Source organism: Enterococcus sp. C63 (assembly GCF_040887215.1).
GTDB classification, from domain to species: domain Bacteria; phylum Bacillota; class Bacilli; order Lactobacillales; family Enterococcaceae; genus Enterococcus_B; species Enterococcus_B hirae.
In genome coordinates, this window is the sequence record NZ_JBFOFI010000001.1 from 173,015 (window position 1) to 230,685 (window position 57,671).

The 57,671-nt window shown below is 35.8% G+C and carries 52 protein-coding genes and 1 pseudogene (1 of these 53 cut by a window edge); 27 read left to right on the forward strand and 26 right to left on the reverse strand.

Annotated features, from left to right (window positions below; translation table 11 throughout):
• The first annotated feature begins 594 nt into the window (after positions 1-594).
• From AB3H90_RS00765 to AB3H90_RS00805, 9 genes and pseudogenes are all read left to right on the forward strand, one after another.
• On the forward strand, positions 595-768 hold the full coding sequence (locus tag AB3H90_RS00765; RefSeq protein ID WP_010719204.1) for a hypothetical protein: 174 nt from the start codon (positions 595-597) through the stop codon (positions 766-768).
• A 243-nt stretch (positions 769-1,011) separates the two neighbouring features.
• Positions 1,012-2,190 carry a hypothetical protein gene (locus tag AB3H90_RS00770; RefSeq protein WP_368015946.1) on the forward strand — a complete coding sequence of 393 codons (1,179 nt, stop codon included), beginning with the start codon at positions 1,012-1,014 and terminating at the stop codon, positions 2,188-2,190.
• 146 nt (positions 2,191-2,336) lie between these two features.
• A pseudogene (locus tag AB3H90_RS00775) lies at positions 2,337-2,896 on the forward strand (transposase); the annotation flags it as partial.
• Positions 2,897-3,301: 405 nt separating this feature from the next.
• Positions 3,302-4,024, forward strand: coding sequence for an ATP-binding cassette domain-containing protein (locus AB3H90_RS00780; protein ID WP_368015948.1), 723 nt, complete (start codon positions 3,302-3,304; stop codon positions 4,022-4,024).
• Positions 4,021-4,692, forward strand: a complete 672-nt coding sequence (locus tag AB3H90_RS00785) for a methionine ABC transporter permease (RefSeq protein WP_010719198.1) — start codon at positions 4,021-4,023, stop codon at positions 4,690-4,692. The genes AB3H90_RS00780 and AB3H90_RS00785 overlap by 4 nt, the downstream gene beginning before the upstream one ends.
• A gap of 11 nt (positions 4,693-4,703) precedes the next feature.
• The gene (locus tag AB3H90_RS00790) at positions 4,704-5,516 is read left to right on the forward strand and encodes a MetQ/NlpA family ABC transporter substrate-binding protein (RefSeq protein WP_368015949.1); all 813 of its coding nucleotides are present in this window, start codon (positions 4,704-4,706) and stop codon (positions 5,514-5,516) included.
• A gap of 263 nt (positions 5,517-5,779) precedes the next feature.
• Positions 5,780-6,586 carry a YusW family protein gene (locus AB3H90_RS00795; RefSeq protein WP_368015950.1) on the forward strand — a complete coding sequence of 269 codons (807 nt, stop codon included), beginning with the start codon at positions 5,780-5,782 and terminating at the stop codon, positions 6,584-6,586.
• A 172-nt stretch (positions 6,587-6,758) separates the two neighbouring features.
• A complete protein-coding gene (locus tag AB3H90_RS00800; protein ID WP_096709139.1) occupies positions 6,759-7,094 on the forward strand; it encodes a PadR family transcriptional regulator in 336 nt (111 codons plus the stop codon).
• On the forward strand, positions 7,075-8,634 hold the full coding sequence (locus AB3H90_RS00805) for a DUF4097 family beta strand repeat-containing protein (RefSeq protein WP_368015952.1): 1,560 nt from the start codon (positions 7,075-7,077) through the stop codon (positions 8,632-8,634). The genes AB3H90_RS00800 and AB3H90_RS00805 overlap by 20 nt, the downstream gene beginning before the upstream one ends.
• A gap of 145 nt (positions 8,635-8,779) precedes the next feature.
• Here the strand turns inward: AB3H90_RS00805 and efbA are convergent, their stop codons facing one another.
• A complete protein-coding gene (gene efbA, locus AB3H90_RS00810) occupies positions 8,780-10,489 on the reverse strand; it encodes a fibronectin-binding protein EfbA (protein WP_034697911.1) in 1,710 nt (569 codons plus the stop codon).
• A 202-nt stretch (positions 10,490-10,691) separates the two neighbouring features.
• On the opposite strand from efbA, the gene AB3H90_RS00815 reads away from it, so the two are divergent.
• The 11 genes from AB3H90_RS00815 (at position 10,692) to AB3H90_RS00865 (ending at position 25,400) form a co-directional block, all read left to right on the forward strand.
• Positions 10,692-11,336: a hypothetical protein gene (locus AB3H90_RS00815; protein ID WP_368015953.1), complete on the forward strand. Its 645-nt coding sequence runs from the start codon at positions 10,692-10,694 to the stop codon at positions 11,334-11,336.
• A gap of 356 nt (positions 11,337-11,692) precedes the next feature.
• Positions 11,693-12,733 carry a tryptophan ABC transporter substrate-binding protein gene (trpX, locus tag AB3H90_RS00820; RefSeq protein WP_095454255.1) on the forward strand — a complete coding sequence of 347 codons (1,041 nt, stop codon included), beginning with the start codon at positions 11,693-11,695 and terminating at the stop codon, positions 12,731-12,733.
• On the forward strand, positions 12,730-13,611 hold the full coding sequence (locus AB3H90_RS00825; protein WP_010737553.1) for an ABC transporter permease: 882 nt from the start codon (positions 12,730-12,732) through the stop codon (positions 13,609-13,611). The genes trpX and AB3H90_RS00825 overlap by 4 nt, the downstream gene beginning before the upstream one ends.
• Positions 13,612-13,613: 2 nt before the next feature.
• Positions 13,614-14,384 (forward strand): ABC transporter ATP-binding protein, encoded by a 771-nt coding sequence (locus AB3H90_RS00830; protein WP_034697918.1) that lies wholly within the window; start codon positions 13,614-13,616, stop codon positions 14,382-14,384.
• 273 nt (positions 14,385-14,657) lie between these two features.
• On the forward strand, positions 14,658-15,521 hold the full coding sequence (locus AB3H90_RS00835; RefSeq protein WP_063627093.1) for a shikimate dehydrogenase: 864 nt from the start codon (positions 14,658-14,660) through the stop codon (positions 15,519-15,521).
• 127 nt (positions 15,522-15,648) lie between these two features.
• Positions 15,649-16,836, forward strand: a complete 1,188-nt coding sequence (locus AB3H90_RS00840; protein ID WP_368015955.1) for an LCP family protein — start codon at positions 15,649-15,651, stop codon at positions 16,834-16,836.
• 264 nt (positions 16,837-17,100) lie between these two features.
• Positions 17,101-19,290, forward strand: coding sequence for a DNA topoisomerase III (gene topB, locus AB3H90_RS00845; RefSeq protein WP_368015956.1), 2,190 nt, complete (start codon positions 17,101-17,103; stop codon positions 19,288-19,290).
• 101 nt (positions 19,291-19,391) lie between these two features.
• Complete coding sequence (locus AB3H90_RS00850; protein WP_174270245.1) at positions 19,392-19,676, forward strand: hypothetical protein; 285 nt, start codon at positions 19,392-19,394, stop codon at positions 19,674-19,676.
• 555 nt (positions 19,677-20,231) lie between these two features.
• Positions 20,232-21,905 (forward strand): hypothetical protein, encoded by a 1,674-nt coding sequence (locus AB3H90_RS00855; RefSeq protein WP_368015957.1) that lies wholly within the window; start codon positions 20,232-20,234, stop codon positions 21,903-21,905.
• Positions 21,906-22,076: 171 nt separating this feature from the next.
• Complete coding sequence (locus AB3H90_RS00860) at positions 22,077-23,987, forward strand: hypothetical protein (RefSeq protein ID WP_051641750.1); 1,911 nt, start codon at positions 22,077-22,079, stop codon at positions 23,985-23,987.
• Between the two features lie 426 nt (positions 23,988-24,413).
• The gene (locus AB3H90_RS00865) at positions 24,414-25,400 is read left to right on the forward strand and encodes a hypothetical protein (RefSeq protein WP_368015958.1); all 987 of its coding nucleotides are present in this window, start codon (positions 24,414-24,416) and stop codon (positions 25,398-25,400) included.
• An 827-nt stretch (positions 25,401-26,227) separates the two neighbouring features.
• Here AB3H90_RS00865 and AB3H90_RS00870 read toward each other — a convergent pair.
• From AB3H90_RS00870 to AB3H90_RS00910, 9 genes are all read right to left on the reverse strand, one after another.
• Positions 26,228-26,425 (reverse strand): hypothetical protein, encoded by a 198-nt coding sequence (locus AB3H90_RS00870; RefSeq protein ID WP_207414056.1) that lies wholly within the window; start codon positions 26,423-26,425, stop codon positions 26,228-26,230.
• Between the two features lie 214 nt (positions 26,426-26,639).
• Entirely contained in the window at positions 26,640-27,347 is a 708-nt protein-coding gene (locus AB3H90_RS00875; RefSeq protein WP_053766035.1) for a hypothetical protein, read from the reverse strand.
• A 304-nt stretch (positions 27,348-27,651) separates the two neighbouring features.
• A complete protein-coding gene (locus AB3H90_RS00880; protein WP_094940280.1) occupies positions 27,652-28,134 on the reverse strand; it encodes a hypothetical protein in 483 nt (160 codons plus the stop codon).
• A gap of 806 nt (positions 28,135-28,940) precedes the next feature.
• Positions 28,941-29,786 carry a hypothetical protein gene (locus tag AB3H90_RS00885; protein ID WP_368015959.1) on the reverse strand — a complete coding sequence of 282 codons (846 nt, stop codon included), beginning with the start codon at positions 29,784-29,786 and terminating at the stop codon, positions 28,941-28,943.
• 581 nt (positions 29,787-30,367) lie between these two features.
• The gene (locus tag AB3H90_RS00890) at positions 30,368-30,556 is read right to left on the reverse strand and encodes a hypothetical protein (RefSeq protein WP_368015960.1); all 189 of its coding nucleotides are present in this window, start codon (positions 30,554-30,556) and stop codon (positions 30,368-30,370) included.
• A gap of 270 nt (positions 30,557-30,826) precedes the next feature.
• Entirely contained in the window at positions 30,827-31,771 is a 945-nt protein-coding gene (locus AB3H90_RS00895) for an L-lactate dehydrogenase (RefSeq protein WP_010719177.1), read from the reverse strand.
• Between the two features lie 170 nt (positions 31,772-31,941).
• A complete protein-coding gene (locus tag AB3H90_RS00900) occupies positions 31,942-32,172 on the reverse strand; it encodes a hypothetical protein (RefSeq protein ID WP_010719176.1) in 231 nt (76 codons plus the stop codon).
• A gap of 172 nt (positions 32,173-32,344) precedes the next feature.
• Positions 32,345-32,638, reverse strand: coding sequence for an rRNA processing protein (locus AB3H90_RS00905; RefSeq protein WP_368015961.1), 294 nt, complete (start codon positions 32,636-32,638; stop codon positions 32,345-32,347).
• Between the two features lie 158 nt (positions 32,639-32,796).
• A complete protein-coding gene (locus AB3H90_RS00910) occupies positions 32,797-33,834 on the reverse strand; it encodes a Gfo/Idh/MocA family oxidoreductase (protein WP_368015962.1) in 1,038 nt (345 codons plus the stop codon).
• Positions 33,835-34,035: 201 nt separating this feature from the next.
• Between AB3H90_RS00910 and AB3H90_RS00915 the strand changes: the two genes are divergently transcribed.
• Positions 34,036-34,908 carry a MurR/RpiR family transcriptional regulator gene (locus tag AB3H90_RS00915; RefSeq protein ID WP_240274011.1) on the forward strand — a complete coding sequence of 291 codons (873 nt, stop codon included), beginning with the start codon at positions 34,036-34,038 and terminating at the stop codon, positions 34,906-34,908.
• Between the two features lie 127 nt (positions 34,909-35,035).
• Here the strand turns inward: AB3H90_RS00915 and AB3H90_RS00920 are convergent, their stop codons facing one another.
• From AB3H90_RS00920 to AB3H90_RS00935, 4 genes are all read right to left on the reverse strand, one after another.
• On the reverse strand, positions 35,036-35,614 hold the full coding sequence (locus tag AB3H90_RS00920; protein ID WP_113820765.1) for an SGNH/GDSL hydrolase family protein: 579 nt from the start codon (positions 35,612-35,614) through the stop codon (positions 35,036-35,038).
• A gap of 208 nt (positions 35,615-35,822) precedes the next feature.
• The gene (locus AB3H90_RS00925; protein WP_240274012.1) at positions 35,823-36,437 is read right to left on the reverse strand and encodes a TetR/AcrR family transcriptional regulator; all 615 of its coding nucleotides are present in this window, start codon (positions 36,435-36,437) and stop codon (positions 35,823-35,825) included.
• The gene (locus AB3H90_RS00930) at positions 36,430-37,119 is read right to left on the reverse strand and encodes an ABC transporter ATP-binding protein (protein ID WP_010737568.1); all 690 of its coding nucleotides are present in this window, start codon (positions 37,117-37,119) and stop codon (positions 36,430-36,432) included. Before AB3H90_RS00930 ends, AB3H90_RS00925 begins: the two co-directional genes overlap by 8 nt.
• Positions 37,120-37,122: 3 nt before the next feature.
• Positions 37,123-38,196 carry an ABC transporter permease gene (locus tag AB3H90_RS00935; RefSeq protein WP_368015963.1) on the reverse strand — a complete coding sequence of 358 codons (1,074 nt, stop codon included), beginning with the start codon at positions 38,194-38,196 and terminating at the stop codon, positions 37,123-37,125.
• A 306-nt stretch (positions 38,197-38,502) separates the two neighbouring features.
• Between AB3H90_RS00935 and AB3H90_RS00940 the strand changes: the two genes are divergently transcribed.
• From AB3H90_RS00940 to AB3H90_RS00960, 5 genes are all read left to right on the forward strand, one after another.
• On the forward strand, positions 38,503-39,522 hold the full coding sequence (locus AB3H90_RS00940; protein WP_207414065.1) for a tyrosine-type recombinase/integrase: 1,020 nt from the start codon (positions 38,503-38,505) through the stop codon (positions 39,520-39,522).
• A 159-nt stretch (positions 39,523-39,681) separates the two neighbouring features.
• The gene (locus tag AB3H90_RS00945) at positions 39,682-41,202 is read left to right on the forward strand and encodes an AMP-binding protein (RefSeq protein WP_368015965.1); all 1,521 of its coding nucleotides are present in this window, start codon (positions 39,682-39,684) and stop codon (positions 41,200-41,202) included.
• 337 nt (positions 41,203-41,539) lie between these two features.
• Positions 41,540-42,340, forward strand: a complete 801-nt coding sequence (locus AB3H90_RS00950; RefSeq protein WP_368015966.1) for a hydroxymethylpyrimidine/phosphomethylpyrimidine kinase — start codon at positions 41,540-41,542, stop codon at positions 42,338-42,340.
• A 3-nt stretch (positions 42,341-42,343) separates the two neighbouring features.
• On the forward strand, positions 42,344-42,832 hold the full coding sequence (locus AB3H90_RS00955) for an ECF transporter S component (RefSeq protein WP_368015967.1): 489 nt from the start codon (positions 42,344-42,346) through the stop codon (positions 42,830-42,832).
• A gap of 16 nt (positions 42,833-42,848) precedes the next feature.
• Complete coding sequence (locus AB3H90_RS00960; RefSeq protein WP_034697955.1) at positions 42,849-43,403, forward strand: TIGR01440 family protein; 555 nt, start codon at positions 42,849-42,851, stop codon at positions 43,401-43,403.
• A gap of 274 nt (positions 43,404-43,677) precedes the next feature.
• On the opposite strand, the gene AB3H90_RS00965 is transcribed toward AB3H90_RS00960, so the two are convergent.
• The 12 genes from AB3H90_RS00965 to AB3H90_RS01020 all read right to left on the reverse strand — a co-directional run bounded on the left by AB3H90_RS00965 (position 43,678) and on the right by AB3H90_RS01020 (position 57,184).
• A complete protein-coding gene (locus AB3H90_RS00965) occupies positions 43,678-44,388 on the reverse strand; it encodes a hypothetical protein (protein ID WP_094940291.1) in 711 nt (236 codons plus the stop codon).
• Between the two features lie 252 nt (positions 44,389-44,640).
• Complete coding sequence (locus AB3H90_RS00970) at positions 44,641-46,290, reverse strand: alpha-glucosidase (RefSeq protein ID WP_368015968.1); 1,650 nt, start codon at positions 46,288-46,290, stop codon at positions 44,641-44,643.
• 381 nt (positions 46,291-46,671) lie between these two features.
• Positions 46,672-48,906: an AAA family ATPase gene (locus tag AB3H90_RS00975; protein ID WP_368015969.1), complete on the reverse strand. Its 2,235-nt coding sequence runs from the start codon at positions 48,904-48,906 to the stop codon at positions 46,672-46,674.
• Between the two features lie 21 nt (positions 48,907-48,927).
• Complete coding sequence (locus tag AB3H90_RS00980) at positions 48,928-49,407, reverse strand: DUF6530 family protein (RefSeq protein WP_010719161.1); 480 nt, start codon at positions 49,405-49,407, stop codon at positions 48,928-48,930.
• 158 nt (positions 49,408-49,565) lie between these two features.
• Positions 49,566-50,414, reverse strand: coding sequence for a DegV family protein (locus AB3H90_RS00985; RefSeq protein ID WP_010719160.1), 849 nt, complete (start codon positions 50,412-50,414; stop codon positions 49,566-49,568).
• Positions 50,415-50,571: 157 nt separating this feature from the next.
• Positions 50,572-52,185 carry a polysaccharide biosynthesis protein gene (locus AB3H90_RS00990; protein ID WP_010737578.1) on the reverse strand — a complete coding sequence of 538 codons (1,614 nt, stop codon included), beginning with the start codon at positions 52,183-52,185 and terminating at the stop codon, positions 50,572-50,574.
• Positions 52,186-52,337: 152 nt separating this feature from the next.
• The gene (locus AB3H90_RS00995) at positions 52,338-52,655 is read right to left on the reverse strand and encodes an AzlD domain-containing protein (protein ID WP_010737579.1); all 318 of its coding nucleotides are present in this window, start codon (positions 52,653-52,655) and stop codon (positions 52,338-52,340) included.
• On the reverse strand, positions 52,648-53,436 hold the full coding sequence (locus AB3H90_RS01000) for an AzlC family ABC transporter permease (protein ID WP_368015970.1): 789 nt from the start codon (positions 53,434-53,436) through the stop codon (positions 52,648-52,650). Before AB3H90_RS01000 ends, AB3H90_RS00995 begins: the two co-directional genes overlap by 8 nt.
• A 192-nt stretch (positions 53,437-53,628) precedes the next feature.
• On the reverse strand, positions 53,629-54,561 hold the full coding sequence (locus AB3H90_RS01005) for a cation diffusion facilitator family transporter (RefSeq protein WP_368015971.1): 933 nt from the start codon (positions 54,559-54,561) through the stop codon (positions 53,629-53,631).
• A gap of 138 nt (positions 54,562-54,699) precedes the next feature.
• Positions 54,700-55,767 carry a hypothetical protein gene (locus tag AB3H90_RS01010; protein ID WP_181914988.1) on the reverse strand — a complete coding sequence of 356 codons (1,068 nt, stop codon included), beginning with the start codon at positions 55,765-55,767 and terminating at the stop codon, positions 54,700-54,702.
• Positions 55,764-56,663 carry a viral A-type inclusion protein gene (locus tag AB3H90_RS01015; protein ID WP_181914989.1) on the reverse strand — a complete coding sequence of 300 codons (900 nt, stop codon included), beginning with the start codon at positions 56,661-56,663 and terminating at the stop codon, positions 55,764-55,766. Before AB3H90_RS01015 ends, AB3H90_RS01010 begins: the two co-directional genes overlap by 4 nt.
• A 329-nt stretch (positions 56,664-56,992) precedes the next feature.
• A complete protein-coding gene (locus AB3H90_RS01020) occupies positions 56,993-57,184 on the reverse strand; it encodes a hypothetical protein (RefSeq protein ID WP_010719153.1) in 192 nt (63 codons plus the stop codon).
• A 156-nt stretch (positions 57,185-57,340) separates the two neighbouring features.
• On the opposite strand from AB3H90_RS01020, the gene AB3H90_RS01025 reads away from it, so the two are divergent.
• Positions 57,341-57,671, forward strand: the start of a protein-coding gene (locus AB3H90_RS01025) for a DUF1846 domain-containing protein (protein ID WP_053766017.1). The gene runs 1,172 nt beyond the window's last position; the window shows 331 of its 1,503 coding nt (coding positions 1-331); it begins with the start codon at positions 57,341-57,343; the stop codon falls past the right edge of the window.

The following is a 57,671-nucleotide window of genomic DNA, read 5'->3' on the forward strand; positions in this document are numbered from 1 at the left end:
TTTTTTTCTTCACATTATTTAAGTTTCCTTAAAAGGTGTTAGATAGCACTTTCAACAAAAAAACGTTTTCTTATTCTGATATATTATATACTTTAAGTTATGTAAAAAAATTTCATAAAATATGTGTTTTACGTCATAATCGCTAATATTTACTCCTCCGTAATTGTTTAACTAAACCAATTTTTCATGGTATCTTTTTAGATATCTATCACTAAATTATCTCTCGCTACTCCTTATAGTAATTTATCTAGTTGATTGATTTGTAAAATACGATCAACCTGTACAAATGAACAATGAATAAATTTATAAATTACCTTTATAAAATATAATAACAATTGTAAATTATTTGTATGCAAAAAATTTCGAGTTTTTATATCAACACCTTAATCTATATCCTAAAATGAATTGAATTTCGTTGTTCTTATTGACTGTGGATGTGGAAATAATTTTTTATAAATAAAGGACAATACAGAAAAAATGAACGATTATGACATGAAAACTATTTTTTATGACTTTTATATATATAATTTGATTTCTCTGTTATGATTTATTCAGAAAGCGCTTTCTGTTTTTTGGATTTCGAGGTAATAGAAAATGAAAAATAAGTTTATCTTATCTTTAGATATTTTAACTATTGGAATTAGCGTATCTGAAAGCACAATCTCTGGATATGCTTCTACAATAAATGAACCATCTACTGTGGCAGATAGTAGCCAAGAATTAACTCTTTTAGATAAAAATGTAGTAGCTAAGGTAAATATCTATTAAAAGTGAAGCGTCTCTATGTGCACTCTATCGTTGGGTACAAAAATAGGAATGTGAAGGACTAGTTGGTTTGATTAGAAAGACTCGAACAGACTTTGGGCAAATTAAAGTTTCAGACGTTAGATTTTTGGTCTAACTTTTGATGATCGGTGCATTATGGCTTTTGAAACAGAATTTTTTCTGTATAAGTTTTTATTTTCCGTAGGATAAGTGAAAATCATTAAATGAAAAGGAGATTGATGGCATATGAGATTAGACAAAATGATAGTTACTTTTATTAATGCTTTAAGCATAGCAAGTGGAATAGGCGGAGCAAGGGCACTGCCTAGTTTAGACAACCAAAATCAAGGGAGGGGATTAGGAAAAGTACTAGATTTAGAAAACAGGAATGAAACCACCCGTTTATCTGATAAAACTTATTCACACAAAAAACTACACTCAAAACACAGAAATAAGGGGAACTTAAAACATTTAGATAAAATACAAGATGATGTTTCAAGACAGCCATATTCTGCTAAAAAATTTTTACATAAAAAAATAAAGAATCTTATTAAGCAAGAAGAGACAGATTTTAAAAAATTAAAAGAGGGAATTTCTACTGAAAGTTCTATAGAAGTTAATCAATTACAAACGAATCTCCAGCGGGTTCAAAATTTTTGCTCGAAATTCCGTAAACTAAGAAATGATATAGTAATTGAATATGGTAAAATGACACAGCAAAAGGTAAATTTAAGAAAGCATAAAATAAAGAACAAAAAAATGCTTAAAGAATGCTATAAAGAAATAAAAGTTTTAAGTACAAATAAAAAGCATATCGACTATCTTATATCCAATTGTAAAGACATGGTAAATCAATTACAAGAGTCTATAGAATCAAAGAAAACCCATTCTGTGAGCACAAGTAAATCAACTATGACAACATCACGCACAGAGCAACCTACTATTTCTCTACAAGAAACAGAACGTATTCTAATAAGAAGTAAAAAACTTATATCCCAGTTCAACGAGGGAACTCAACAAATCAATGCTTTCCGTAGGCAAGAAAAAGAGTTACTTTTACTATTACAGAATCAGAATAGGACTCAATTTGAAAATCCTCGTAATATTAGTGACGTAAAAGCAGACCTTAATGAGATAAATCGTAACATAATTCCAAAATTAGAGTCGGAAAAATTTCATATTCAAGCTGAAATAATTAAGGAGGTAAATCATATAAATTCGCTTGAAGGCCAAGGGAAAATAAGTCCTTTTGAAGCAAAAAAGTTTCTTAATGAGTATAATAAACTCAATATTAACTTTGCTAAAGAAAGAAACAAAAGAGACATATCATTGAAACAGAACCTTTCAAAAAAACTAGAAAGTATAGTTTTAAATAATTCAGAGAAACCTATTGCACAAAATACAACTATATCTATGACAAGATAGTCTACAAAAAGTGTGTAAACCTTGGCTCTTTGTCAATAAGGACTGATGAGTGGTGTAAAATCAAATCTGGGTCAGAATGAACCTCATTCTGTCTCAGATTCTTTTGTTATTTCATGTTGATTAATTGATTAATCAAAAAAATCCTAAGTTATCACAAAGAAAACAAAAAGAAATACAAGGAGAATCCATTTAACGTGGAAAACTGGCACTACCTTGAAGAACAAGATGAATACATTTGCCCAGCGAATCGTCCAATACCGTTCAAAAATGATAGTCGAAAGATAAAGGTGGCTTTATTCAAGATTTCAAAATCTATGAATGTGAGGATTGTCGGAACTGTCCAGTCCGTCGTTAATGTACGCGTGCGAAAAGTGAACAAAAGCGAAAAATTCAAGTAAATAATAATGGGCGCTATTTCAAAGCAGAATGCAGAAAAAAGCTTTTAGAGGAGAAAATCGAGGTCGAACCAGTGTTCGGGCATCTAAAGACTCACTTGGCGTTCCATCGTTTCCATTTACGTGGAAAACAAGGAGCAACGATTGATATTGGTTTGGCACTGATGGCATTAAATTTAAGAAAATTAGGAAAATATATGGAGAGGAAAGTGTACATAATAGAAAAAATAAGTTCGATTTTGACACTAGCCATCAAAGTCGAACTTATTTTCTTTTTGAGAAAGAACTATTGTCCCGCTCTCAAATTATAGAGCCATTGAAAAAGTGGTTGAACGATCGACAACAGCGATCGTTTGACCGCTTTTTCTTTTCCTCCTATTTTTCGTTTTTATGAAAAATAAACTGAATTTGTTGAAAAAAGAAATAACAACGTTGTTAGCTTATGGTGATTAATGGCAATAGATAGAATACATGCTTGTTACAGTGAGGGTTCTTAAAAGATACAGATAAATCGGTTTATAAAACACCATTATTAATACAGTTAAAAAACAGATAGAAGATGAGTAAAAAAGTTGCTTTTTTACGAATACTCCGCCATTATAGAAACAGTTAGTATTTAGGAAGCGTTTTTTATTTAAATAGAAAACCAATAAGCTGATTTATCTATTTTTATCAAACAGTTTGATAAGGTGTACTATTTTTCATTGGAGGAACAGATGATTGAATTGATCAATGTAACTAAAAGCTATGAAGGCACGCAAGCGGTAAAGAATATTCATTTGACAATCGAACCAGGTGAGATCATCGGAATCGTTGGGAAAAGCGGGTCTGGTAAATCCACGTTACTTCGTTTGTTGAACTTAATGGAAGAACCTAGTAGTGGGGAAATCCTAATCGATAGTGTGGCCGTTCAAAAGTTGAACAAAAAAGAAAAAAGGCAGCAAAAACAAAAAATGGGGATGATTTTCCAAAACCATAATCTATTAGATAACTTAAAGGTGTATGAAAACGTGTCATTACCATTGAAGCTGCAAAAGAAAAAGAACCGTGAAAAAATCGATTATTTATTAAATTTTGTTGGGATGGCTCATAAAGCTGCTGTATATCCAGTAAAACTATCTGGCGGTGAAAAGCAACGAGTGTCGATTGCTCGGGCGTTGACACGTGACCCAGAAATTTTATTGTGTGACGAAGCTACAAGCTCACTAGATGAAGAAAATACGGAAAGTGTGATTCGTTTATTGCATAAAGTCCATGAAGAATTCCAGCCGACAATTTTCTTTGTTAGTCACGAATTAGAAACAGTGAAAAGCTTATGCCAACGAATTTTGGTCATGGAAAATGGCGAGTTGATTGGCGAGTTAAGAAATCACCCACAACGTTATACGGAAGAAAACTTGACGTATTTTGAAAAAATAAAAAGGAGCTTAGCGCAATGATTCATTCACAAAGCATGATGGAGTATTGGCCAGCGCTACTGACCAGTCTCGAAGAAACGGGCATCATGATGGCTATTTCGATGGGCGTATGTGTGGTTGGCGGATTGCCACTAGGTTTAGGGTTGTTTTTGACGAATCCTAAAGTTCGAGGTCGTTATCCTTGGATTTATTGGACCTTGAATTTTTTAGTCACAGTGATCCGCTCTTTTCCCTATCTATTATTTGTGATTGCGTTGATCCCAGTAACTCGCGCGGTATTAGGCAAAGCCTTTGGTCCTATACCAGCTTCTGTACCACTTAGTATCATTGCGATCACTATCTTTGCCCGGCTAGTTGAACAGGTCTTGCTGGATGTTTCTGACGAAACTTATGCATTGGCCAATTCATTAGGGACGACTCGCTTTCAATATATCTGGCATTTTTTACTAGTAGAAGCGAGAAGTGGTTTAGTCTTGGCGTATACGACGACGACTGTCAGTATGGTTTCCTATTCGACAGTCATGGGAGTCATTGGTGGTGGCGGAATTGGTGATTTTGCTGTTCGTGTCGGTTATCAACGCTATGAATATGGGGTCATGTATGTCGCTATTGTAATCATGATCGTCTTAGTCTTTATTTTACAAATGCTGGGAAACTTTGTTGCTCAGACACTGGATAAACGAAAATAGGAGGAAGAAGAATGAAGAAGTTTTATTTGATTAGTTTCGCAATGATTGCGATCTTAACTTTAGCAGCTTGTGGAGGTCATTCAGCGGATAAAGACAAAAAGGAAATCAAAGTGGCTGTTCAGTTAGAGTCATCAAAAGATATTTTGGAGATTGCCAAAAAAGAAGCGGAGAAACAGGGTTACACCATTGATATTATGGAAGTAAGTGACAATGTAGCTTATAATGATGCCGTTCAACATGATGAAGCAGATGCCAATTTTGCACAGCATGAACCGTTTATGGCAATGTTCAATCAAGAAAAAAAAGCAGATTTAGTCGCCGTTCAACCCATTTATTATTTTGCGGGGGGCTTTTATTCCAAAAATTATAAGAATGCTGATCAATTGCCCAAAAATGCTAAAGTCGGTATTCCAAGCGATCCAACAAATGAAGGTCGAGCATTAGCGATCTTAAATAAAAATGGTGTTATCAAATTAAAGGATAACATGGGGTTCAACGGTACAGTGGCGGATATCGTTGACAATCCTAAAAATCTTCAATTTGAACGAATCGATTTATTGAATCTAGTAAAAGCCTATGATGAAAAGGACATTGCGATGGTCTTTTGTTACCCTGCTTACTTAGAACCAGCGGGCTTATCGACCAAAGATGCGATTTTACTGGAAGATGAAGCTGCTAGCAAACATTACGCTTTGCAATTGGTAACGAGAGAAGGGGAAAAAGACAGCGAGAAAATCAACGTATTGAAAAAAGCAATGACGACGAAAGAAGTCGCTGAGTATATTAAGAAAAATTCGAAAGGCGCAAATATTCCAGCTTTTTAAAAGAACAAAGAAAGTGAGAAGAAATCAACAAAACGCCTGTTTTTAACAAACGAGTAAGGGTGGCATTCGACATCTTACTCGTTTTTTTGCTGTCATGAAAGACAAGAGTGAAGTTTCTTGGATGAACCCGTTCAAGGATAGCAACAGATAAACCAAACGCTAACGATTAACTTTTTCACTATTATTTGACACTAAGTACTATTCATTGTATATTAGTGGTGCAACACAGAAATACTTACATATATCAGAAAGAAGGAATACATATGAAAATGAAAAAATTGACAGGTTTATTATTAGCGGGAATCATTCTATCCACTGGAGCCACTACTTTGGCAAGCTCACCAGATGTTTGTGCTGCAACAGTAATTTCAGAAAACCAGTATGAGAAGATCATGAGTTTTACCAAAGCAGACTTAACAGCTGTAACGGGAATAGTGTTAGAACCAACAGAAGCGTCCATTCAACGCATGTATGATTCATTGAAAAAAGAACGTGTTTGGCTGGCTCTTGGCTATTCTTCGACTGAAGCACAACGAATTACTAAAAGAATGGCGCAAAGTACATATCAAGCAATAGGTATTTTGACAAGTATGGCAAATAACCAAAATATCCAATTGAAAGTCGTTGTCATCAACAAACCTAATTACAGCACAATAAACATTGGGACAATTGGATTTGTCGACAAGCCAACCGTCCCAAAAGATGAACCTGAAAAAGAAGACACCAACAAACCAGGCGATTCAGCGCTACGTACATTGGTAAAAGAAATTGAAATTGAAATCGAGTATAAGAAAGAGAAAATCAAACTAGATTATGAAGTCAAGTCAAATGGCAAAATCAAAGCAGAAGTCAAAAATGAACGAACGGGTCTTAAGTTGCAGGATGCAAAAGCGCAGACCTATGTCGAAACACTGTTTGTAGGACTAGATGCAAAAACAAGCAGTCAAGAAGAAATTAAAACGCATATTATGGAACAGTTAGATGCGAATCAAAAAGGGTTGAAAAAATTTGCTTTTAAAGTGAAATATGCAGATAAAACAAAAGTAGATTTCAAAATCAAGTACAAGTAGATCAGGAAAAAAGGTGTACGGGGAATAAATGGGAATGCGTTAGAGAATCAGTCTAACACAAGGTTCTCAAGACTTCCTGTCCACCTTTTTCTTTTCTAGGGGGGAAAAATAAGGTAGACTCAAAATAGAGAAAAAGAAAACATGGCAGCATGGATTATGGAAGGTGAAGTTATTGGGAAAATCAAATCAATTTAAAAAAGGTGTATTGGAATTATGCGTTCTTTATTTACTGAAAAATAAGGATCGATATGGTTATGAAATTACCCAATTGGTCAATAAAAATATTCCGCTTACAGAAGGAGCGCTTTATCCAATATTGAGACGATTTGTCAAAGAAGGGTATTGTGTGACCTACCTTAAAGAATCAAAAGGAGGACCTGCACGCAAATACTACCAAATCACTTCACTGGGAAAAGAATATCTGGCTGAGTTAAATAAGGAATGGATGGTGTTTGTAGAAAATGTGGCGTTGTTAAAACAGGAGGAAGATGAGAGAGCAAATGAATGATTTTTTTGAAGCGTTAGAAGGATTATTTTTAGAAAAAGATAAAGAAGCTTTTCTTGAAATAAAAGCAGATCTTTCAAGAGAAATCAAAGTAAGGATGGCAGAAGGAGAATCTTGTGAAGCGATTTTAAAAGCTCTGGGAAGTCCGCAAGAAATTGCTGAAGCTTATTATGAGGACCAACGCTTAGAAAAAGCGATGAAAGCAAAGCAAGATATAATTGCTGGCGAAGACCTGGTACGTGAATATAAAATGAAGCGTAATTCTTGCTTAAAACGTTGGATGATCAAACTAGGTAAGTTATTCTTGTTTTTGTTCCAAATTTTATTGCTAGTGACTAGTTTCTATTTTTTGATGATGGTACTATACTATCTGATTTATGAACAGGTTATGATGTGGGGAGCCGTGGCTTCGTCATTATTTTCGGTATGTTTCGTCATTGTATTAAAGAAACCTGATCAGGTAAGGAAAGGTCTGTTTCTAGTTTATTTTGTGGGAATAGTTAGCTTTCTATGTAACCTATTACTTGTATTCAGCCACAGCTGGGTTTATCAAGGACAATTTTTGACAAGAGACATAGAACTTAAAGCAAATGCGATTGAATCGTTGAATGTGTCTTCTACATATCCAGTAGATATTAGTGTAATCCAACTATCCGAAAATGAAACAGCGAAAGTAGAAATCAAGGGTCATATCAGAAAGCAAGATCAAAAACAGCTATTCAGCATGAGTAGCAGCAAAATGAACTTGACCATTGGACACCCGAGTTTTTTTGACTGGTCACAAAACATGGGGAAAGTTGAGATCATTTTTTATCTTCCGGAAAATACCAAACATAAATTCCTTCGTTTTAATTTAGAACAAGGAGAAGTAACATTAAATCATACATATGCAGAAAAGATCAACTTGAAGATGAAAAAAGGACGAATAAGCATAACAGATGTTTATAGTAAAATGATCCAAATAAACAGCCACTATTCCGATGTTAGTGTCCATCAATTTTTCTCTGAGCTGGCTATAAAAAATAAAGTTGGAAAAACAATTCTTTCTGATGGTCAAGGAAAAATCCGGGTAGTGACTGACAGTGGGGTAATAAAAGTTCTCTCAACGATGAGTGAAAAAATGGAATTGAATAATATCGAAGGAAAAAATATTGTTTCATCAGGAGCGATTCAACGATTGACTGCCCGTAATATGAAAGGGACTACGATTATTGAAAAACAAGCAGGAGACACATCGATAAAAAATGGCTCTGGGAAATTGGTATTGACGGATTTAACTGGTGGTTTATCGGTAGGAAATGATTCAGGGACGGTTATCGTCAGTCAGCAAATTCCTTTAGAAGCAACAGTGAAAAGTGCTAGTGGTCACGTGAAGTGGGTGCAGTCACAAGACGTTGTTAGTCGTTTTGATTTAAGTAGCACGTTCGGGGAAATAACTAATCAGTTTAAAGAGCAGACAAAAGACAAGGCGAACACTATAAACATCTCCACTGAAAAAGGCAATATCATGGTCTTAAAAAAGGAACTTGAGGGGAAAAGCTAGATAATAGAAACAAGTGCCTGTTCCAGAAAAATCATCCGATATTTTCTGGAAGGGGCACTTGTCATGTTAGCGAATAAAAAGGGGAGTGCTTACTCATCGATGATGGCCAGATGCGATACTGTTGACTAGATTAAATTGCATTACATCAGTTAGTCATCTGTTTCATCTTGTTGATCTTTTCTTCTTCTGGAGTAACAATGATCGTTTTTTGATTTTCATAGATCACATAGCCTGGTTTTGCGCCATTTGGTTTGCGCAAATGCTTGACTTGAACCAAGTCCACGGGTACTTGGGCAGAATGACGGTATTTTGAGAAATAAGCAGCTAATTCAGCGGCTTCAGTTATCGTTTCATCAGATGGCTGGTCACTTTTGATAATGACATGAGAGCCAGGAATATTTTTGGCGTGGAGCCAATAGTCTGTTTTCTTCGCCGTTTTTAAGGAAAGTTGATCATTTTGAAGATTGTTTTTCCCTACCAAGATCAACGTACCATCAGTAGAAAGATATTGATCTGGTTGTGAAGGTTTCTTGCGTTTTTGTTTTTTCGAAGATTTCTTTTTTAAATAACCTTCTGCTGTCAATTCTTCTTTGATCACTTCGATATCCATAGGACCAGCAATCTCTAACTGAGACAAGACAGATTCTAAATAATCGATCTCATTTTTGGCTTCTTCGATCTGTTTACCAATCAATTTGACGGCATTTTTTAGTTTTTGGTAGCGATGGAAATATTTTTGGGCATTTTGATTGGGCGTTAATGCTGGATCAAGCTTGATTGTGATTGGCCGATCTTCTTCATAATAATTAGGCAATGTTACTTCATTTGCGCCCCGAGGTACTTGAGCCATAAAAGTAGTTAATAGTTCGCCATCTCGACGATAATCTTCGGCATTTTCCGAATCTTTTAAGGTCTGCTCCCGTTTTTTCAGTTTATTTCTGTTTCGCTTAAGCTCGTTTTCAATCTTGCGGATGAGCTCGCCACCTTGTTGTTTGGCACGGTCTTTTTCCGCTTTTTCTTGGTAAAACGCATCTAATAACGCACTGAGAGTCGGGTACATCTTTTTTTGTTGCGTATTTGAGTCAAAGAAACGATAGTTGATCGGCGTAAAATATTCTTTCTCCGCTACTTCATAAAGGCTAGGGGAGCGTTGGGTGTCGATTGCTGTGAAGAATTCTTGCCATACCAACATTTTTTCATTGGGGCGTTCTGTTAAGCGAGCCACCAATTCTTGCGCAGTATCAAAACCGATTCCTTGAAATTGTTGTTGGATTCCTTTTGGTGTCAAGTCCATTTGAGAAAGCCGATGGAAGACTTTTTCTTTTTCCTGACTAAAGGGATTCAGCTGGTTTTGTTCAGGTGGAGCAATATAGTCTACACCAGGCAGAAGGGAACGATAAGTGTTTTGTGAACTACCAATATGCTTGATCGCATCTAAGATTTTTCCTGATTCTTTATTCACTAAGATGATCGTGCTATGTCGACCCATGAGTTCCACAATCAAAATGATATTTTGGAGATCTCCTAGTTCGTCTCGTTTCGTGAAATGAAAGTGGATCACTCGGTCGTTTTCGATTTGTTCGATCGACTCCAAAATTGCCCCATCAAGATGCTTGCGTAACATCATCACAAAGTTCGGTGGTGTGTCTGGATTTTGATAGTCGATCTGAGTGATCTGGATTCGAGCATAACTAGGATGTGCAGATAAGAGCAAACGCTGATTTTTACCACGTGAGCGAATCACTAATACGACTTCATTTTCGTAAGGTTGGTGGATTTTAGAAATCCGACCAGATAATAGAGTCTCACGCAATTCATTGATCATTGCATGAGTAAAGACACCATCAAAGGACATGGTTCATTCCTCATTTCTTTTCATAAGTAGTTTCATTATAACGAAAAAAACGTAGAAAGACCAATTTACTAGGTAGTTATCAACTGATTTGATCATAAAAAGATACTGGATTGAAAAATAATCGATATTCTTTAAATGTATTTTTTTCTATCTACCTCAAACTTAGGTATAATAAAAGAAAACGAAAAAGAAGGTGATCGCTATGTGGAAAGAGATAAGTAAGACCATCAAAGTCAAATACCATCATTTTTTGGCTGATTTCGATACGCATCCACAACGCTATTTTATGCGTTTATTGTTCGTATTCCTTGTTTCACTGGTCATTACGATCACGATGTTTGTCTTTCCTAAAAATATTAGAGAAGCACAGGTGGAGAGCTTAGTCTATGCAGAAATCAATTCTCCTAAGCTTAAACCTTTGAATATCAATGAAGCATCGCAAACAATTGAAGAAAGTAAAGCTATTTCAGTTTTGTTCAGTGTGCCAAGTGGAGAAATGTATCAAGCATTAATGGACATTTTTCATGATCCAAAAAAAATGGCGGAATTGAATCGCCCTATTTATTTTTACCCATTGGTTTATCAGGTCAATGAATTAGAACAACGCTACGATTTAAAGCAAGAGCATTTAACGGTAATCTTTTTCCAAAATGGCAAAGAAGCCAATCGCTTAGTCTATAACGCAAATCAGTTAAGTGATTTCCCTACGCAGCTGATTCCCGAATTAAATCGTTTGCCATTAGCGAATATCAAGAAATTAGAAGAAGAACTTGGAAAAGAAGCGCAAACGACTTCGACAAATACTCAACTGGGCACAGATCTTAATGCTGGAAATAAGACGGAATAAAAAAACAGTTGACGAACATGCTAAATTCGATTAGACTTAGATTAATTATTAAGGAAAGGGTGATCCACAATGAACTTATCAAACCAATTTTTAGCAGGAACAAATCAAGCTTGGCGTAACTGGCGTAGATAAGTTGTATTGATGGCGAACTTTGACCGTAGATACAACTTTTTAGAGTACAAATCTAAAATTTGTATCTATGCTGGACAAGAAATTTGACTACCGCATAGATTCGATCTATGCGGTTTTTTGTATGTAAGAAGACAATTACCGTTGGGGTGATTGTCTTTTTTTGTCAGTTCGTGTCAGAAACCAGACTTGAATAATAATGATTAAAGGAATGAGGGGGAAGAAAAATGAAAAATAAACGTTTGATCACAGTTGTTGCACTTATTATGCTTTACTTAGTAGGAACCTTTATTTATGAAAAAATAACGCCTGCTTCTACTGAATCGAAACCAAAAGAAACGGATCAAACTGTTTCCGTTGGGGTTTTGCAATATGTGAGCCATCCGGCATTAGATGAAATTTACCGTGGGATCAAAGATGGGCTACAGCAATCAGGGCTTGAGGAAGGAAAAAATTTAACGATCTCCTTTCAAAACGGGCAAGCAGATCAAAGTAAATTAGCTACCATGAGTCAACAATTAGTACAAGCTGACCCAGATGTCTTGGTAGGGATCGCTACTCCGGCTGCTCAATCTTTAGCTAATGTAACGAATACGATCCCATTAGTCTTAGGTGCGGTCACAGATCCAGTTGGTGCCGGCTTAGTGAAGTCTTTAAAAGAACCAGGTGGAAACATCACAGGCGTATCTGATCAGCCTCCTGTTGAAGCGCAAATCAAGTTAGGCGCTGAATTGTTGCCGAATGCGAAGAAAGTCGGGATTTTATACGCTTCTTCAGAAGATAATTCAAAATACCAAGTAAGCCAAGCAGAAAAAGCGATTCAAAAAGCAGGTTTGACTTCAGTAAAATATGCTGTACCTTCTACGAATGAAATCGCCCAAACTGTCCAAGTGATGAGTCAACAAGTGGATTTCATTTATGTTCCTTTAGACAATACAATTGCTAATGCTATGCAGACAGTGGTAAAAGAAGCCGATAAAGCGAAGATCCCAGTGATCCCTTCAGTTGATTCAATGGTCGAACAAGGTGGCTTGGCAACTATTGGGATCAATCAATATGATTTAGGTGTTCAAAGTGGGAAAATGGCTGCGATGCTTGCACTAGGAAAAGAAAAACCAGCAACGACACCTGTTTACGTCTTTGATAAAGGAGATGTCATCATCAATGAAAAACAGGCGGAAAAATTAGGGATCACGATTCCTGATTCTATAAAGCAAGAAGCTAAAAATGTTTCAGAAGAACCGAAAGACGAGGGGGATGAACAATGATCGTATCAGCAATTTCACAAGGGATGTTATGGGCAATCTTAGGATTAGGAATCTTTATGACTTATCGGATTTTGGATTTTCCTGATATGACGACTGAAGGATCATTTCCATTAGGTGGAGCAGTTTGTGTGACAGCTATCACTCATGGGATCTCACCAGTTTTAGCAACACTGCTTGGCGTTGGTGCAGGCATGCTTGCCGGACTAGTTACGGGGCTGTTGTATACCAAAGGAAAGATCCCAGTGATCCTTGCCGGAATCTTAGTCATGTCTGGATTAAACTCGGTGATTTTATTCGTGATGCGCACACCAAATCTTTCTTTATTGAATCATTCGATTTTACAAGATACGTTCAATGGTCTTCATTTACCTGACTATTTTGATACCGTGTTACTTGGCTTGCTTGCATTAAGTCTCTTGATTGGTGTCTTACTGTTCTTTTTCAATACCGATTTAGGTCAAGGGTATATCGCGACAGGAGACAACGAAACGATGGCTCGTTCCTTAGGGATCAAAACAGATCGAATGAAAATCTTAGGATTGACTCTTTCAAATGGTGTTATTGCTTTATCAGGTGCATTGATTGCACAAAATGATGGGTATGCCGATGTCAATAAAGGAATTGGTGTCATCGTGATCGGGCTAGCTTCTATCATTATTGGAGAAGTGATTTTCCACGAATTAACGTTAGCAGAACGCTTGATTGCCATTGTCGTGGGAAGCATCATCTATCAATTATTGATCTTGATCGTCATTAAACTTGGGTTTGACACAACGTATCTCAAACTCTTCTCCGCTATTATTTTAGCCATCTGTTTGATGATTCCTCAGTTAAAACAAGCATTGAAACTTAAAACCGGTTTTGAAAAGGAGGTTTGACCATGACAGCGATCATCACAATTAAAAATGGAAAAAAAGTCGTTAGCAATGGCATGAATGAAGAAAAAGTATTATTAGATGGAATTGATTTGACAATCAATAAAGGCGATTTTATTACGGTCCTTGGTGGAAATGGTGCGGGAAAAAGTACGCTGTTCAACACGATCGCAGGAACATTACAATTAAGTCAAGGGTCGATCGCTTTTAAAGAGCGGAATATCACGAAAGAAACAGAAGAAAAACGGGCTTCTTTTCTTTCTCGGGTGTTCCAAGATCCTAAGATGGGCACAGCTCCAAGGATGACAGTAGCAGAGAACTTGCTTTTGGCTCAAAAAAGAGGAAAGAAAAGACCCCTTCGTCTCCGTAACCTAAAGAACCAAAGAGAAACATTTTATCAATTGTGTCAAGAAGTTGGAAATGGGTTGGAGCAGCATTTAGATACGCCAGCTGGGGAATTATCAGGAGGGCAACGCCAAGCATTGAGTTTGTTGATGGCGACCATTGAAGCGCCTGAGTTGCTGCTATTAGATGAACATACAGCAGCGCTCGATCCTAAAACTGCCAAATCATTGATGCAATTAACCAATCGCAGGATTACTGAACAACACTTGACGTGCTTGATGATCACCCACCGGATGGAAGATGCCTTGAATTATGGGAATCGTCTGATCGTTTTACAAAAAGGACGAATCGTGAAAGATTTGTCTAAAGAAGAAAAAGAGCAATTGTCACTAGCGGATCTATTACAATTTTTTGAAGAAGTGTTAGATTAGTTTTTGATTACTGACTGCTTTTCCTTCTACTTTATGCCTAGTATGCCTATAGTACATTGATTTGTTTTAAATGAATGAGAAAGAGGCCCCGCTTGTTTGACAATCATGTTGACAAGTTTCTCATACCTCCTTTAAACTTAGAAAGACTCGTCAATCATAAATCATAGACATAAGAAAAAGCACAAGAAACAGAACTAAACAATCGACCATCTGATGTCTCGTGTCATGTTTACGAGGATTGGATGGTTGTTTTATTTTATAAGGAGGAAAAAGATGATCTCTGGTAAAACAAAACTCACAGGCTTTTTTGCAAAGCCTGCTTCTCATAGTCTTTCACCGTTGATGCACAATCTGGCATTTTCACATTGGGGTATTGATGCCGTTTATCTGGCTTTTGAGGTAGATCAAACGAACCTAAGACAAGCCGTTGAGAGTATCCGCACATTAGATATGTTGGGCGTAAATGTTTCAATGCCGAATAAAACGGCTGTCTTGGCATACCTTGATCAGTTAAGCCCTGAAGCGGAATTGATCGGAGCGGTCAACACAATCGTTCACCAGGAGCAACGTTTGATTGGCTACAATACAGATGGTATGGGATTTGTACGTTCCGTCAACGAAACGGGGCATCCAATCAAAAATCAAAAAATCGTTGTTCTGGGAGCAGGTGGTGCAGCAAAAGCAATTGTCGTACAAATGGCACTAGAAGGCGCACAAGAAATCACGATTTACAAACGTTTGAATGCCACTTTTTTACCACTAAAAGAGTATTTTGCGAAAGTCTCTGAGAAAACAGGTTGTCCCATCCGATTACATGATTATGCGGACGAAAGTCAACTGGCATTAGATTTGAGCCAGGCGAATCTATTGATCAACGCAACTGATATCGGAATGGGAAGCAAGAAAGACCAATTACCGATTGCTGATGTAAAGTTGTTGCATTCGCAATTAGCCGTCTTTGACTTGATCTACTCCCCTAGTGAGACACGTTTGATCCAAGAAGCCAAAAAAATGGGAATCAAAGCCTATAATGGTTTAGGTATGTTGATTCATCAAGGAGCAATTGCTTTTGAACTGTGGACACATCGAGAAATGCCAGTCCAGAACATACGAGAACGATTAGAACAAGAAGTGTGACGAGCTTTACGTGTAATGGCTTGTCTCATTTCGTTATTTTTTATTAAATTGTGGTTCAAATAGCTGTTTTTATCAAGAAGATAGCGTATCCTTTATTTACTTGTACAGATAGCAGGGAGGAAACAAAATGAGTCGGATGGATCGTTATAAGAACATCCATAAAAAAGCAAAACCATTAAAAAAAGAATCAACCGGTTTTTTTAGACGTGAACGTCAAAAGGACAAAGCGTTGAATGATTCAAGAGATGAAGCTACTCGGATCTATCAACCTGATCAGGATTCTTCTTATTCTTCCAGAGAAGGACAAGCTAATGACTATCAAACCCCTTATTCCTATGCAAAAGCAGGAAACAAAAAAGGATTTAATCAAACGAAGAAAAGCTTTTTTAAGAGGAAGAAAGAGCCAAAAGAAGTTCGTCCAAAAAAGAAACGTTCATGGGGGAAAATCATTCTAGGCATTATCCTATGTTTATTCTTATTTTCAGTCATTTCCTTTTTTGTCGGGAAATCCATGGCAGAACATGATACCAGTTTGCCGAGTGTTACAACGGAATCATTTGATGGTGTACAGTCTTCGAGTGGCGCACATAATATTCTGATATTAGGTAGTGACACTAGAGGTGAGGATGCTGGTCGTGCAGATACGATCATGGTGTTACAGTTAGATGGACCTGCTCATAAACCAAAATTGATCTCATTTATGCGTGATAGTTTTGTAACAATTCCAGGAGTTGGTCAAAATAAGATCAATGCAGCTTATGCTTATGGCGGTGCTGATCTGGTACGTCAAACCATCAAAGAAAATTTTGGACTTGATTGCCAGTATTACGCAAAAGTCGATTTTAAATCGTTTGAAAAAGTGGTCGATGCATTGTTTATGAATGGTATCAAGATCGATGCAGAGAAAGATTTGAATCTGGATGGTGTCGATATCAAAAAAGGTGTCCAAAAAATGGATGGTCATACACTTTTACAGTATGCACGTTTTAGAAAAGACGAAGAAGGCGATTTTGGTCGAGTAAGACGGCAACAACAAGTCATGAATACGATTTTTAGTCAGCTAAAAAATCCCCTAAACTTGATTCGTGCCCCTTACGCTGCCGGAAAAGCCATTGGTTATACCTCAACGGATGTTTCATCATTGTTTATTATCAAAAATCTTTTGTCGATTGCTCGAGGTGTCGGTGGTGTAGATCGCTTAAGTGTGCCTGTTGAAGGTTCATGGAACTTCGGAAACAGCAGTTATGCCGGAAGTATTTTGGTGATCGACAACAACGCGAATCGCGCAGCAATCAGTGATTTTTTAAGTAAATAAATGGAAGAAAAGAAATAGGAAGTTACTCTCTGTAATCATCTATTTCACTTCGTTTAGGTAAAAGTCCTCCATTTTTAATAGGTGGACGATTCAACACTTTGGATTTTCACCAATTGTAAAAGCTAAGTTCATAAAACGACTGTTAGACAAGGGTCTTCAGTCGTTTTTTTCTTTTGAAAAAATAGTTTTTGGGTTGTCATATGCGAATGTTTGTTCCATAATAAAGAAGTCTGTTCTAAGACTGAGAATCATGGAGGGGATAAAATGAAAACTGTTATACTGGCTGAAAAACCTTCCCAAGCAAAAGCTTATGCTGAAACATTTAAGAAACGAATACGTCACGAAGGGTATTATGAGATCGTTGATCCGTTGTTTAGTGGGGAAGTAACGATTACTTATGGATTCGGTCACTTAGTGGACATGGTCCCTCCTGGTGCATATGAAGAACGCTGGAGTAAATGGTCCTTAGCTAACTTACCAATTTTCCCAGAAACCTTCCGCTATGAAGTGCCGAAAGAAAAACAAGCACAATTTTCAATCGTCAAAAAGGAATTACAATCAGCGGATACGATCATTATTGCGACAGATGGAGACCGTGAAGGAGAAGCCATTGCTTGGTCGATTATCATTCAAGCACAAGCCTTCACCAAAAGCAAAAAGTATCAACGTTTGTGGATCAATTCGCTGGAAAAAGAGGCGATTTATGAAGGCTTTAAAAACCTTCGTCCAGGCGAGAGCTATTTTCCTAAATATAAAGAAGCGAAAGCTAGACAGAATGCGGATTGGTTGATCGGGATGAACGGGAGCCCCTTATACAGTCTCTTACTGCAACAAAAAGGGATCGATGGCAGCTTTTCTTTAGGACGTGTCCAAACGCCAACCTTATATATGATCTATCAGTTACAAGAAACAATTAAAAACTTCAAAAAAGAACCATACTTTGAAGTAGAAGCGACGATCAGTTGTGATGATGGACGGTTTACTGGGAAAATCGATCCCAAGCAGAATTTTAAAACCCTCGAAGCACTACATCAAGCAATTGAAAAATCAGGCGCGCATCTTGGGAAGCAATCAGGACAGATCTTATCGGTCATTAAAAAAGAAAAACAACTAAGTAGTCCACGTTTATTTTCTTTATCTAGTCTCCAGACAAAAATGAACCAATTGATGAAGGTGAGTGCCAAAGCGACATTAGATGCTGCCCAAGGGCTCTACGAAAAGAAATTTTTAAGCTATCCTCGGACAGATTCTACTTACATTACTGAAAATGAACATCACTACTTGGTGAAAAACTTAGTACGTTATAAAGATTTTTTAGGGATCAGCAGCGTAGAGACTCCTGAAACATGGTCGAAAAAAAGATATGTTGATGCGACAAAAGTCCAAGAACACCATGCAATTATTCCAACAAAAACGATTCCTTCCAAGGAACGTTTTGCGCAATTATCACGTCTGCAACAAGCCATCTATTTACAAGTAGCGAAAACGACTATGGCAATGTTTGCCGAAAATTATGTATATGAAGAAACAACGATTTATACTGGTGTCCAAGAACTTCGCTTAAAAAGTACAGGGAAAATCCCAATCAAAAAAGGGTGGCAAATGATCTTAGCAACCAAAAGCAAGCAGAAAGAAGTCCAAGTATTACCAGATGTGGTAAAAGGTCAGGTGGTCGGCGTTGATCTGAAAAGTATTCAAAAAGAAACCCAACCACCAAAACCATACAACGAGGGAACACTGATCACTGCGATGAAAACGGCAGGGAAAACATTGGATGATGAAGAAGCACAGGAAATCTTAAAAGAAGTTGAGGGAATCGGAACAGAAGCGACTCGAGCCAATATTATTGAAAATCTAAAGCAACGTCACTATATCGAGGTCACTAAAAATGAAATCATTGTTACGGCTAAAGGAATCACTCTTTGTAAAGCGGTCGCTCAAGAACCTTTGTTGACTAGTGCGGAAATGACTGCTCAGTGGGAAGGATACCTCAAAAAGATCGGTAACAATGAGGGCACACCCGAAGTCTTTTTAGCAAATATCAAAAAATTCATCCTTCATTTACTCGAATCCGTGCCAAAACAACTGACTTCAGTCGATTTATCTGAAGAAATCACTGGAACGCGCCAAATCAAAGCGCTGGAGAAGAAAAATGATCAACTAGGCAGATGTCCAAAGTGTAAACAAGGGATCGTCATGTTGTATCCAAAAGTAGCAACTTGTACCAATGCTTCCTGTGATTTTAAACTTTGGCCAACGATAGCAAAGAAGAAGCTGACGAAAACGATGATGCGGGAATTATTGTTTAAAGGTAAGACTAGTAAAGTAGTTAAAGGGTTGACTGGCAAAAAAGGGAAGTTTGATGCGGTACTAGAACTAAAAGCAGATTATTCGATTGGTTTTTCTTTTCCGTGGATGGAAAAATCAGGAGAAAAAAATAAAGAAGAAAAATAATTATTCCGAAAAGTGTTGATTTATTTATCCAAAAATAACATCGATTTATAAATAAGGAGTTTAAGCGTTTGAAAAAAGTTCATTCATTGTTAAATTATTTGATGGGAACGATCACGATCGTTGCTGTTTATCAAGCATTATTAAAATATCCAGAATATGGTACGAAATTATTGTCTATCACGAAAGACCCTACGGCTTACTCACCTACACTGCTACTATCAACACTAACAGCTGGAGCGAAAAGTGCCACATACTTTTTACACAAAACAAGTAGTCTGTTGAAACGAAAGAAACAACGTAAGCAATTACTGATGGTCATCGCAGCACTAGTAATCATTTACTTTCTACCTGTATTGACACAATTATGGCATCAGTATTTTGGTTGATTACCGGAAATAAACCACATTCACAGCTATAATAGAGCATAATGATTCACTTTGAAATTTCTTTATCATAAAAGTATCATGATAAATTAGTAAAATATATAACTAAAGATCTTAGAACATATTTGTGTTTTAAGATCTTTTTCTATTGGAAATGCTAGGTTAAGTCCGTTTATTATCAAGGAATTAAGCTCACTTACTTATAACATTAGTGAATATGTCGGTTATTGATTTGTTAGTGATTATAAGATTTGAACATTAGATGTTTAAGAATGAAAATTGTCGTTTTAGACAAGTTAACAGCTAAAGCTCGCAGAAGTGGGTACGACAATTCATAAAAAATTAGAGAATAACAAGTTATTTCTTGTGGTGCTTTTTATTTCTATTTATGGAAATTAATGGATTATTTCTCACTAATAATAATTATAAAATAAAAGCGCATTAAAAAATCTTTTGTTTCAACAAAATCTTATATGCCAGATATTTAATAAGGTTAAGAACTAAACAAATGATTATTTTTTATGCAAAAAATAACATAAATAGGAAGGTGCAATCATTATGCCGGAAACAAATAATCAAATCGAGGGTTCAACGTTAACGAATGATCAGGAGCTGTATGAACATCTGAATTTTTCTGAAGAAGAAATCGAAACAGATCAACAACAAAAAATAGGTGAACGTATTGATGTGAATGATCATATATTGTTGGATGGTATGATTTCAAACCATCAAAATGAGTTCTCTAAATTGCCCGATGATATAAAAATACCAAGCGAAAAAATACGTAATATTTATGATGATAATCCAATGAATAAACTACTATGCTTACACAAAGGCAAACTCTATTATATTGAAAATTTGGACCCACAAAAAGGAGAAAAAAAAGCTTATGTAATTGCTGAGGAAGTATGGTATGGAAATAAGCGATTGTTCCAAGCGAGCATTAAGCATAACATCAACCAAACCTTAATTAGTTTTGCTGAGACGACAAAAAGTAAGAAAAATGGTACTCGCACGTTACTTGCTAGTCCAAGTTTAGTGTACAATATTATCAAGAATAATGAAATTTTCGAAAATGCAAAAGAAACTCAGGGGATAGCTCGTACAGTAGCACAACCAGATCCAACATATATTGGTGAGCGTCTTAAGATAGGGATCCCCAAGTATGGAACTAGGGATCCGGAAATGAAAGTTCAATTAATGTTGCATGAAGATAAGCTCTATCAAATTGACCGCCAAAATAAACAGTCAAAACTACTCGCAGATAACGTAGAATATCGAGATGGAATAATCTTTAAGAGAAATAATCAAGGGCTAAGAATGGTGCTATTCAGCCATAATAATCTTAAAGAGTCTCACAATATAGGTTTGATAAAATCATTTTTTACTAAACAAAAAAGAATAACAACTCAAACGACGTATGTAAGAGCAGATACCTTAGAGAACATCAATCAGCGATTACAATATTTTAAAAATATGGAAAAGAAGGATCAGATAGAAAGTAAACCTTGGCCTGAGGTGGATGTTGATAGCATATCATCGTTAAAGAAGTTAACTATAGTAAAAGATCCAAACCTTCACAACGATAAAGACCCAATCTATTACGATTACGACAAAAGGGCTCTTTATAAGTTAGAGATTAACGATCGTGGGAAAGTCCAAAAAGCTTATTTGCTTACTAATAAACACCTTGATAAACAACTTCATAAAAGCCATCTTGCATTAAATGATATCAATAAAAATATAAAATTGAATTTATTTCCTGTACCAAAGGTGTCTTCCGGATTGGAGTGGGTACAAAAAGGGGAAGTAGAAAAGAATGTGGCGTATTTTATTGAAGTCCAAAAAATGATGACTCATAAAAATAGAAACAAAGATGTATATACACTTTTGTTAAAAGATACCAATTTGTATTTAGTTGATCATAGATCAAAGGTGGCTATGAAGGTTGCCGCTAATGTCAAACTTGAAGATGGTAAGATCAAATCAGATAATAAAATACTCTTATCCAACTTATCGCATAATGAAAATATGAGATGGCCAATATCTTCATACGAAGCTTCTAAAATTTTTGAAATAGCAAAAATAAACCAATCGAAGAACATTCCTCAACTAGGTAATAATGTAGTAGAGTTGCAAAAACGCTCAAAAACTCAAAGTGGACTCCTGATGCAGAATATGCCCACTCGTTCATGCGCTTCAATCGGAGAAAGACCTGGAACATCTAGGTAATTATTGAAATTTATTGAAGGATTATTTCTTACAGGTAATAAGTATAAAATCAAAGTGCGCCAAAAATATTAGTTTTTAGAAATGTTTTACAGCTTAGAACTTAAAAAAGTTTAGGAACTAAACAAACAAGTTTTTATGTAAAAATAACATAAATAGGAAGGTGCAATCACTATGCCGAAAACAAATAATCAAAGCGAGAGTACAACGCTAACGAATGAGCAGGAGTTGTATAAACAGCTGAGTTTTTCTGAAGAGCAAATCAGGGAAGATCAAAATCAAACGACAAATAATAAGATTGATGTGAACTATCGTCTATTGGTAGCACATAGTATTTCAGAACGTGCAACTGATAACTCTGTGTTCTCCAATAAGATAAAAAAACCAATAGAAAATCTAGATGAGATTCTAGATAATGATCCAAGCGATCAACTATTATGCTTGAACAATGGAAAACTCTATTTCATTGAAAATTTTGACCAAATAACAAGAAAAGGAACAGCTTATGTAATTGCTGAGGATGTAGAGTTTAAAGATAATGAATTGACACAAGGAAGCAAAGAGAAAAACAGCTACCAGAATTTAGTTGTACCCGCTAAGATGACGAAAAATGATTCAAAGGATACTCACACGTTATTTGTTAATTCACGTGTAGTGTACGATATCATCCAAAAGAATGAGCGTTACGAAAAAGCAAAAGAAGCCGAAAAAGCAGCGCGTACAATAACAGAACCAGATGAAACATACATTGGTGACAGTCTCAAGATAGGGATCCCGAAGCGAACGTCCTCCGATCTCATAGTGAATGTTCAATTAATGTTACACAAAGGCAATCTCTATCAATTGGACACAGAGAATAGGAAGTCGAAACTCATCGCTGATAACGTAGAACATCTAAAAGGGACATTTTACAAAAGAAATAGTCAAGGGATGAGAGTTACTCTGTTCCGATCTTCCAATGTGGAAAATGCTTATGCCAATAATTTCTTTGAAAGGAATTTTACTAAAGATAGAGATGAGAAAAAAAGAGATAAAACGGCAACGATGTGCGTGGATGGGGAAACTTTAGAAAAGATTAATCAGCGGCTAAAAGGTTTTAAAATTATGGAGGAGAAACAGCAGATAAAGAGTCGATCGGGTCGGATGGTGAATGCTAAAGCCTTTTCATCATTGCCAATACCAAAAAATCCAACTCCTCATCTAGCCCAAGATCTATTCTATTATAAAGAAGGGGAAATGAAAGATTTTCTTTATAAATTAAAGATTGAAACGATTGATGATCGTAAAGCGAAAGTTGTAAACGCTTATTTGATTGCTGGTGAAAACCTCTATAATTGGCCTGATGCAACACATATTGCATTAATGGACCCGAAGACAACTGTGAAAATAGATTTATTCTCTAAATTCGAGTTGTCAAATGGAATGATATGGTTACCAAAAGGAGAACTGGAAAAGAAAATTGCTTATCATGAAGAGGCTCGGAAACATTTTCCTACAGACCCTGATTATGATAACGTATATAACCTCAAGAAGCATGAAAACAGAAATAAAGATACGAAGATACTTTTATTGAAAGATAACGATTTATATTTAGTTGATCCTAAACAAAAAAGTGCTATGCAGGTTGCTAAAAATGTCCAAATTTACAACGGCAAGCTCAAATCAGGGGATAAAGTAATAGCATCCAACGTTCCAAACAACTCAAAGTGGAGTATATCCTCCGACGTTGCCGCTAAATTTGTAGAAATAGCGAAGATAAACCAAGCAAATAATATCGTTCAAGGTAGAAGTACGATAGAAGATTTGACAAACCGCGCAAAAGCATTAACCGAAGCTCTTAGCATTACTAAAAGCGAACTCAATATCCATGCTGCCACTAAATCCGCAGAAATGACGAAGACAAAATCAGTAGAGAACATTAGTCAAGGTGGAAGTTCGTTAGAAGATGCGACGACGCACGCTCAAGCGTTAATCAAACATGGTAACTTTACTCAAAGTGCCACTAATCTCACTGCTCTAAATAGACGGAGAATGAAACGTCCTGCACCACAACCTCAACAAAAAATTAATGACCCGTCTAGATAAAATGATTATAGTCTTCGGATTTATTGAATAAAAAGAACGAGTGATTATTATTTGTTTTAGTCTTAAAGTGGGGATCATTACTAAAATGAATATTCTAACCAAGTTTAAGGACATCAAAGGCGTACTACTACCTTTGATGTTTTTTTATGAATCTTTGGATAGACTTCATCAGCGAATGATTGTTCAACTTAACCGATTGCACCTTGCACGCTGGTGAATAGGTGATTTGCAGATAACAAAATTGAAAATGCTGACCTTTTTGTTTTGTCATTTTGAAATAAAAGTTTTATTTAAGCTGAAGTGTAGATATAGAATGGAAAGCGGATAAAAGCTGTTTGTTTCAGTAATTACTTGAAAAACGCAAAGAAAACTAGTACGACTGTAAATAAACGAACTTTTATACAAGGCCATAAAAGGAGAGGGAATATGACGATGAGGAAAAGCGACAAATTATCACCGGAGGAACGATATTTATCTCTGGCATTTTCTGCTGATCTAATCCAAGAACATAAACATTTAACACAGGAGAATGGGTTAAGGTTTCATCAGCAATTTGAGCAGAGAGACGAGAACGACTTTCATGAACAACTACACATGAAACTGCCCAAAAAATCGAAAAATACCGAGAAAAATCAGTTATTATATTATGATCATAAAGAGGAGAAGCTTTATAAGATCATTTCAAGCCAGAAAATTGTTAATAAAAAAAAGTCCTACCTAAATTGTCATGGAAAATTGATTACGAGTAACGTTAAATTTAGTGACGGTTCAAGAAAACTAGTCATAGACAATAAACAACAGAATCAAGAAACAACCTTGATTAAATTTGGGTTGGAAGAACTGTTTAATAGAAAAAAATCACGGTTTATATGGGTGACAACAGAAAAAGAAAATGAACTAATAAATATAGTTGGTTCTTTAAACAATAAAGACCAGGAACATCACCAAAATGATGGAGAGGTACAACATACTGATCACTCAAAACATAAACTTCAGGAATGGCTGAGTAAAAATGAACCGGTAGTATATTATCCATTAGATGCTAAAAACAAGAGCGGTTATGACAAAGACGAGCCATTACTATATTTTGGGAACAATGACCTATATAAGGTTGATCATGAAAAGGGGCGGGCGACCCTAATTGCTGAAGGAGTGCAGGAAATTAATCGAAGTTTTGTATGGAACGATGTGGCACTTCTAAAAAATTTACCGAAAGAATGTGGGGAAAATCAAGCCGTAAGAGTCGATGAAAAATGTTTAGAATCGATTCGAAAAGTAGTTGATATAGTTAAAAGAAAACAAATTTTGGAAAACAAACTAGAAAACAATATTGAACAAGCTAAGGCAAGATATGCACAAACATCTCCTAGTTTAACTTTGGCATCAGCAAACCATACTAATATAGACAGATAAAAAACTAATGTTCCTCGATTATAGTATTTCTTTAAAGATTAAGTTGAGTTGTTGCGTAATAATGATGTAAATGGATTCTTAAAATAGCATGAATGATTGCTATAAATCATAGTTTTATTTAACAGTCTATAACCCCATATAATCGTTCTTACACTTTAAAGGTATATTAATCGACTGATAAAACGCTACTTTCTAGGATACATCTATCAATCATCGCTCTAACAAAATATGGATAGATAAATTCACATCAAAATCTATTTTTGGTGTGAATGATTTCTGGATAGCTCTAATACTAAATGGTTTATGCATGCGTAGATATATATAACTGATTAGTTGAACAAGAAAAGAATCGTTTTTATACTATCTGGTAAAAAGAAATAGAATAAATAGCAAGAAGAGAGGGTTTGTGGCTTTTTAAAGGAGAGAGATAAAAATTTTATATTTTAGTTTACATAATATATATTATACAAAGTAGATTCAAAGTGAATTAACCCCCCATCAAATCGAAATCAAACTAAAAAGATAAAAAAATGACTCTTTCGAACCATTGCAAAATTTTAAAATTATTTTGTATTATAAAATATCAATTAAATCGTGTTTGACAAGATTTAAACACGATTTAATTTTTTATCTGTCTATATAGTATGATTTGCAAAAGTCCATATCCATAATTTACAAAATTAGAAACAAAAACTCCACAATATTCACATGTGACATTCTCTACAATAAAACAATCATAATCTGGACGACACTCTTTTGATCTTTCCACAAAGAGATACATTTTTCCATACTACAATCATAATCTTTACATTTCAATTTCATGCAAGTCATTCCTTACTAACGATCAGATCAACAGCGCTCTTATAATTCTCGATCATTTGTTTGTGTTGTTTTGTCATGCGTTTACGTCCGTTAGCAATCAAACCAGCGACATAACAACCTGAATCATTCCAACACTCTGCTAAGACCGCTAATGACACCGATACTTGTTTTTCTACCCAGTTTTTAGTTCTATAAAGCGTCATTAGGAATTTCAATGAGAGATTTCTTTGATTTTGAACTGTACAATGAAGAATTATTAAACAAAATCCATCTGACAACTTTAATTTAGAGAATAAATCTAATTTGACAGTTTTACCGAAGAAATAATAAAAAGAGTAAAAGAAAAAATAAAGAAAGAGCAACTAGACATACAGATTAGTCGCTCTTTCTTTATTTTTTATTGTTTATGTATGAATTCTATCTTTCTACGAAAGAACCTTCTGATTTTTCTTTGGAAGGGTTTTTATTGATTACTTTATCCTGTTTGTTTTCGGAAAGTTTCTCGACTTTCCTCATAGCTCTGATTTCGTCAAACTTTTTTGATTGATTTCGCATTTTTTTAATGTTATCGTCATGATCAGGTTGTATTGGACCAGGTCCATTTATCCAAACACGTTGCGTTTCATAGAATAGAGAAAAAAATTTTACCCACGCTTTATTTTCTTTAGACAATTCTTTTTTTGGGTTTGAGTTATCTTGGGAAGACAGTCCTGCTAGTGCTATTTTAAGAGCGTCTTTATATTGAATTTTTTTTTGAGAAGATAATATTTCTGAAATATCTGATCCTGCTTCTTTAATAAAGTTTTCGTAATTTTCTTTTCGATCTCTAAGGAACAGGCCTTTAAAGTCATTTTTGTTTAAATTTTTGTTAACTTCGTTCATTTCTTCAAGCAACATTATTAAACGTTGACTGTGTGGGTCATCTCCAAGCGATTCTATCTTGTTTAAGAAATCTAAGTATGTTTTTTTACTTCTAGAAAAAATATTTCTTGATACTATTGGACGATTCCCACCATTTTGTTGCAAAACTTGATTTATACGATCTTCGATATCTTGTTCGTTAACAGGATTTGTAGTTTGAGATTCTTGTTCGCTAACAGGATTTGTAGGTTGTAATTCTTTCATTTTTTTCTTCCTTTATTTTTATTTGTAATTTTAAATAAGAAAAACCAATAATGGGGTTTCTTGTTTTTCCCCTGAATTAGAAAAATTAACATAAAATTAAATCCTTGCCGATCTAAATGAAACAAAAAATGTATTGTATTTCTGATATAGCATTTCTCTATTGTACACTGTAGGGATCAGTGCACCACTATTATACAAGTAGCGAATCACTAAAAATCGATTACATTGTATACATTATGCCAAGTAGATCCTTAACATAATAAAAATTCACTATGTTGTTTGTCTCATCAACCGACCATGCAGGTTATCTATTGATATTAGATCCAGTAGTTTTATCAATATTGTGTCTTGTCTCGGGCGTGACATTTGTAATAATGCCTGCTCGTCCATTCAAATGATACAGAGATTTATTTATCATAACGGACTGAGAATTCCCGCTGCTCAAGATATTGTCAGTCTCTACCCCATTTGCTAAATTTTGTACACTCTTTCTTTCCGCTGACTTGCGGATAAGTTCATTTAAAAAAGATTTGTAATGGCTGTTAGTTTGGGGATTAGGTTGTGTTTTTTCAGAGTATCTCTCTGTGGTGACCCATCCCGTATTTTCATCCATGTCTAACTTATTCTTTTTAAGGGACTCCCCTATATTATTTACCGGTTTCTGTTTAACTTTTCCTTCAGGCAAGCCTGCTAGCTCTGCATCTATCATCTTCGATTGATCTTTGGCTAAAGTATTTTTCTGCCCATCAGATATGCTTCTTAACTCCTGAGTATTCTGCTTTTCCATATACTATCTCCTTTCATTTATTTAGTAATTTTACCAGTCATCTTTTATTCTTTTTAAGCTGATTCTGCTCTAAATCAATCACCTCCTTCATTTTTTCTTGTTGTTTCAAAGCATTTACCAAAAAATTTACCTAATATGCTACCATTTTATTACAATTCACTTTCTACTAAAGAACTATTTTTTCTAAAAAAAATTAAAAAGGAAAACGAGCAAAACGCTCATTCTCCTTTTTTTCATTCAATTATCTCACGGTGTTTAATACGTTTCTTAATTCATTGACAGATTGTTTAACCAATTCTTCTTCTGCTGTGTAGCTGTGTAATTGATAATTCGATGATTCCTCTTATACCCTTCGCTTCTATATATTATGCTAAAGTAACTTCTTTTTTTGTTTATGTAGCAAGTCTATCTTTCAATTTTAGGTGGTCTATCCATATTAGGGGTAGAACGCGGCAATGGAGCAGGTGGTTTTGGGACTCCCATAGCGCTATCTTTTATTTGTTCAAACGCCCGAGGTGGTAAAGTTGGAGCTGGCTTCATATTTCGAAGTACACTACTTCGAAATGGCGAAGGTGGAACTGGCTCCATATCCTGATGTAGTTAAACAGGTACTCCTTGTTTAGACTGTGCATTTTTCTTTTTTATTGTTGGATCTTCTGTATAGATATTTTCTCTTGGCATTAAATTTCTTCCTTTCCTTTTATGTCTTGAATTATAATCGAAAAAAAACGATAAGGAGATGTTAGTTCTTTTGTACAATTCTCTGCTATAAACCTGAGTAGTTATTTTTTGATTATGCAGTAAATCTATCTTACATGGGACCTATTACTATTATTCAAATCATTTGAAGAAGAAATAGTATTTTGATTTATATTACTCGTTTTATCTTTTAGATCTTTAAAAGTACACTGTGCAGGAGTATTTTTTTTACTTTTCTGTACATTTTTTTTAGTACGTGGTAATGGAATAGGCTTTTTGTTTTGAGGAATTTTAGTACCTAAAAAAGTGCCCCATCCAGTATTTTCATTCACCCCAAGCAGCCTTCCTTCGGAGTTCTCAACAATAATTAGTTTACTATAACGTGGTGCTGGAATAGGATGTCCAGATAAATGTGACGATGTAGCTAAATTTTGTTCACTCTTTTTTTCCGCTGCCTTGCGGATAAGTTCATTAAAAAAAGATTTGTAATTGCTGTTAGTTTGAGGATTAGGTTGTGTTTTTTCAAATTGTATCTCTAATGAATCATTGTCATTTTTTGTTGACTTACTAATTCGTTCATGTTGGCGATCATTTTGTGAATCGTCAGAACTTAAAGTGGTGCCCCATCCAGTATCTTCATCAATGTCAAAATTATTCTTTTTAAGGGACTCTCCTTTATTATTTAGAGGCTGAGACTGATCTTCTTGTTTCTCCGAAGAGCTTAATTGAGACTGAATGATAGTTGAATAAATAATAGTTGTTTCCGGTTTCTGTTTGAATTTTCCTTCAGGCAAGCCTACCAGCTCTGCATATATCATCTCCGATTGATCTTTGTCAAAAGTATTTTGTTGCCTATCAGATACGGTTTGCTCTGTATGTATAGAGTGAATATCTTGTTGAACTGCAGATTCTTCTAATCCGCTTCTTGACTCCTGAGTATTCTGCTTTTCCATATACTATCTCCTTTCGTTTATTTAGTAATTTTACCAGTCATCTTTTATTCTTTTTAAGCTGATCACGCTTTTAATCAATTACCTCCTTCATTTTTTCTTGTTGTTTCAAATACATTTCCCAAAAACGTTACCTAATATGCTACCATTTTATTACAATTCACTTTCTACTAGAAAATTATTTTTTCTAAAACAAAAATAAAAAGGACAACGAGCAGCAAAACGCTCATTCTCCTTTTTATTTTCATTCAATTATCTCACGGTGTTTAATACGTTTCTTTTTTTCTTATTTATGTATGAAGTCTATCTTCCAACTCTAGGTGGCAAAGCTGGTGGTCTATCCATATTAGGGGTAGAATGCGACAATGGAACAGATGATTTTGAGCCTCCCTTTATTTGTTCAAATGCCCGAGGCGTTCTATTCATATTATGAGTAGAATCTGGTAATATAGAAATTTCTTCTTTAGATTTTCCTCTTATTTGTTCAAAATTCCGAAGAGTTCCTTGTTTAAGTTGTTTATCTACCTCTTGCAATTGTTGTATATAACCCTTCTTGTTTGACGATGCTTCTTGAGTATTTTTTTCTATAAATTTAATAAATTTTTTTTATTTTGGTATTCTGTTCGTTTAGAAGGATTAAATCTATCCATACCTTTTAGTGGCTCAACCCTCACTCTCATGGTACTATAAAAATTTTCTTTAGCACTTGCCCCAGCAATTTTTGAACGTAATTCAATTTCTTTTTTTATCAACTCAGCATTATCTATAGGCATTATAGTACTTATCTCCTTTTTCTAGAATAAAATAATCATAAGTGAAGAAAGAATATTTATTGCATCTAATTTAAAAAAAATAATCTTATTCTGCTCTAAATCAATCACCTCCTTCATTTTTTTCTTGTTGTTTCAAATGCATTTCCCAAAAACTTTACCTAATATGCTACCATTTTATTACAATTCACTTTCTCCTAGAGAACTATTTTTTCTAAAACAAAAATAAAAAGGAGAACGAGCAAAATGCTCATTCTCCTTTTTTTCATTCAATTATCTCACGGTGTTTAATACGTTTCTTAATTCATTGACAGATTGTTTAAACATTTGTTCTTCTTCTGGTGTAATTGATAATTCAATAACTTCTCTTACACCCTTTTCATCAACGATGGATGGAACACCTGTAAAGATATCTTTCACTCCATATTGACCAGATAAATAAGCAGAAACTGGTAATACAGCTTGTTCATTGTTTAATACAGCCTTGACAATTCGTGCTGTACTCATACCAATTCCATAATAAGTCGCTTTTTTTCGATCGATGATTTCATAGGCAGCATTTTTAACTTTATCAGCAATGATATCTAAGTCTTTTTCGTCGATTCGATGATCTTTTTCGACAAATTCCATGATTGGTTTTCCGCCAACTGTTGTATGGGACCAAGCTGCTACTTCAGAATCGCCGTGTTCACCTAAAATATAGCCGTGAACGCTACGAGGATCGACAGAAAGTTTCAAGGCAATTTCTTTTCTAAAACGAGTTGTATCTAATGTTGTTCCTGTTCCGATTACTCGAGAAGAAGGTAACCCTGATTCTTTCCACGCAATGCAAGTCAAAATATCTACTGGATTAGAAGCAACAACTAATATTCCGTTGAATCCTGCTCCCATGATTTGTCGAACAATATCCTTCATAATTCCAGCATTTGTTTTCACTAAATCTAAACGAGTTTGTCCTGGTTTTTGGTTGATACCTGCTGTGATTACTACTAAATCGGCATCGCTGCATTCGCTATAATCACCTGACCAAACAGCAACATTCTCTTCGCCCCATGCCATACCATCTAAAAGGTCTAAAGCTTCCCCTTCCGCTTTTTCTTGGTTGACATCGATCAAGACTAATTCATTCGCAATTCCTTGATTGATCATGGCATAAGCAATACTTGTTCCCACAAAGCCTGTTCCAACGATCACTACTTTTCTACTGGTTTTTCTCATGTTGATACACGCTCCTTTTCATCTCATATGTTATTTTCATGAAAATTATAGTTCTGATTGAAACATTTTTCAATATAATGATATTTATAGTTACTATAATATTTTTTTATAGTTATAACAAAAAAACAGATTATTAGTAAACTAACAATCTGTTCAAAGTAAAATAAGATCTATTTCATTCGTTTATATTGGCTTTGCTTAGAAGCACCTTTTGAAGATCCGCTTTTATTTGCAGGCTTATCGGACATTTTTTTACTTAATAACAACATCAAAATAACAAATAGAACGGCTCCACCTAAGAACAAATACATATAATCTGATAAATAAGTCGTGAATAGACTTATGAAATCGGTTTGTCCAAGCACACTCGAATTGATTAACTGTAACCCAAAATTTTCCATATATTACCTCCTAATGTTTAGCTGAGAAAAAATTATTCTCATAAATAAAGCATAATACAAAGAAGGTAAGCGCAGACACCATTTTTTTCTAAAATCGGAAAAATAGTTTTTTGGATAAAAAAAGACAGCGTAAAAGCTGTCTTTTTCATAGGATCACTAGCAACTGACAAATCTATTTTTTAGTATCTTTTTTAGATGTCAATTCTTCAAATTTTTCTTTTACTTCTTCCGCTAATTTTTCCACTTCTTTTTCAAAAGCATTCGGTTTCTTTGGTTCTTCCTCTTCAACCGAATTAGAACCAGATAAAGCGACATCTTTGGCTTCGCCAGAGTTTGTGCCAGATAACGATTCTTGTTTGTTTTCTGTTTCACCAGAATTTGTCCCTGCTAATGCTACTTCATCATCGGTTTTAGGCGCCATCGAACCTCTTAAACGTTTGCTTTTTTCGCCGTTATAATTTGTCATGAGAATTCCTCCTTACAGTTATTTATTTTATAGTACATAAGAACAAAATAACTGTCAAAACATGAGGTGTCCTCCCCATCATATTTTAATGGTTTTGTTTTTTTGTTTCTCATCAATCTTTGCTTAATCCTTCAGAATGATCATAAACAGTGAAGGGTTTATTTGTTTGCTTGCGCTTCTTTTTCCTGGATCTCTTTGATCCCTGTTTCTAAAATGTTCATTTGTAGAAGTGTTTCTTCGTCTTTCACTACTTTTTCGGCTCCGTTTATGAGCGTTTCATAGACTCCCTCATAGACCCGACTATAGTCCCCTACTTCAGAAATCACTTTTTCCTCATGGTAGTTTCCATTTTGGTCCATATAGGTAAGTGTGCCGTAGTGTTCTGGTAAATCAATACCAAAATCTTGATGGTCTGGGAAATAAAATAGTTTAAGATGCTCTTCTTGTCGATCTTTTGTCTGTTTTACAAACATCCCTTTCTTCCCATAAACCACAAAACTTGGGCGTTCCTTAATACGAAAATAGCTTGATTTGACAGAGATTTTCATTGTTCCATAATAAAAATCTAAATCGAAATAATCATTCATTCGTCCCCTTCCTAATAATTGGCGCACATCATAGTGGATGTCATCTGGTTCGCCAAAGTAAGAAATTACTTGATCTACTGTGTGACAAGCATGACCATAGAGATAACTATTGACTGTTGAAAATTCCGTTGCCGATTCAGGAACTTCAGGTCTGAAATAATCATAATGCATCTCAATTTCTAAAATATCGCCTAATTTTCCACTTTCCAACACTTTTTGTACGGTCAAGAAATCAGAATCAAAACGACGATTTTGATAACACTGGATAAATAAATCTTTTTGTTTCGCTAGCTCAAATAACTCTTTCGCTTCTGCCGAAGTTTCAGCAAACGGTTTTTCAACCAGGACATTTTTTCCATGCTCTAAGGCTAATTTAGCATATTCATAATGAAATTGGCTCGGAGTCGTAATGACAACTAGTTGGATTTCTGGATCGTTCCATAGATCTTCCAATTGATTGGTGTAATGGATATCCTCAAATGTTTCCCAAGTGGGTTCTGAACGTGAAAAGATCGTTTTGATTTTGATCTTATCTTTTAGTTTTCGTGAAAAAGGTAAATGATAGCGGTTGGTACTTTTTCCATTTCCTAGATAGGCAATTGTTAACATACGTTTTCCTCCAATTTTTGTTTTTAACTACTATCAGTATAAATGACCGGTCCCTTTAAAAGTTAATTTGAGCGCAGTTAGAAAAAAATGTTCAAGAAAGTGATCCTTTTAAGTGAATAATTGACAGGTATGTTTAACCTACACAAAAAATAGTAGTCAAAAAGAGGGATATTCAGTAAGATGGATGAGGAAGGTGAGCATATGTTAATCGAAGACCAATTGATACGACAAGAAGCATTTACAACAACAGAAAAAAGAATTGCTGATTATCTCAAAGCAAACAGAGAAACAGCTGTTTATATGACGATCGAGGAATTGGCAAAAGCGACGTATACTTCGCATTCAGCCATTATTCGCTTATGTAAAAAATTGGGTTTTTCTGGTTTTAGAGAATTTCGTTTTGAATTTGGTCGTGAAGTCCATCAGATGAAAGCCCAGTTCAATCAAATCATTGATCCAAACTTTCCTTTTACTGATAAAGATGATAGTCAATCGATCGCTAAAAAAATGGCCGATTTGTCGATCCAATCTATCAAAAAAGCACAGCTCCAATTGGAGAAACAGTCAGTTGATGCGATTGCCACAGCATTGAATCAAGCGAATCGCATGTTTATTTTTGCCAAAGGGGATTCTCAAATCACAGCACGCAAATTTCAAAATAAACTAATCAAGATCAATAAATTTTTGATATTAGCTGAAGAGTATAGTGATTCTTCTTGGAATGCAGCCAATTTAACAGAAAAGGATTGCGCCATCTTTCTAACTTATAGTGGAAGGATTCACCATTATGAAAAAATTATGATGCATTTAAACCATGTGGGTGCTAAAACTGTATTGATCACTGGAAATGAACATTCAGAAATGGCAAAACAAGCAACGATGAAACTCATCGTTACGCAAGATGAATTAGATTTTGCTAAAGTGGCAACATTTTCCTCACAAATTGCCTTCGACTATGTTTTAAACACTCTTTATTCCGTGATGTATGCACAAAACTATCAAGAAAACATCCAGAATCTCAAACAAAAACAAGACTTGATCCAAAAAGGTATGTTGAAGGAATATCGCCATTAGAAAACAGTTGTTTATTACCTTGTGTCAAAGCCAATAGAGCGCGCTTCATTCTTTTTGTCATGATAAAACTTGAAACTAAAAATCTACAGACCGAGTACTGCAAAGATTGAGGTACTCGGTCTGTAGATTATTTTTGTTCTTTTTGCTGGATACATTGTGCAATCAAAGCACCTAGCAAGTGATAGCCTAACTTCGAAGGATGCAACCCATCGTCTTGCAAGTAAAGTGTTGGGTCCTCAAAAGATTTTTCATAATGATAAAAATCAATAAAACTTACTTTGTTCTTATCTGCTACTTCTTTTGCGATCTGAGTATACTCTACTAAGATCTCAGGAATTGTTTGGGTTTTGATCTTTTCATCAACGTAACTAGGCCCTATCAAAATCACTTGGCTATGTTTAAAAAAGTTGATCAATTGTTCCAAGTTTTTTCGATAGGCTTCTTGGTTATCTCTTTGATTGATTGCATCATTAACGCCAACATTAAGAACGACGTAGTCAGCTGTACGTTCATCTTGGGGAAGTTGAGACAATCGTTCAAGGCTGCTTGTCGTTGAATCGCCTCTTTTTCCTAAGTTAATGATCTTAAAATCAGCTTGTCCTAAAGCATTTAAGGTCGTTGATAACGCATGGTCCAATGCATGGACGACCTCCCCCTGGTACAATCCAGCAGCAATGCTATCACCAAATAGTATAATTTTCTTCATCTGTGTCATCCCTTTTCTTTTCTTACAATAAAAATTCTATCACGGAGAATCAAAAAGGAAAAATCGTTGCTCTCAACTATAAGAACTTTCTATCGAAGGTTTTTATTTGGTTATCGATGATCAGATAAGGAAGTATCGAAGTGTTTTACTGAATACGGACACTACTTACCCGTTAAAAAGAAATGGCTAACAAATGAATCGAGTGGATTCAAGGTTCACTTCGTTCGGTGTTCAAACCTCTTTGCAGCCATTTTACCTTGTAACGATAGTCTTGCAACAACTCATCAGTAGTCCAGTCATTCGCAATGTAATCCGTCAATGAATTGATCACAAGATCCATGACAAAATATAAAAAGCTAATTGCTTCTTCTTCCGAAGTAATGTGAAAACCATTTGCCTTCAGTAACTTAAACCATTCCTTTAATCTTCCTGATTCAGCAGAAGGCTTGGTTCTTTGGTGATTGGTAAAATCATCACTTCTCGTTAAAAAGCGGATGGCCTGCCAATAACTACTTTTTTGTTCCAGTTCACTACACCACGCAAGGTAATTTTCAATTCCTTGAAAAAAGTCTTGCTTGTTTTGACTGATATATTTCAGAATATCTCGATGGATTTGAATCGAATAATACTGGATTGTGTAGGTATAGGCATCTTCCAAGTCTTCGAAGTACTTATAAAAGGCCCCTCTTGACATAGCCATATCTTCGACAATATCTGCAACTTTTACTTGGCTAATATGTCGAGCTGAAAAATTTTCAAGTAAAATTTCAATAAGCCGTTGTTTCTTCTCATTCGGCAGATTAAGAAATGTCGATTTAGGCATCCCATCCCTCCGTTTCTTCGATCAAATCACCATCTTTCATTCGGTAGACACGATCGCTCCATTTGATCATCCGAGCATCATGTGTAACCATGACTGTTGCTTTTTGCTTTTCATGTGCTTCTTTGACAAGTAACTTGACTACTTCAAAGGCATGATCTGTATCTAAGCTAGCGGTAGGCTCATCTGCTAAGATCAAACTAGGGTCATTGAACAACGCACGAGCAATCGCTACACGTTGTCTTTCCCCACCAGATAAATCTCGAGGATAGCTTTCTTTTAGATCATAAATATCTAATGATTTCAATAAGTCATCAATGACGGTTTCGTTTTGTTTCTGATGGCTGACTCGATCAACTAAATAAAATTGTTCTTTGACCTTTAAAAATGGAATCAAATTAGAACTTTGTAAAATAAACCCAATTTCTTTAAAACGTAAATCGGCTCTTTTTTTCTCAGATAAATCGGAAAAAGACTGACCATTAATGGCGATTTCTCCAGAAGTAGGTGTTTGTAGCCCACCGGAAATGGTTAAGAAAGTACTCTTTCCTGAACCAGAGGGACCGATGATGCTGACAAATTCTCCTTGTTTGACATTAAAATTAATTCCTTTTAGTGCAGTCACTTCGGTATGTCCACTACCAAAAGTCTTGACGATATTTTTCATCGTTAAAATATTCTTCATTTTTTACCCTCCTATGGCGGTGATTGGGTCCACTTTTGTGATCGTGCGTATTGAGAAGACGCCGCCTACAACTGCTACAACGAGTAAGACCCCACTATATAGCAACCATTGTGTCCAAAAAATAGCGAATGGCATCGCACTTGGTAAAAATAAGCTAGTTAGATAAGCAGCTAGAACTGCTAAGGCGACACCAATGACTCCAATAACAAATGACTGTGCAATCAACGATTTAGCAATAAATGAATTGCGAATCCCTTGAGCTTTCATTACGCCAAAGATCTCCGTTTTTTGTAAAGTGATGACATACATAAAAATGCCAACTACTGCTGCTACGACAAGAAACAAGAAGTAAACCATTGCATTTAGTGTCATATTTTGTGCAGAATAACCTGGAAGACTTTCAATAAAATCAGGAATCGTCAGTTTTTGTAAATCTTTTGATGCGCCATCTTTATCAATTGCAGCTGATTGTTTGGTCACGATCGCATTGATCGGCTTTTTGTCACCTGAAGCAAACGGTTGGGCTCCATATTTTAATTGTGTCCAAGTTTCTAGATCTGTATAGATGACTGGTGAGACCGTATAATAAGTGGCAGGAAAAATTCCAACGATTGTAAATGCTTGGTTATCGCTACCGATTTTGATTTGATCTCCCAACTTATATTGATCTTGTGCCAGATTTTGGGAGATAATTATTTCATTTTTCTTATCAAACATCCGACCATCTGTGATTTTAGGTAATAAAAAGGCATCGTTAGTCGTACCAAAGACTGTCACATTTTCTTTGTTTTTGCCCTTGATTGCTCCACTGAATAAGCCAATCGGGGCTTTTTCTTTCGCATTTACTTGATCAAGGTCGCCTCTTGTCAATTGAGATGCTGCAAACACTTGATTAGCATCTTCGGACAAAACGATTTCTTGAGCACCCCAATCATCAATTGCTTTTTTAAATTCTTCAGCTAATCCACTTGCCAGACCTGATAGCATGAAAACGACATAAGCAATCAAGAACATGATACCGATAATGAGTCCGTATCGTAGTTTTGCGTATTTCATTTCTTTCATTGCTAAAAACATTACTTTCCCTCCTACATTTCTCTTTTTCGATAGTGACATTTTGTCACTATCGAAAAGTATAGCGTAACAGTGACAAAATGTCACTAAACAAAACTCATGAAACAATTCGTTCATACTACAAGATCATTGTCTTTCTGTTTATTGGTTACAGTTTTTCTTATAGTTGGCGATGTTACTATATATATGAATCATGAGCAAATAAACGTTGGTATAAATAGATATCAGTAAAAGGAAATAGAAGAAAAACGAAAAATAAGCTACAATAATAAAATAGAACACCAGTTTGAACAAAAAGGAGGTTCTTTTATGGATCAAAAAACACGAAAACACATTCAAGAAAAGTTAAAACAACGCATCGCACAGCTTCCTCCTATTTTCCAAGAATTTTTAAAAGAAAATCAAAAAAAGCTTTCATTAAGCAGTCGTTATGAATATGCAAAAGATTTTCATTTATTCACGGATTATCTTCACGAAGCTTTAGATCAAGAGATCACGGATGAAGTTATTCTTCGTCTTGAAAAACAAGACTATTTAAATTTTTTAGATAAAGTCTATCAGCATACTCGTTCGTTTCAGACCACAGCTGATCAACAAACAAACCAGTTATTTAAAAATAGCTATTATGGTCTTTCGCGAAAACAATATTCGTTAAATCATTTTCTACGGTTTTTGTATCAAAAAGGGTTATTGACTGAAGAAATATCTCTATTAGGAAAAACGCTTCCTGAAACTACTGCTGCAGCGCCTCGATTCATAGACGCCTCTTTGTTTCAAGACTTTGAGCATCTGTTTATTCCTATGAATGGCTTTAACTCTTCACGAGAAGCACGCTTTGAAATAAGGAACCGACCAAGAAATTTAGCGATCGCAGCTATTCTTTTATATTGCGGGTTAAAGATCCATGAAGTCGTTGAATTAAAAAGAAAAGATATTGACTTAAATAAACAAATCATTCATCTTAGCCGTAAAAAAAATCGTCTTAATCAGTCGCCAATTCCCAATGAAGCACTGCCATTCATTAAAAACTATTTAGCAATAACTGATACTGGGACAGGACCTGATTCTTTTGCTTTTCGTTCATCTCATGACCAGCAAATCTCTCCACGGACGATTCGCCAAATACTAAGTAAAATCACTGTATATAAAAATATTTCGCCAGAATTATGTCGTAAAACTTACGGGTACTACGTTTCCCTTTATTTTGATGATCTGGATATCGTCAATTTCCTTTATGGTAATCGTTATATCAATGAACATTCATTTGAAGAAGTCCATCAAAAGATGTTAGAGTTCTCTTACAAGGAAATAACAAGTATCAAAAAATGAAATAACGAAATATAATTCTTTTTTTCACAAAGAAAGCTGTTTTTTATTTAGGGTTTGTGCTAAGATTATAGCTGAATTTGCAAAGTAAATGATTTAATTCACAAGTTTTTCTTACTTTGCTTACCAACTTGTTTATTAAATGAAATCGGAGTGTGACTTATGGAAACAATCGCTTATTCCCCACTAAATCTTTTTTCTAATTTTCAAGAAGCAGCGAAAGCTACACCAGATGTACCAATCATCTTTGACCAACCCTTAGCAGCTTTTCCGGAACTTGGTTTTAAAAGCACTTACAAAGATACCTGTCAACTCGTTTTGACTCGTGCCTATCAATTAGCTCATTTGGGTGTCGGACTTGGTGATAAGGTCATGATCTACAAAAGTTCAGCTTTTGATACTTATTTATTAGCTGTAGCAACGGCTTATCTTGGGGCGGTACCAGCAATGATCTCTTATCACTTCCCTACCCCCACTTTAGAAGTCTTTGTCGACCGTTTAGAAGATCCATTTATCCTTTTTGATGATGAAACGGCTGAACGAGTGGCTGGCATTTCAAATGGATCAAAAGAAAAACAAATTGCAGTTTCTAAACTATTGACTCAACCAGCAGAACCAGTGGCACAAAATCAATTGGGGAACGATGAAATTTCTTATATGACCCATACTTCAGGAACCACAGGTATTCCTAAATTGATTTGTCATTCTGCTCATTCAATGGGCTGGCGCACCAAATGGCAAAAAACTGTCTTTACTAAGATCGCAGAGAAAAAACTTGTGGCTTTCCATATCTCTCCTGTTCATTCTCGCTTCAATATTGGTATTTCTTCATTGATGGCGATGGGTTTTCCAATGATGCCGTTAGCGGATGCTCAAGGGGAAAACGTTGTGGCCATGTTAAAAGAAAATCCACCGATTGCACTTGAAACACATCCAAACAACTTTGTTCAGTGGAGCTTTACAGCGAAAGAATATCCAGAAGCTTTTGCTGGTATTCGTTATTACCATTCCACTTTTGATGCGATCAACAACTCTACTATGGAAACATTCTTACGGACTTCTCCTAATCAAGAAGCTGTTTTCTTACAAGTTTATGGCCAAAGCGAATGCGGACCGATGATTTTAAAAGCTCATACATTAGAGAGTTTAAAAACGAGTAATGCGAGAGACATGGGTGTGGGACTTGGCGACTTAACCAAAGCGCGGATCGCAGATGAAAATGGGAACGTCTTACCTGCTAATACAGATGGACACATCCATTTATTATCAAAAGGTCGTGCATTAACTTATTATAAAGAAGATGCTCGTTTCCAAGAAAATGTTTATGGTGCTTGGTGGGACAGCGGTGATTACGGCAGCATGGATGAACAGGGGCATTTGTTCTTAAAGGATCGTCAAGTGGATTTGATCGATACAATCAATAGCAATTTAGCGATCGAAGATTTCTTGTTAGACTCATTAGAATTTCTATCGGAAGTGGTCATCGTTCGTGATAAAAACAATGCGCCACAACCATTGATCGCTCTTGCTCCTAATCACGAAATGGATTGGGATCGTTGGTGGAAACAAGTGCATGAGTTACCTCGATTGAATACGCCGATTATCAGAGATTATGAAGATATCCCACGGACTGCGACAATGAAAGTCCGTCGACTACAAATCGAAAAAGAATTAAAAGCATAATAAACAGAACACTGACGTTATCCCCTTACCTAACAGGTATAACGTCAGTGTTCTCTTTTGTTTAAAAAATTTTCAGTTGTAAAAAATGTAGGAATAACAAAAAAAGATTCAATTTATTGATAATGATATCTAATGAAGTTGTTCATTTGAGTATGCATAGCTTATGTTTTCTTCTAGCTGTTAAGTTGCCAACAATACAGTGTACTTGTTTCATTCAGATGATAGATAAATTTTGGTGATCTAAAGACTACGCAAAATTGGATGACATAAAAATATGCCAATTGGCTGTTTTCTTTTCTAACAACTTTCGTTATACTCTTTTCGTGGAGGGAAAACAATGAGAAAAATACTTACAATTGGTGGTTCTGACCCTTTTGCCGGTGGAGGAATTCAATCCGATTTGAAAACTTTTGAGAATTTTCAACTTTTTGGAATGAGCGCGCTCACCTGTGTAGGCATGTTAGACGAAAACAACGCATTCCTCTTAGAAAATCTACCTGCTAAGTGGTTGCAACAGCAACTTGCTTCGATCCAGAAGATGACAGACTTAGCGGGTATCAAAATTGGCTTATTGCATTCTCTTGAAGCAATCATGATCGTCCGAGATTTTTTAAAAAAGCACCCTCAAATCCCAATCGTTCTTGATCCGGTTTTAGCTTTTAAAGAAACTACTTCATTAGCGAATCAACAGTATATTGAGTGCTTAGTGAAAGAACTCTTCCCCCTTGTTGATCTTGTCACGCCCAATCTTAAAGAAGCGGCTCTCCTTTCTGGAAAGAAAAAAATTTCAAGCATCAATGAAGTGATAGAGACAACCAAATTTATTCATACTTTAGGAAGCAAAGCGGTCGTTGTTAAAGGTGGCTCTGGGATCCATGGCGATGAAGCAATCGATGTTTTGTATAGTCATGACGGACTAACCACTTTTACAATGGAAAAATTAACACGATCAACGGTGAATGGCGCAGGATGTACCTTTTCTTCTGCTATTACAGCGAATCTCGTCCATGGCTATACGCTCTCACAAGCCATTCAACGAAGTAAAACTTACGTTTATCAATGTATTTTAAACGGTGTTGAAATGAATGATCAAACAGGCAGTGTCTGGTCTGGCGGTAACATCAAAGGAGGGATTTAATCGTTGAATACGAAACGAATAACAATATATGCCATGCTGATCGCTTTAACAGTAGCATTATCTTTAACAATTTTGGTTCCAATACCAGCAACTAACGGCTTTGTCACGCTCTGCGAAGCTGGCATCTACACCACTGCTTTATTATTTGGTCCATTTGGTGGGTTCGTTGTCGGTGCCTCAAGTGGTTTATTCATCGATTTACTGTCAGGTTATCCGCAATGGGCCCTTTTTTCCTTATTGATCCATGGTTTGCAAGGATTGGTCAGTGGCTATTTTGCCGAAAAAACAAGCAAAGGTCGATTTGTCGGTCTTTTTATCGGTAGTTGTCTGATGATTAGTGGCTACTTTTTAGCAGGTTGGTTTTTATATGATTGGCCTGCGGGGATAGCTTCTATTCCTGGAAATATTTTTCAAAATATTGTAGGGGTTGGATTGGCTTTACCACTCACTCAAGCTCTAAAACGAACGAGAGTACAAAAAGAAAGTAAGTAATGAAAGGAAGAATAAAATGAGCATCACAGAAGAATCTTTAAAACAAGAATTAACCAAAATGGTCAACGAGGTATTAGCAGAAGCAAATTTAAAATCTGGCGATTTATTTGTATTAGGATGTAGTACCAGTGAAGTGGTCGGTGGACAAATTGGTAAAAACTCAAGTGCTCCAGTTGGACAGTGGATTATCCAAACGATTAGAGAAATATTGCAACCTTTAGGAGTCGCTTTAGCTGTTCAAGGATGTGAACACATTAATCGAGCCCTTGTCGTCGAACGCTCCGTAGCAGAGCAAAAACAATTTGAAATTGTTTCTGTTGTACCAGCCTTACACGCTGGTGGCGCTTGTTCAGTAGCAGCGTTTGACCAATTCGATGATCCAGTAGAAGTGGAACATGTGGTAGCGCAAGCTGGGATCGATATCGGTGATACTTCCATTGGTATGCATGTCAAACACGTTCAAGTACCTGTTCGACCAAGCAGTCAAACATTAGGAGCCGCGCATGTTACAGCTCTGCGTTCACGTCCAAAATACATTGGTGGTCCGCGAGCTGAGTATGAAGTGATTTAGGCTAGCTACAAAAAAGGGCGTTGCTTCATACATCATTGATTGATAATCCATCTCGTTTAAGACTTTTTTACTGTTCTATTTTATATTTTCACTTATGAGATTTCATTAAGAGCACTTGGGTCTGAAATTAAGACTCAAGTTCTCTTAAAAAATAATCATATACTAAGCTTCCATACAGAGATGATTTTATTCTACTATTCAACAGTCAACCATTCATTTTAAATTCAAAAAATTCTGTTTCTTCAAAAATCATGATTACACGTTTCGGTAATTGTTATCTATGGGTTTGTGCAACCGTGTTAACGATTCTATTACCTTCGTTCTTTAGATGTTCTTGGTGTTCATTTTTTTGGAGTGTACATCCTATGATGCTGAGATTGGCAACCAACTTTTTTATTGTTGTTTTTTCATTGTTCTTTTGAGTTTCAGCTCTTTTTAATTTGCCTTCACTTTTAATATATTGAGAGAGTTTTTCATTAAGATTGGGATAATTTCTATTTGAGGGGTATACAACAACTGTGCGATCTTTACCATTGCTCTTTTTAATAAGAGTAATAGGTCTTTGATCATTACTGTCTGGGTTCTTAACTGGTAAAGAACCTTCTCTTTTTTTATACTGTTCCTTATTTTTATCAACAAAAGAAACTGCTTTATCATATAAGCGACATAAGGTTTCAGTGCGTTGCATTTTTTTGCGAAAATTACTCGAATTACTCGGTTTGTTTTGGTATTCCTTATTGACTTTTACATAGTTAGCTATCCATTTAGAATCATTTTCAGGAATTGGCACTTTTAATTCTTGTGGAGAACCATCTTTGTTCGTATACCTTATCACTAAGTCAGTTGCTTTTTTTTGGTCTTCTATCGTTACAATTATTGAATTAATAACCTGTTTCTTATAATTAAACTTGATTATAACTTCTTCAATGTCACTAGAATTTATTAATTTTTCATATTCCCAACCATTCTGATTATTTTTTCCCATAAATCTTCCTCCTTAAATAATTAATAACTTCAAAACAGATTTATAATGCCATACTTCTTAATACAACTATCATAAATGATAATCTTTTTTATTACTTACCTCTTTTTTCGAATAATAGAAAAAAGAGGACGAATCTTATGGAATATCTACATATTACTTATATTATTTCTAGGATATAATCCCATGTTTATCGAACAGTATGTCAAAAAAGTTTGCCTTGGACTTCATTAGAAAGCTCAAGACAAACTTTTTTTAGTTTCTTTTTTTACTGTTTACAAATAATTTTGCTTCATAAGGATCAAGCTTACCCACTCGTTCAAATACACGTTCTTCTTGATTCGTGAGAAGTAATTCCCAAGGAACATCAACTTCATTCGGTAATGAATATTCCGCTACTTCACTCGTAAGGTTGACCATAATCAGATAGTTTTTATCGGTAAATGATCGTTCATAAACATAGAGTTGGTCGTGTTCAGCGAGGTATTCTTTGAATGAACCATAGATCAATCCTTGATTTTCACGACGGATGCGGATCATTTGTTTGTAGAAAGATAGGATAGACGAAGGATCGTTTTCTTGTTCTTCTACGTTAAGTGTTTGATAGTTGGGATTTACCATCAGCCAAGGTTCGTTTGTTGAGAATCCGGCATATTTTTCTGATCCCCACTGCATAGGTGTTCGGCTATTGTCTCTTGTTGTATCAGCAACGATATCTATAGCTTCCTCAGGAGATTTTCCTTCTTCTAGCAATTGGTTATAAAGACGTCTTGAATCGACGGCATCGATTTGTTCGATGGCAGTAAACGGCATATTCGTCATACCGATTTCTTGTCCTTGATAAATAAATGGCGTGCCTTGCAGGAAAAAGTACATCATTGCGACTGCTTTTGCTGATTTTTGCCAATAATGTTCAGGATCACCAAAAACAGAAACTGAACGAGGTGTATCATGATTTTCCATATAAAGTGCATTCCAACCCTTACCGTCTAAAGCGGTTTGCCAGGCACTTAACGCTCTTTTTAAATTGATAACATCAAGTTTCCCTTCTTTTTCGTGCTTCCAAATCGAGATATGGTCAAATTCAAAGATCATGTCAAAATACCCATCAGCGCCGACCCATTCTGGACCTTCTTCAGCCGACACCCCGCTAGCTTCGCCAACAGTCATAATGTCATAGTCATCAAAAACATCTTTTAATTCATTTAAATGTTCATCGATCCCGGAAACATTTTGAAAAGGAGAAAAGGGGTTTTCAGTTGCTTTAACAGAATATTCATCTTTTTTCACATGGGAAATCGCATCTAAACGAAACCCATCTATTCCTTTATCTAACCACCAGCGAATCATAGAAAAAAGTTCATTTTTTAATTTCTCGCTTTCCCAATTCAAATCAGGCTGCTCTTTAGCAAAGACATGCAGATAATATTGTTTCGTCTGTTCATCATATGCCCAAGCTGAGCCACCAAAAATCGATTGCCAGTCATTCGGAGCGTTTTCAGGTGTTCCATCTACCCATATATAGTAATCTCGGTAAGGATTATCCAGTGACTTCTTTGATTCAATAAACCACTCGTGTTGATCAGATGTATGATTGATGACTAGATCCATAATGATTTTGATTCCTTGTAGATGTGCTTCTGCCAGTAATTGATCAAATTCGGCCATTGTTCCAAATTTTTCTAAAATATTTTGGTAGTCACTAATATCGTAACCGTTATCAATAAAAGGCGAAGAGTAAACTGGATTGATCCAAATAAAATCAATCCCTAATTTTTTTAAATAAGGAAGCTTTTCACGAATCCCATTGAGATCCCCAATGCCGTCTCCATTACTATCCATAAAACTGGCAGGATAAATCTGATATCCGACCGCTTCTTTCCACCAAGCTTTTGTTTGAGTCATTGTTTTCTTCCCTTCTCTTTTTCTCTATTATAAAACAATGCCACTATTTTTTGTTGATGTTACCGATAACATCGTTTTCTCTTTAACAGTTTCCTTTTTTGTTTCGTTATCTTGTTTGCAGAATGTCAGAATTTAACAGTCGATTAACGATCAAAAAGAGTCTGATAGATAAACTAAATGGTATTTAACCATTTGCTACAATGCGTTCATAACCTCTTCCCGTTGTTCCAGCAGTCGCTCTAACAAAAAAACAAGCCGGAAAATCCAAAAATAGGAACTATTTTCGAATTCTTCGGCTTGTTCTCAGAGCTAGACACTTCTGTCACAATCTCTCTTAGTCGATGAATGGACTTATACGTGACACCAGCTATTTTCAGCTATTTACAAATAGCGAGCAATCAATTGGATCAATTGCTGTGGTAACTCGTTGATGTCTGTCATATCAATGAAACGATTTTCCCCATATATCTCTTTGATTTCTTTTTGATCCTGTCCAATCGCAGCAGCCACAAAGATGACGCCTTGACGGTCATATTCAGACAGAACGCTTTGGATATCTTCCCTTGCCTTCTTCCCAGTATAGTCTGGTAAAGCTTTAGGCTGGCCATCACTAATCGAGATCAGCAATTTAGTCGTGGCAGATTCTTGGCTTAGTTTGTTAGCGATTAGTCTCAGACTGGCACCATCACGATTGTTTTGTCGTGGTTTCATCGTCACTAACTTTTCATCTAACCATTGGAAATCATCACTAAATTCTTTATAAGAAAAAATTGAGGTCTTTTCTCTCGTTGAGACATCTGCTGTATCTCCATAAATCATTAAAGGAATATTTACACGTTTAGCAAATTCTGCGATGGCGATCGCTGCTTTTTTTGCAGCTTCGATTCGTTCATCTCGAATCATTGAACCAGATTCATCAATCCTTAAAGCCACTGCCAATGAAGGTTGTTCGTGGGGTGGATTTTTCTTATCGAAATAACCTAGGTCATTATAGGCCACACGACTCGCATTGAACCGTTGACCTTCATATTTTCCTTTTTGATAAGTCGTTGATTCATCATTTTCCAACAAATCTAAAATTTGACGGCTTAATGTTTCAACGATCGGTAAAACTTGTTGTCTGATTTGTTCTGCTTCTTGTGCTTTGAGTTCAAATTTTGGTCGATGAACGATCAGTCCTTCTTTTTCGTGCATCGTCCCCTTCATTATTTGTCGTGCTTCTTTCGTTAACTCACGTTTGATTTCTTTGTCGTAAGCCTCCATATCAGAGGCAGACATTTTTTCTGAATTATCTTCTGCTTGTTGCTCCTGTTGCCCCTGACCTGAAACTTCTTGACTTCGTTCTTGTTCAAATGAAAAAGACTCTGCCTTTTTTTCCTCTTCAATCTCAGCATTCTCCACTGGTGGAGTTTCTTCTTCGATCTCAGGCGACTCATTTTCCATTAAAGACAACGTTTCTTCTGCTAGTTGATCGATATTACGTTCATCAGCTTCTTCATCGTTAAGGATTCTGCCTCGATTTCTTGAAGCTTCTTCTGAAAGACGTCCCCACTTTATTTGCCGTAATAATTCACGAAGTTCTTCAAGAAGCCCACTTTGTTCTAATGCTTGGGTTAATATCTCCAATTCTTCTGGAACAGTGGTCAATTTATAGAGAACTTTAGGATAAATCGATTGGAAAAGATCTTGCCCTTGTTTCCAAGTATTTGCCCAATAAAAATAGGAACGCATACCAGCCACTCCCTTGATGGCATTCGCTTTGGCAGTATCATCTAATAAACGAATGATCTCCGCTAATTTCAAGAGCAGTTCAGGTTGTTGAATCTTTGTCTTACCTAAGGCTCGCTCAGCCATCACTTCAAGTGAAGGTAAATCCATCTTCTCAGCATGTTGCATCCGATCTCTCAAAGATTCATTCAACGGACGATTACCTTGGTAGTTCCGATTGGTTGTGATGATGATGACGCAATCTGGATGACGGACGACGACACCCGTGGGTAAATTCAATAATCCATTTGGCTCAAGAGCGGAATTTAAAGCAACTAATACGGAAGCATCACGGATCACCGTTGGCTCCTGGATTTCTAACAAATACCCTTTTTCGATCGCTCGAACAATTTCAGAGGGATAATATTTATAGCGAACGTTACTATTTTCATTATGTTCCATCCGCTTGATGAAATCAGCCAGTTTGGATTTAGCCATTTCTGTACTAAGATTATAATGATGTTTGATTAACCGTAAGACAGCCTCTAATGTCTCTGTTTGGTTGATTGCATCAATCAATTCTTGATCTTCATCTACGTCAGACTCAACAATAGGCAATAGCGCACCAAAGACATCTGATTTATCCATATCCGCAAAACAAGTTATTTTCGTATAAGGAAGTTTTAAATCAGCCGAAAGAGCTTTAGCCAGTTGCGTTTTTCCTGACCCAGCATCCCCTTCAAGCAAGATGTTACTGATCTTCATTTCAGGATCATTCCAGTTTTCAAAGATTTCAGCTGCGATTCTTTGTTCTTCTTGACTGGTTCGATGACTCGTTGGCTTTTGCCAAATCATTTGTTTTTCAACACTTGAAAATTGACGGTCTTTTGTCAGTGAGAAATCTTCCAATGTACCTCACTCCTTTTTTCCTTAATACCCTAAATCATCTAATAGACGTTTCAAAATTCGGAAACGTTCTCCGATCAATTCGCCATCTTTTTGTAACGTGTCATAATAGAGCATAATATCTTCATCGATCTTAGGATTTTTGGTATCCACTTCAACCGTCATTCGATTTCCTTGAAGTCCAATAATATCGACAACTGGATTTTCAGGATCATAAAATTTTTCATAGCGATACGCATCTTGAAAATACAAACTCCCTTGCGCAGCTAAAATTGCTAGATCTAAGATCCGAGTGATTGGTAGTTCTTCCGATTGGCGTGACCATTTTTCACCCGTATGGCGCCATACCTTGCCTGAAATATCAACTTTTCCACGATCATTCCATTGTGCTAACCCTAAAGATAGTCCTTTAGCATCCGTATGCAAAGCATTTCTACCATCAACTTGATCATAGTCTTCAACGACAATAACAGGTTTGTGTTTTAAATTTGTTGGGATTTCCATCTAAATCCATCCTTTCTCTTTTAGTAAATTACTAACCTAGTGATTTACTCATTTACTAAACTTTTAAGGATTATACGCCTTATATAGAAAAAATGCAAAAAAAGCATCGTATCCCAATGAATGAGAGACGATGCTTGCATTGAATTGAATAATCTAAATTATTGCGCAGAGATGGCAAGCCCGATTGCTTTTTCACCTAAGTGACTACCAATCACTGGACCAAAATGACCAATCTCAATGTCAGCATGCGGGTATTGCTTTTGTAATTTTTCTTTTTCTTGTATGGCAACTTCCAAATTATTTGCATGAATCACATAAAGTTTAACAGGTGGTGCAATTTCCTCATTTCGCATGCCGATGACTTTTTCGGCACGAGCGAAAGCTTTTTTACTTGAACGGATTTTTTCAAATAAAACGATTTTTCCTTCTGAAAAAGTCAAAATCGGTTTGATTTTAAGCAATCCACCTATCAATGCAGCCCCATTAGTCAAGCGTCCACCGCGTACTAAGTTGTTCAAGTCATCCACGATGAGATAAGCATACGTATTATCTCGGATACGATCGATATGTGCGATAATTTCTTCAAGAGATTGACCTTTTTGATTTAAATCTAGAGCAGCTTCTACCATGTGACCCATTGGCATACTCGTGATCTTAGAATCATAGGGAACGATTTTTACACCGTCAATGTCGTTTTTCATAGCATGTAATGTGTTGACAAAGCCGGAGATCCCAGAGGATAAATGGATACTTAAGATGGTATCGTATCCTTTTCTTTTCAGTTCTTCGTAAAGCGCCAGTACTTCTCCAACTGCAGGTTGTGAAGTGGTCGGGAAGTCTTTGCTTTTATTTAGAAGCCCATAGTATTCGTCAGCTTCTATGTCTATTCCTTCATTGTAGATTTTCCCATCCAAAATGACAGGGATCGGAATAACGAACAAATCAGGATGATTTTGGATTCGTTCAGGCAAATAAGCCGTACTGTCAGTAACTACTGCAAGTTTCATTTATTTAATTTCCTCATTTCAAAGAATTTTACCAGTCTATTTAACTATATCATAAGAAAGATGACATTTGAACCTCTCACTCAAAAAGTGAGAGAAACAATCTCGTCCCTCTCACTTTCTGTAGCTTTAAAAAATTATCATGAACTGGATGTTGTTCCTAATTTTTGGTTGAGTGATGCCGATGCTGGAAGTTTTTAAGTAATTGGAGCCCATTTCTGCCAAATTGAGCAAAGAGAAATGTCAGCCCACCTATTCCACCAAGGCCAACACAATAAACAACAGCATGGGCTTTCGACGTCATCGTCAATTGGAGGTTCAATAGGATAAATACAATCGAACAAAGAACCAGCATCAACAAGGTTGAGCGGAATGTTTTAAGAAAGAAAAATCTGATTTTAGCTAGAGGTGCGATTCGATACTCTTTACACATATAGAAATAACCTCTGATAAACACGATCGCAAAAGCCATTGTGTTTGAAAAACTCATACCATAACCGCCAAATAGTGCTAATCCGATCACTTGAAAGACAATTTTCAAAATAATCGCTTCAACGGTCAGCCGAATCGCAATCATATGATGGCTAAGTGATTGTAACATCGTTGAAAGAATCGTGAACAATGAAAAGAATAATGAAGCGAGTAAGGCAAATTGGAAATAGCCGACACTATCAGGATCATATCCAAAAAATAAGGTATACAATGGACCCGCCAATAATGACATCCCCGCAAGAGAAGGAAGTAAAATCAAGACAGCAATTGAAAAACTATCTCCTACTGTCTTTTCAATTTGCAAACGATCTTTTTTTCTCAAAGTACTTAAAATCGGCAAACTGCTGATTGCGACTGTACCAACCATAGAAATCAAGATCAATGTCAACTTGTTGGGATTAACTGATGCTCGACTAAATAAAAATTCCAATTGTTGATTCGTGATTTCAGGTCTGAAAAAATGCAACAACGGCTTCATCGTCACTTGGTCAATCATTTGCACGATGGTAATAACAGATCCCACAAAGATGAAAGGTAAAGTTTCACGAATGATCGATACCGACTCTGCCCGATTTTCATGCTTGAAATAGCGACTAGAGATCAAGAAATCTTTTAATTTGAAATAATCATTTTTTATTCCAACGAAATACATATGGATAATTGCTGCTAACCCACCAAAGAAGGATGCCACTGTACTGATCAGAACAGCTTCTAAAATCGTTCCATCGGTCAAGACGCGTAAGTAAAACGTTCCTGCTAAAATGACCAGGACACGAACCGCTTGTTCAATGATTAGTGAGGTCCCATAAGGTCTCAGATTGTTTTTCCCTTGAAAATAACCTCTCATTGCACTAAGAACTGGAATGGCGATCAATGACGGACACAAACTACGAATTGCTAAGATCCCATTATTTACATTTGCAATTGGGCTGATTCCTGCAAGCATCGGGGCAAAAAGATACATCAGCACAGCAGAAATGATTCCAATGACAAACATGATATTGATGGTACTGCGAAAAATCGTTCGACAGCCCTGTTCATCATTTTCTTTCGTTGCTACAGCGACTTTTTTAGCAATCGCATTAGGAAACCCAACTGTTCCCAGCATCAGGAACAAGCCATAAGGTAAATAACCTACATTGTATAAAGTGGTCGCTAACATTCCTTCTTGATTGTTCCCCATCATACTTAGCCATGGGATCAAGTAAACAACACCTAATACCTTACAAAGCAAATTAGCAAAGGTTAACCAAAATGTTCCTTGCATCAATTTTTTATTCATTAAATTTTCCTCAACTATCTATATTTAAATCAATACCTTTCCCATTATAGCAAAAATTCAAAGAAGGACAAATCATCCTTAAAATTTTAATAAAAAAGGCAAAAAAAAAAGCCATTCTCTAAAACTAAGAGAAGGCAAAATTTTGGAACTGTTTAAAACATCGACAGCAAAAATACTGAAGCAAGTCCAGTTACTACTGATAATGCCATAGAATGAGTTTTATACGCCACGCCAACTACGAGAACCATAGCTAAGATTTTGATATTCCAAGCAATGGCTAAATGTTCATGGGTAATAAAGACATCCTTGAATGCTAAAGCTGCGAATAGCGCCACTGGCACATATTTCATCCATTCACTAAACCATGAAGGGACTTTCCGATGGGTAAAATAGAGCATCGGGAATAGTCGTGGCACATAAGCCACCACGAATAAACTAAGTACTAAAAGAATAAGATACGTCTTAGTCATGATGTTGACTCTCCTGTTCTGGGAAGTTGAATAGTGGTTCATTGACATGTTTACCACGGTTTTTTAATCGTTTTAATTTTTTTGCCTTCTCTTTTTTGAAAGCTTTCTCTAAAGCAAACCCTGCAAAAGAGGCGATCACCGTCGCAGCAATTAAACCTAATGTATTTTGGAACATGACCATGAAAGTAACGCCTAATACACCAGAAAACAATCCTGTAAAAATGAGCAGCTTATTTTTCATTTGCATGACAAACATGAAGATAAACATCGCAGTCAGTGCAAAGTGAACGAGATCAGCATCTACATGGATAACAGAACCAAACATGTTTCCAATCATGTTACTACCTGTCCAAGAAGCCATCGAAAACCAATTTACATATAAAGCTTTACGCTTATTCCATGTAGGATCAGTTGAATATTTAAGATAATTAACCGCATAATTTTCATCATTTAACGATTGTGAAAATACCGCCAAGAATAGTCTCTTTTCTTTCTTCATAAAACCTGAAAGACTCGACCCTAACAATGTGTAACGTAATTCCAAGAAAAATACCATCAAAAGTGTCGTTGCAAAAGATGCTTGAGTTGTTAGCATCGAAGCAACTAAAAATTGCGCTCCACCAGAAAATACTAATATGGACAACAGACCGGTTAAGATTGGATCAAAACCCACTTTTTGCAATAAGACACCACAAGCTAACCCAACTGGTATATAACTTAAGCAAAGTGGCATTACTGCGTGCAAAGCCTGAATCCATGGCGCACTTTTCTTTTTATTCATCAAAATGTCTCCTTCAATTACAACAAATAAACAGCGGACTCATTGTAACATAAAAAAACGAAATTGTAGCCGTTTTATCTAAAAACAATATTATATTTTTCTCATTTTAAGCTTGAATCTTGAAATTTTAAATCATAAACAAGTTATTTTTATTGAACATAAAAGCATTGTTTTGCTGAAGAATCAGCATGTTCATCTTCGATAATTAGGGTCATATTTATCAGTTTCAATATAAATATAAACTTTTTTATCATTTAAAGACTGCCGAATCGTTTCTTCAATGTTATTGATGATTGCATGCGATTCATTCTCTGGGTGATCAAAGATATCGATTTTAGCAGCTACCAATACCTCAGTTGGGCTCAGATGGACGGTCTTTACATCGATCAAACGAGAGACTTCCGGACGCTCAAAGGCTTGCTTGATTTTAATCAAGTCACTCGTTGTCACACTTTCACCAACAATCAAACTATAAAATTCTTTTGCTAAGAAAATGGCAGCTCCCATCAACAATAATCCGATCAATAGGCCGCTAATCGCATCAAACGCCGTAATTCCTGTTACCATCGTCGAGACTGTTCCTACTAAAGCAAGAATGAGTCCGATCACAGCACAAAAATCTTCAGTAAAGATGATCAAAATTTCACTGTGACGACTTTCTCTCAAAAATTTCATCAATGATAACTTTTCGGTATTCAACTCATGGATTTCTTTCATAGCGATACGTAATGACGTTCCTTCAATGGCTAATCCAAAAATTAAAATAATGATAACGATCAATGAGTTATCAACTTCATGCGCAGGATGGGTCAATTTTTCAAAAGCTTCCATGACTCCCAAAGCTCCCCCACCAAAAAAGAGCATGGTTGCCACAATTGTGCTAAAAAAATATTTTGCTCTACCTTCGCCAAATTGGTGTAACTCGCTTTGCCCTCTATTCGCTCGTTTATCCCCAAAAAGCAAAAGGATTTGATTGCTGCAATCGACGATACTATGAATACTTTCATTCAGCATTGCCGCACTTCCACTAATGGCATAACCGACAAATTTACTGATTGCAACTAAAATATTCGCACCTAATGCGGCAATCACAGAGAACATCCCGCTCTTTTTAAAATTTTCCATCTTATTTCCTTCTTTCTTTTCTTCTCAACAGTTTCTCAGTTAACTATCTCTCGGAAGAACCGTGTGATCTATTGCCTGCAGACGGAACAAAAAACATGCGGCAATCTCTCTAAGGATTGCCACACGTTTATATCCTGTCTAAGCCTTTCGAACCATCAAAGGAACCAAAAATTCGTAATTGATAAAGAAATCAATCACTGATCGATGGTACTCCCCAGAAGAAACTTCAAGCATTGTTTGGTTTTTCTGATTTTTGGAAATGATCATGGATTGTCCTTTATCTAATAGAACTTGGTATTTTTCTTCTCCAATTTTTTCAAAATCATATTGAGGATTTTTCATCGCTACGATAAAGATGTCATCTAGTACCTGGTCAGTCAATTCAAATTGACTTTGAAGATTCAGATGTAACGGTTGGGTGTTATCTAGTAAGGTTTGCTTGACTAAGAAACCTAAGTGACGTGCATGAGCTAATATTTGGTTGAACTTATGATTGAAAATAGTCAGTTGACCAGCAGAGAATACCCGTTCAACAGACCAATAACGAATCAAAGATAACACACGGTCATCCTGAACCGTGATTTCCATCGTTTCTGGTGAAACTTCCAATAAGTTGAGTGATTCCACTTGGTATCGTTGATCAATCGTCGGAAGAACAAAAGAAAATACTAATTGATTGGACTCATTCAAACGATAGTTGATCGAAAAATGTCGTGTTTCCCAAGTATCATAAGTGGTATTAGAGAATTTCAAACCAATATCATTTAAAGGTTTTAGCAACTCATAAGTAAAGTATTCGATCAAACTTGTCTTACCAATCGGGGAAATAGGTTCTGCTTTTAAGATATAGCGTTCAAAAGCATCTAATAATTGTGAAAAGTCCGATTCAAGTAGATATTTCCGTAAGCGTAAATCCGCTAATTCTGCCTCTGCTGTTTCAATCAAAAGAACAATGTCTTGATGGTCTTTTTCTTTTGTTTCTAAATAGACTTGATTTTCCCTCGCTTCATGTGGATGACTGGATTCAATTGCCTCTAATTGTTCAGAAGTGACCTGTTCATTTTCATCAAGCAAATCATCTTCAGAAGCAGAGTGTTTGCTGGAGTTTTCAGGATCTGTTTCTATTGCTTCTTCCGTCACAGTCGTTTCTGCTAACGATTGTGCTTCCAGCTCTTCATTTTTTTCTAACTCTTCATGCTCATTCATTCCTCTACCCCTCCCTCTTGCATCGATACTTCTGGGTTTTTATGTGGGTCAACATTTCCTAAGTAATTCATTAGGAAATGATGGATGGTTTGACTGAACCCTTCTATCCCACCGAAGTAGCGATTGATTTGTCGTTGTTCTTTTTCAACGATCGCTGCACGTAATTGATTCGCTTTTGCTTCGTTAAGTAAAGCAGCTTTTTGATTTTGGATTTTTTCAGGTGCTTCAAGATAAGGCATCCAGCCTAATTTTTCATTCGATAATGCTTGTTTTTGTTTTTTTAGTTCTTGGATTTCTTCATCAATTTTTTTCCGATTTAAGAATCCTTTAGTGTCATCCAGATCAGAGATTTGGCGATCCACTTCTTTTAATTCTTCATCCAGACGATCGATCTCGGCTTTTGCAGTGATGACTTTAGCATCAAGTTCGTTAATTTGTTGACTGTAGTCATCCGGTTCTTGGTTTGCATAGGTGCCCCACTCTTCGTCAATTTGGGGCAAAACGAAAATTTCCGGTAGACTAGCATCGATGCCAATTGTTGGCCTTTCGTGATAATACGTACCGATCTTGTAATAACTCATCGTAGGAGAAATCTTTTCGACTAGCTCCATAAATGGAAATTCTTGAATAAAGCGATCATGGATTTTCCGCATTAATAGCTGATCGATTTCATGGTTTTCATTCGAACTTTTTTTCAATTCCTCATTTAAATGACCATTATACAGTTGATAGATTTCTGGAATGTTTTCTTCACGAACAGCTCTTTCAAATGCTTGTAAATCCTCTAACAGTTGAGATAGATTCGTACTAGCTTTTTCTTTGATATCAAAAAAAGTAGTGTCATCTTCTTGCTGAATGATGATTTCTTCGTTATTTTCTTGTGGTGTTTCTTTCATTTTGATTACCTCCTCACAGTTATCCACTTTCTTGGACAGAAGCACAATAGGTTGAGTTTACTTACTATTGAATTGATAATTTAATAGTACCATTTTATAGAAAAAAATGTTACAAAGGGCTTCCTCCTCTATGTATCTTTTAATCAATATTCATTGATTATCCACCGTTTTGATAAGGTCTGATTATTGTACTTTCACTATTGAATAATCTTACGTATCGAGAGTAAAACAAAAGAGTGGAAAGAGGATTGAAGCGACCTCCAAAAGTTAGATTCTAACTTTTGGGGGTTACTACAGATCCCCCCACTCTTTTTCACTCAGTAATTTTTTTATTTTTGAGGCAGATCTCTGGTTGTGAAGTGAATGCGCTGATTTTCATCACGAGATAATAGTGTTTCTTCATTCAAATAAGTAAACTTCATCTCTTCTAAATCAGTATTTTCGAGCATTTTTTCATAACCGGTAAAAATCGAACGGATATATTGTTTATATGCGTTTTTCTTTTTCTGTCTTTTTTTCATGTGACACCTTCCTTATCAAAACTATCATACCAATGAATTTAAGATGAAACAAGCCAGATTTGAGATTTTATCTGTTGTTTTAATCCGGTGTTAGTTACTAGTTGACGAAAATCAAAAAAAATGAAAAAATGCTTTAGTACTTAAGGAGGGAATCTCGTGAAAAAAATCGGTTTTGATTCAGAGAAATATATCGAAGAACAATCAGCATATATCCTTGAACGAGTGAATCACTATGACAAATTATATTTAGAATTTGGAGGCAAATTGGTCGATGATAAGCATGCCAAACGTGTTTTGCCTGGCTTTGAAGAAGATGCAAAAATCAAATTGTTACAAAAATTAAAAGATCAAGCAGAAATCTTGATTTGCGTCTACGCTGGAGACATTGAACGTAATAAAATTCGTGGGGATTATGGTATCACTTATGACATGGATATTTTACGCTTGATCGACGAAATGCGTGGCTACGGATTATCTATCAATAGTG

What these genes read in the sequence shown, in the direction of transcription:
- AB3H90_RS00765 (WP_010719204.1), top strand. Translation starts at nt 595, where the DNA reads ATGAAAAATAAGTTTATCTTATCTTTAGATATTTTAACTATTGGAATT.
- AB3H90_RS00770 (WP_368015946.1), top strand. Translation starts at nt 1,012, where the DNA reads ATGAGATTAGACAAAATGATAGTTACTTTTATTAATGCTTTAAGCATA.
- AB3H90_RS00780 (WP_368015948.1), top strand. Translation starts at nt 3,302, where the DNA reads ATGATTGAATTGATCAATGTAACTAAAAGCTATGAAGGCACGCAAGCG.
- AB3H90_RS00785 (WP_010719198.1), top strand. Translation starts at nt 4,021, where the DNA reads ATGATTCATTCACAAAGCATGATGGAGTATTGGCCAGCGCTACTGACC.
- AB3H90_RS00790 (WP_368015949.1), top strand. Translation starts at nt 4,704, where the DNA reads ATGAAGAAGTTTTATTTGATTAGTTTCGCAATGATTGCGATCTTAACT.
- AB3H90_RS00795 (WP_368015950.1), top strand. Translation starts at nt 5,780, where the DNA reads ATGAAAATGAAAAAATTGACAGGTTTATTATTAGCGGGAATCATTCTA.
- AB3H90_RS00805 (WP_368015952.1), top strand. Translation starts at nt 7,075, where the DNA reads ATGAGAGAGCAAATGAATGATTTTTTTGAAGCGTTAGAAGGATTATTT.
- efbA (WP_034697911.1), bottom strand. Translation starts at nt 10,489, where the DNA reads ATGTCCTTTGATGGTGTCTTTACTCATGCAATGATCAATGAATTGCGT.
- AB3H90_RS00815 (WP_368015953.1), top strand. Translation starts at nt 10,692, where the DNA reads ATGTGGAAAGAGATAAGTAAGACCATCAAAGTCAAATACCATCATTTT.
- trpX (WP_095454255.1), top strand. Translation starts at nt 11,693, where the DNA reads ATGAAAAATAAACGTTTGATCACAGTTGTTGCACTTATTATGCTTTAC.
- AB3H90_RS00825 (WP_010737553.1), top strand. Translation starts at nt 12,730, where the DNA reads ATGATCGTATCAGCAATTTCACAAGGGATGTTATGGGCAATCTTAGGA.
- AB3H90_RS00830 (WP_034697918.1), top strand. Translation starts at nt 13,614, where the DNA reads ATGACAGCGATCATCACAATTAAAAATGGAAAAAAAGTCGTTAGCAAT.
- AB3H90_RS00835 (WP_063627093.1), top strand. Translation starts at nt 14,658, where the DNA reads ATGATCTCTGGTAAAACAAAACTCACAGGCTTTTTTGCAAAGCCTGCT.
- AB3H90_RS00840 (WP_368015955.1), top strand. Translation starts at nt 15,649, where the DNA reads ATGAGTCGGATGGATCGTTATAAGAACATCCATAAAAAAGCAAAACCA.
- topB (WP_368015956.1), top strand. Translation starts at nt 17,101, where the DNA reads ATGAAAACTGTTATACTGGCTGAAAAACCTTCCCAAGCAAAAGCTTAT.
- AB3H90_RS00850 (WP_174270245.1), top strand. Translation starts at nt 19,392, where the DNA reads ATGGGAACGATCACGATCGTTGCTGTTTATCAAGCATTATTAAAATAT.
- AB3H90_RS00855 (WP_368015957.1), top strand. Translation starts at nt 20,232, where the DNA reads ATGCCGGAAACAAATAATCAAATCGAGGGTTCAACGTTAACGAATGAT.
- AB3H90_RS00860 (WP_051641750.1), top strand. Translation starts at nt 22,077, where the DNA reads ATGCCGAAAACAAATAATCAAAGCGAGAGTACAACGCTAACGAATGAG.
- AB3H90_RS00865 (WP_368015958.1), top strand. Translation starts at nt 24,414, where the DNA reads ATGACGATGAGGAAAAGCGACAAATTATCACCGGAGGAACGATATTTA.
- AB3H90_RS00870 (WP_207414056.1), bottom strand. Translation starts at nt 26,425, where the DNA reads ATGACGCTTTATAGAACTAAAAACTGGGTAGAAAAACAAGTATCGGTG.
- AB3H90_RS00875 (WP_053766035.1), bottom strand. Translation starts at nt 27,347, where the DNA reads ATGAAAGAATTACAACCTACAAATCCTGTTAGCGAACAAGAATCTCAA.
- AB3H90_RS00880 (WP_094940280.1), bottom strand. Translation starts at nt 28,134, where the DNA reads ATGGAAAAGCAGAATACTCAGGAGTTAAGAAGCATATCTGATGGGCAG.
- AB3H90_RS00885 (WP_368015959.1), bottom strand. Translation starts at nt 29,786, where the DNA reads ATGGAAAAGCAGAATACTCAGGAGTCAAGAAGCGGATTAGAAGAATCT.
- AB3H90_RS00890 (WP_368015960.1), bottom strand. Translation starts at nt 30,556, where the DNA reads ATGCCTATAGATAATGCTGAGTTGATAAAAAAAGAAATTGAATTACGT.
- AB3H90_RS00895 (WP_010719177.1), bottom strand. Translation starts at nt 31,771, where the DNA reads ATGAGAAAAACCAGTAGAAAAGTAGTGATCGTTGGAACAGGCTTTGTG.
- AB3H90_RS00900 (WP_010719176.1), bottom strand. Translation starts at nt 32,172, where the DNA reads ATGGAAAATTTTGGGTTACAGTTAATCAATTCGAGTGTGCTTGGACAA.
- AB3H90_RS00905 (WP_368015961.1), bottom strand. Translation starts at nt 32,638, where the DNA reads ATGACAAATTATAACGGCGAAAAAAGCAAACGTTTAAGAGGTTCGATG.
- AB3H90_RS00910 (WP_368015962.1), bottom strand. Translation starts at nt 33,834, where the DNA reads ATGTTAACAATTGCCTATCTAGGAAATGGAAAAAGTACCAACCGCTAT.
- AB3H90_RS00915 (WP_240274011.1), top strand. Translation starts at nt 34,036, where the DNA reads ATGTTAATCGAAGACCAATTGATACGACAAGAAGCATTTACAACAACA.
- AB3H90_RS00920 (WP_113820765.1), bottom strand. Translation starts at nt 35,614, where the DNA reads ATGAAGAAAATTATACTATTTGGTGATAGCATTGCTGCTGGATTGTAC.
- AB3H90_RS00925 (WP_240274012.1), bottom strand. Translation starts at nt 36,437, where the DNA reads ATGCCTAAATCGACATTTCTTAATCTGCCGAATGAGAAGAAACAACGG.
- AB3H90_RS00930 (WP_010737568.1), bottom strand. Translation starts at nt 37,119, where the DNA reads ATGAAGAATATTTTAACGATGAAAAATATCGTCAAGACTTTTGGTAGT.
- AB3H90_RS00935 (WP_368015963.1), bottom strand. Translation starts at nt 38,196, where the DNA reads ATGTTTTTAGCAATGAAAGAAATGAAATACGCAAAACTACGATACGGA.
- AB3H90_RS00940 (WP_207414065.1), top strand. Translation starts at nt 38,503, where the DNA reads ATGGATCAAAAAACACGAAAACACATTCAAGAAAAGTTAAAACAACGC.
- AB3H90_RS00945 (WP_368015965.1), top strand. Translation starts at nt 39,682, where the DNA reads ATGGAAACAATCGCTTATTCCCCACTAAATCTTTTTTCTAATTTTCAA.
- AB3H90_RS00950 (WP_368015966.1), top strand. Translation starts at nt 41,540, where the DNA reads ATGAGAAAAATACTTACAATTGGTGGTTCTGACCCTTTTGCCGGTGGA.
- AB3H90_RS00960 (WP_034697955.1), top strand. Translation starts at nt 42,849, where the DNA reads ATGAGCATCACAGAAGAATCTTTAAAACAAGAATTAACCAAAATGGTC.
- AB3H90_RS00965 (WP_094940291.1), bottom strand. Translation starts at nt 44,388, where the DNA reads ATGGGAAAAAATAATCAGAATGGTTGGGAATATGAAAAATTAATAAAT.
- AB3H90_RS00970 (WP_368015968.1), bottom strand. Translation starts at nt 46,290, where the DNA reads ATGACTCAAACAAAAGCTTGGTGGAAAGAAGCGGTCGGATATCAGATT.
- AB3H90_RS00980 (WP_010719161.1), bottom strand. Translation starts at nt 49,407, where the DNA reads ATGGAAATCCCAACAAATTTAAAACACAAACCTGTTATTGTCGTTGAA.
- AB3H90_RS00985 (WP_010719160.1), bottom strand. Translation starts at nt 50,414, where the DNA reads ATGAAACTTGCAGTAGTTACTGACAGTACGGCTTATTTGCCTGAACGA.
- AB3H90_RS00990 (WP_010737578.1), bottom strand. Translation starts at nt 52,185, where the DNA reads ATGAATAAAAAATTGATGCAAGGAACATTTTGGTTAACCTTTGCTAAT.
- AB3H90_RS00995 (WP_010737579.1), bottom strand. Translation starts at nt 52,655, where the DNA reads ATGACTAAGACGTATCTTATTCTTTTAGTACTTAGTTTATTCGTGGTG.
- AB3H90_RS01000 (WP_368015970.1), bottom strand. Translation starts at nt 53,436, where the DNA reads ATGAATAAAAAGAAAAGTGCGCCATGGATTCAGGCTTTGCACGCAGTA.
- AB3H90_RS01005 (WP_368015971.1), bottom strand. Translation starts at nt 54,561, where the DNA reads ATGGAAAATTTTAAAAAGAGCGGGATGTTCTCTGTGATTGCCGCATTA.
- AB3H90_RS01010 (WP_181914988.1), bottom strand. Translation starts at nt 55,767, where the DNA reads ATGAATGAGCATGAAGAGTTAGAAAAAAATGAAGAGCTGGAAGCACAA.
- AB3H90_RS01015 (WP_181914989.1), bottom strand. Translation starts at nt 56,663, where the DNA reads ATGAAAGAAACACCACAAGAAAATAACGAAGAAATCATCATTCAGCAA.
- AB3H90_RS01020 (WP_010719153.1), bottom strand. Translation starts at nt 57,184, where the DNA reads ATGAAAAAAAGACAGAAAAAGAAAAACGCATATAAACAATATATCCGT.